The organism is Anaerococcus sp. NML200574, from assembly GCF_026131665.1.
Taxonomy (GTDB): Bacteria; Bacillota; Clostridia; order Tissierellales; family Peptoniphilaceae; genus Anaerococcus; species Anaerococcus kampingae.
Genome location: NZ_JAMXSM010000004.1, coordinates 1 through 57,671 on the forward strand (window position 1 = coordinate 1; position 57,671 = coordinate 57,671).

The following is a 57,671-nucleotide window of genomic DNA, read 5'->3' on the forward strand; positions in this document are numbered from 1 at the left end:
AGTCCTTGTATTCTTCATCAGTCAAAAATATGTTTTTATATATTCCATAAGGCTTTTGTCCCTTACTAAAATCATTCTTTCTTAACTCATTATTACTAATATTGTTATAGTTACCTTCCGATTTTCGAAAATCTTGACTTTCGATATTCGAATCTCTTGAATTTCGATTATCGAACTTCTGGAATTTTGTTTTTCGAACTTCTTGATTTTTTAATTCCATATTATTAAATATGCTCATAAAGTCTTTAACATAAATTCTGTTAGGCTTTCCCAGTCCTTGTCTTTTCTTTTCAATCAGTCCTATTCCTGATTTAATATCAAGCTCAGCTATTAATTTATTCGCTTTTTCACTTGCACAATTAAATTGATCTTTTATGCTTTCAATTGTGTAATAAATAAAGACTTTTCCGTCTTCATCTATCCAGCCATTTTTATATGAAAGACCCATTCGATTAAGCATATATGAATACAAAACTTTAGCTTCAATAGAAATGCTCTCAAAAACTTCATCTTCCATTAATACCATAGGTAACCTAATAAAGTTATACATCTCAGATTGCCTATTATAAAAATAATCAAAATTCATTCCTGCCTCCTTTCTTTGAAATAAAAAAAGAGCAGCCTTATTTAAGCTACTCTTGTAGAAAGTGTAAAATGGGTTTTATCTTATTATATTTTTCTTTGTGTCTCCTCATACCAGTTGCAAAACTACTCTTACATCCATGTAGTTTTTTTGGGTCTTTTTGACGTATCCTTCTTCATCTTTATCGAAGACAAAATGCTTATAAAACTGCTTAAAATGCAGGATTTCTAAATTTATATCTTTTGTATCAACGCTATAGTCTCCACATGGCTTGAGAGGATAGAATGAATGTCATTTGAGTGTGTCCGTTCTCGGGAACATATCCACTGCGTTTTTGGGGCTATCGGTAGACGGGAACATATCAATACACCTCATGGATTATTATTTTAGAATGGATTTTAAGTAATCTAATAAATCTGATTTAGTTAGAGGCTCTGCATGACTTAAAATACAATACTTACAGTCGAAACTTTCTATCAAATTTGTTAATGACATTAATTTTTCTTTATCCATATACCCATCATCGTAGAAATCCTCGCTTGTTGAATCTCCCAAGAACAATATTTTTTCCTCAGGAATATAGATAAGCACCGTATCTTCCGAATGGGGTGAAACCGTATGAAAAATCATTGCGGTTATTCCACCGAGATTAAGGGTAAGCTCTTTTTCAAATTGGATATCCGATAGAACGGCAATAATTCTTTTATTATCTACATATTCTCTAGCTAGGCACTCATCATCATTTATCAAAAATTTTATATATGCACTGTCAGATAGTTTGGCTCTTTCCTGTTTCAAAAACTCGTTGGTTTTATGGTGTGCAATGGACAATCCGTGAATTTTATGCATTCCAAAGGTATGGTCCCAGTGCCAATGAGTGATGACAGTAAAATCTGGCTTCTTTAGGTCCTCGATTTCTAGGGATTTATAAAATTCATCAACATGGTCTGCTGAATTTCCTGCATCAATGGCAAGTGCAATTTTATCTCCATTTAAGTATGCCAACATAGGCCTATCAGTTTCTGGTTGATGTGGATAATAAAAGACCCTGCTAGTTATCTTTTTCAGTTCCATTTGCCATCCCACCTTTCTGGTAATAAATCTTTCAGCAACACTTCTTCCATTTCAGGTAATACAATTTGGGTCTCTATATTTTGATTATCTATCTGTGCAATAAACTCTCTGCACCTTCCACATGGTGGAAGTATACTCCCATCTTCAAATACAGCGATAATCCTTTTGATTGCAGTTTCATTGTTCTTTACCATTTCAGCAATAGCTGACTGTTCAGCGCATAAGCCAATAGAACAGGGCAAGTCAATGCATATTCCTGTAAAGATGTTACCGCTATTTGTCTCCAACGCGCACGCAACATGCCCTGAAGTTCCAAAGTTCCGTAACTTTTTATGATTAATTATACTGAAAGCAATTTGATATAATTCTTGTTTATTCATTTTCTTCTCCAATATTATTTAGCTTAATAATACGTTATTCTTTTTTCAAAACACTAAGTTATTCAGTTCACCATCAAGAACTTTTATAGTTTCATTTCTTTCCTTATCCTCTTGATTGTCATATAAAAGTTGTTCAATAAACTCCCATATATCTTCTAGTTTACGTCTAATATGATAGAATAACAAAGCATCCGTATTGATTAAAAAATCTTTGTGTAATTTCAGGTATATGTTCATAAATACATCATAATATGGCTTATCAACAAAAAACATGAGATCAGCTTTTACTGGAGCCAATTTCAAGCCTTCCCAGTCAATTAGAACTAACTGCTCATCCCGTTGCATCAAGTTCCAATTATGAATATCTGTATGGCATAGGGCCATTTTAGGATTACTTCGTCTTAGAATCTCCGACAGTCCTTCAACTCTGTCAATAGATTGTTCAAGGGGTTTTATGTGTGCCCCAAGCAAGCATTTTAAGTCCATGGGAAGACTGGCGCATTCTTTACGCAATACTTGTTTTAGCTGTTTCAGAAATGGCAAGCTAAAATCTTCCCTAATTAGTTGCACATATACCTACTATATCAATAAATTTTGAGTTATCATTGACTATATTAGTTGCTATTATCAGAATAGTCGTCGATAACTATATTTTCGTGCAAATATGCAAATAAGTAAAATGATAGTTATGTTATATCATAATAATTGAAAATAATAGAATGCATTTTTCAATGTAATAAGATTAAGCGTTCTCTTAAAGTTAGAGAACGCTTAATTATTTTTAATTTATTGAAATAATTTGTAACTATTGAAAACAGACAAAAATTGTTCATTGGATAATTTATCAAGATCAGTAACATTCGCATGCTTCAGCACCTGTCTTAATTGATTTTTAGTAAAAAGAACATGATATTCCCTGTTTACCCATTTATAAACGAAAAATCTATACTTTTTGTAGTCCTTCTTTAAAATAAATGGTTTATGCCTTTCAAGTACAATCAATACAGAATCTACATTAGGCTTAGGGTGAAAATATGCTCGTGGCACTTTTTTAAGAATTTTTATATCCATTTCCACCATTAACAGCAAACCTAAAGCTCGTTGGGTATTTTGCAACCTTTTAGCAAATCCCCTCTCTACAATAAGGTAGCTATATTTCGCTTGACTATCAAAAGCAATCTTTTTTACAATATCAGTACTAATATTGTAGGGAATATTACCAAATATTTTATAGTCTGTATTTTTAGGAAAGCTAAACTTCAAAATATCCTCATGAATAACTTTTATATTCTGAAAAGGTTCAACTGCTTTTTTCGTGGCATGACATAAACCTTCATCAATCTCTATAGCATTCACCCGTTGACTCATTTCCACAAGTTCCTTGGTAAAATGTCCTTTTCCTGACCCAATTTCTATTATTTTATCTTGTTTATTGATATTCGTATATTTTAATATTTCCTTTACATGCTTTTTAGATGTAATGAAATTTTGCGTATTTTTCGGGTTTTTCTGTTTCATTATAACCTTCTCCTTGCCGGTTATAATGAACTAATCTTAAGAGCTCATTATAACCAATTATTTTTGGTTTGGTTGATAATTAAATCTCTCAATAACAAATATAGAAAACATACCCATACCTTTACCTCCTTTAATTTTTTTCATTATAAATGAGATAAAGTAATATCTACTACTGCAATACATGTACACATATTTAACTCCTCCTTATGCAACTGATTATATCACTTTTAATTTCTCTATTCAATAAAGTTCTGTGCTAATCTACCTCACCCTATGGATTTTTAATCCCGAAACATCAAATGTCATCTGTCAAATGCCCTATTTAAAAGGGTCAAAAAACGGTATTTTTTAGCCTGTTTTTGACCCAATTTTCGTACTCAAACCACTACATGTTGTGGTTGACTCCTATTATTCCTTGTCCAAACCACAATACGTCATCAGAATTGCTGCTTCAACGTGCCTTGAGTGGGCAAAAAAGATGTCGCACCCCACTGGTATCCCCTTGGCGGAAGCCCATATTTCTGAAACAGTCGCCTGGATAGGCTATTTTTCATTGATTTGGTGCCTGCTTTTGCGTTACAATCCAAGTAATTGTAAGCAATAAAGCCTTCAAAAGCATGTTGTCCTCTTGAAGGCTTTATTCGGTACAACTTTAAAATTGGTTTACTTATCTTTATCTTCCTCTCTAAGATACTTAACTAGCCCCGGATAATTGCTTATCCTTACAGTTCGGATCAATTAGAATTAGCCGAAAACGGCGGCGAAGAAACGAACCACCGAGAAGCACCGCCGCATTGCCGAGCTTGATACCCTCATTGAACGACTGTATGCGGACCGGAAAAGGCGCGGTTGACCGCCTTGCCCTCAAAGGCTTAGGGGCATATCAACTATATATTGGGGCCGAGTGCCGTTACTTTAACACCGCCGCTAGCCATGAGCTTATGCTTCCTTTAGGACACTGTCCCAACAGACACTTTTTAAAGTATGCTGCACTAATCCTTATTTTTCACAGCATAGCGCAATGACAGACAGCCATGTTCTGCATTCTCTGTTCCCTGCAATTCCAAATTAACTTTTTCAGATAACAGAAGGTTATCAAATAGTTGTTTTTCTTTATTACCTACAAAACATGGTGATATCACAAGACTGATTTCATCAATAAGTCCGTTTTCTAATAATTTGTTGGTTAATCCACCGCCACTGTCTGTCCGCATGTATTTACACCCATATTGCTCATGCAGGATCTGAAAGGCTTTTTCATAGTCCACATGATCATTTCCTGACACAATATATGGGTAATGCCTTTCCTCCAAATAATTCAAATATTCCTTCGGAGTGGCAGTTGATACCAGAATGACAATTTCCTTCAGATATCCAAGATTTCTTAAGCAATGAAGACTTCTCAAGATACCTCTGCTGTCAGGTATGACTCCTATTGGTCTGGGGTCCTCCGGGCTTGTTATGATTTTCTCAAAATCAGCCTCTGTTTCAGCAGGATATTTTTCAAATGCAGTAAAAACAGTATTGGACCCAAACAGCACCGCATCCGAATGAATTCCCCCGGCAACCTGGTAGTAAACTTCCGGATTATCAAAGCCTTTAATGCGGCCATCAAGGCTAATTTGTGTGTGCATAATTATCTTTGGTTTCATATTTTTCAATCCTCCTTTTTGATAGTAGAATATCATAATACACTGACAGCTGTATGTCAGCAGGGGATATGAAACCTTACAAAAAATACATAACAGACCAATCGCTTTCTCTAAATCAAGTTTAGGCAGTGATTCGTAATTTGTGCCAGGTGTTTACGGGTTATGCATTTTAATTCATCAGGTTGGACTATTTCAATGCCTGATCCATATTCAATCAGCTGCTTGCTCAATATCTCAAAGGAATCTGTCTGGAATTCGATTTCCATTTTACTTCCCAAATCGGTTTCTTCAAGGAAGCCGAGAGAATACCTGTTCTTGATAGAATTGTATGTCTCCCCTTTTTCAGCTCTAAGAATTACATTATATAGTTTTTTATATGAAAGCATTTGTTTTAATATTTGTTCCAAAGAGCCATCATGGCTTTGACAGAGCTCTTCTTCTATGCAAATGCTTTTAATCCGATCCACACGAAAATTCCTATATTCATTTCTTAGCCTGCAAAACCGATTAAGTACCAGTTCTGTTCATAAAACCCCAGTGATATAGGCTCTATCATTCTGCTTTCCGGTTCTTGCCCTCCTGATGCAGGATATTGAATTGATATTACCCTTTTATTGCAGATTGCAGTCTGAATTGCTGCAATAACGTTATCCGCCAATGTATTTTTCTGTCCAGATGTGCTGTACACGTTAATACTGTTCTCCAACTCCTGTGCATAGTTTTTTTCACCATGCTTCAAAATAGATTTGATTTTATACATAGCTGAATCAAAATCCTTTATAAATGATTCATCTCCATGGCAATTTAAAAATTTCCCTGCTGTAATCAATGCACCCACTTCCGCCGCTGTAAACATTACCGGCGGAAGTAGGAAGCCCTCTACAAGAAAATATCCTTTTCCGGCCTCAGATCCAATTGGTATTCCGGCTTCTTCAAGTGTCCGGATATCTCTGTAAACTGTCCTTAAGCTTATATTAAATCGCTGTGCAATTTCTTTGGCAGGAATTATTTTTTTTGATTGCAGCTGAATAAGAATAGAGGTTACTCTGTTAATCCTGTTCAAATTTTATTCCTCCTCTGTGACTTCCATAAAAAGTATATCCTATGCGTTCTTAAGCTAGCTGCTGTTAGTGCTTCTCATTGCACCCTGGTTATAAAAGCCATACTCACAAACCTCTTCACCAAAACTCTTTACATCTCTAATATAGAACTCTATCTAGCGAACTTTTAGAAAAGATATAAAACATCAGAGTATGGACAGTTGCGGATGTACTTCAGAAAAGATTAGATGTCTAAAAAGCTTGTAGTTAAAGCTTTTTAGACATCTAAATCTAGGTACTAAAACAATTCATCCAGTAAAATATAATATTTTATTTTCTCCCAATCAGGCTTGATCCCCAGTAAGTCAAAAAATAGCTCGACATACTGTTCTTCCCCGATATCCTCCCTGATCGAGCGGACGCAGAAGGCAATGTCATACCACTTGTCCGCCCTGCCGCTTCTCCCAAGATCAATAAAGCCACTTACTTTGCCATCTTTCACAAAGATGTTGCTGTCTCCCAGGTCGCCGTGGGAAAAGACAAGTTCCTCTTCGGGCTTTTCCGTCTTTAAAAAATCATACAGCTCGCGCGGATCTTTAAATGGAGTGTCTTCTTCCCAGTTTTCGCAATCCACATCGGCCAGATCGTTATTCAGTAAGTAATCCAATTCGGCTAAGCGGCTGTCTAAGCTATTCGTATAGGGACAATCCGATATGTCGATGGAGTGAAAGAGCCTGATGCACTCCGCATACAGCTCGATAATCTTTTCAGGGCTTTGTTCATCTTCATACTCTTCCGAGCAAAGGACGCCATCGGCCTCACTCATGAGCAGATTGCTCCAGCCATCATGCCGTTCAAAGTGCAGGACCTTTGGAACAGGCAGCTTTCCTTCCAGCCATAGCATCATGTCCTTTTCTCGTTCCACATCATAGGTGGTCCCTTTATACCGGCTGTCCGTCATTTTTAAATATAGGTTTTCATTTTCTCCCACCAGCTTATATACCTTAGCAGGAGACATTCCTTCCGTATCTTTTACGCAGCGGTATTTTTCGATCAGTTTTTTCAATTCCGGTGATATTCTCATTTTAGCCATTTATTATTTCCTTCCTCTTTTCTACAGTATTTAAAGATACCCCAAGAAGCTAATTATAACAAGACGAACTCCAATTCACTGTTCCTTGCATTCTAAAACCTTAAATACCAGAAAACAGCTTTTTCAAAGTTGTTTTCAAAGTTGGCGTATAACATAGTATCGACGGAGCCGATTTTGAAACCACAATTATGATAGAATTTACAAGCTATAAGGTTATTGTCCTGGGTTTCAAGCATTAGTCCATGCAAGTTTTTATGCTTTGCCCATTCTATAGATATATTGATAAGCGCGCTGCCTATGCCTTGCCCCCTGAAATCCTTACATACGGCGATATCTTCTATATAAGCGTACCGGTTCCAATTTTTTCGCAGTTTAACTTTTCCGACGCATTTATCGTCTTGGTAGTAAAGATATATTATCTTATCAGTATTGTCAATATATTCAAGGCAATCTGCCTCCTCATCCTCTTCATCCTCTTCGTCTTGGTAGCTTTTTAAATATGGCGCTTCATAGAGTAATTCTGTAAAGGTCCAATTCTCGTTTTCATACCTCGGTATAATCTTACCTATCACCTCAAATGGTTCGCTGGGTTTATCGATATCTTTCAGGTGCCCTGCTTTCATTTCTGTAATCACTGTTCCCGCCTCTCTTCTATATCAGCGGCATATGTGCTATCCAGGCAGCCGGTTTTACCAGTGTATTTTTTATACATGTCCCTGGTATATTTTGTTATATTCCTATCATACTCCGGATAGGCATAATGAAGCCTTTCCGCCACCTCACCGGATACCGCCCTGAACAATTGATGGCATAGAAATAATGCTTCCCATATGTTTTCATAGGAATCCATCCGGTAGGTGGACAAAAGTTTCTCCCACAAATCCTCGGATATATACCTTTCAATAAACTTATAGTTCTTGCCTACACTTAATTTAAAGCCTGTTTCGATGCCGACCTTCCATGATATCATTCTCAGCAGCTCATGGCGAACAATCTGATTAAAATGATCAATAGCAAATAAAATTTCCTTACGGCACAGTCCCTTAACCACATAGGTAGTGGTGTTCCAGAATTCATTGCAGCAGTCATCGTATTCCCGGGCACTGGGTTTTCTTATATGATAATCCATGTCGGTCGGAACTACAGCTTGCTGAATCCTTCCATCCTTATCCAGAATAATCTTTATCAATTTATCGTCATTCAGGTAGTTTCCCAACTCTTCCAGGGGCAATAAGGTAAGGTCTATTTTATTATAATCATCAAAAAGTATTATATAGGAGTAGCCTTTCTCTTCAGCCGGGAATAGTTCCATATCCTCCGGTTTTTGCATCATTATAATATTCCCAAATTGATTAAGCCAGTCATCATTAGATATAAACGGTTCTATATCACTTACAAAATATGTAATATCATAATCCTGAAATTCATCTTTAGGTATATTAATATTTGCGCGTGACCCCTCAAGGGTCACAATTCGAATACGTTCATCCTGTTCTGCTAAAGAAAGTACTAAATCCATCATTTCTTTTTCTGATCTCATTTACATACTCCTCGTTTATTTTTTCTATATTATTACATCTTCTTTTTTGCCGATACAATCAGCATCATTGGGCGTCGCATTTCATCCGCCATCCCCGGAATATCCATCATGTTCTCTGGCGGCTGTGGCTCCACAATCTGATTTATTATAAAACTATTTGAAAGCAGTGTATTTAGATATGTGGTCAGTGTTCTATGATATTTTGTAACCTTTTCTTCCAAAAACATAGCTGTCCGTTTGCCCTCATAATAATAATTGTCCACCGGGAAATGCAGTATTTCTCCTTTTTCGTTATAATACCAGTCTTGTGTTCCATGAGCAGTAAAAACAGGATGTTCAACTGTAAAAACTAAATTGCCACCAGCCTTCAGCATCCTATATATCTTTTTTATTAAATTCTCATAGTCTGCTACATAATGAAACGCAAGCGAACTTAGTATTACATCAAAGCTCTCCTCTGGGAAATCCACATCTTCTATGGCACAGCATTCATATTCAATCTGTGGAAAATGGGTTTTTCCTTTTGCTACTTCGAGCATTTTATGAGAAATATCAACACCTACTACAGAGGAAGCACCGTTTTCCATCGCATATATACAGTGCCATCCATAGCCGCATCCTAAATCAAGCACACGCTTACCCTTAAAATCAGGTAGCATCTTTTTCAAAGTCTCCCATTCTCCCGCACCAGCCAGTCCTTTCTGCGAGCGACTCATTTGACTGTATTTTTGAAAAAATATATTATCATCATATTTGTTTTCTTTCATCTGAACTCTCCTCGTTTAAAAAGTTATTTATCTCCGATACAATTTCATTCACTTCATTATAAAGCTTCTCGGTCATGTCGTAGCATTCAAAAAGTGAGATACCGAGTACTTCAAAAATATGATTTACCTTCTCGGTATATTTTTCAGGTTTATGTTCAAAAGTTTCAAGCAGTTTTATAGCTTTCTTTTCGTTGATACAATAAGCATTATTACATGCAAATAACACTTGATTTAAACATGAAACTATACGAAAAACATGACCCGCAATATAATATTTATCGTCTGTTCCCGAATTTGCTTTTACAAACATTAAAGAGAACCCTGCTTCAAACATAAAAAAGTTAACTAAACTTTTCTGCAAAGCATTGGGATAAGTTTCTGCCTGTTTTTTTAATTCGCATAAGCTTTCATTCTTAGCATATAGTATTTTGCTAATCGCTAATTCTCCTCGATACATTGCACTAATATAACCATGGGGATGCCCAGTCTGATAATTGGCAGTAACAATTCCGTGCTCTGTATCTTTCATTATTTGTTCCACACGTTTAATATCACGTAAAATTAAATCCACATGATACCCGTTTATGACTAACCATCCGCCGCCATTAATCCAATCACCCCATGCTCCGGGAGGTACAACAAGGTTATTTCTATGCTCATCATCCAGCTTTGTAGCGAATTGATTAATAGTATTTATGTCAAATGATTCTGAATTGTAATAGATTCCGATATCTATATCAGAATCCTCTGTATGTGTGCCTCTTGCACGAGAACCCCTAATACAATGCCTTCTATATAAGGCAAAGAGGATAATTTGTCTGTCACTAATTGAATAATATTATCTATCATACTGAATCTCTCCTTTCAATATCAAAAGCTATATCTCATGTTGAGAAACACTTTTTTTGCCATATGTTCCTTATGCTTTACGTATATTTATATGGAAAGGAAAGGGGGCCTTCGGAATTCATCTTGAAGGCCTTATTTTCCCTGATTAGTGATCTAAACTACTTAGTGCTTAGATAAAATCCATAATCTTTTTCACTGCCCTACTTACCATCTGTCAAATAAGAAAAGTAAAATAATTATCAGACCATGAATATACAACAAAACAATCATAATATTTCTTTTATAACGTAATGATACAGATTAATGTATTAATTTAAAAGAGCAGCCGTTAAATTGAAGTCAATATCTGTTCTATCCACTCCCTAATTGATTATTGCTACTGTTTACTCAATCTGGTTGTTTTTCTGACACTCTCGATCTGTTCTCACAAACAAAGAAACACACATTTCTCCGAGTTGATAAAATAGATGTTTCTTCTTAAAACATTGCTATATCATTATTTTCTTGACATCAAACATACCGTCTCAGCAGGCGATTTCTGCCAATCGAAGCTCCCTATTCGGTCGCTTCTCTTGGGAAATCTTTGCATGAGACCTGCCTCTACTTTTCAGCGTCGCTTCGCTCCTTGACAAGTAGGGCTAGGGCTTCAACATGGTTCGCATTGTTAAGAGGCGTGTCGGGTGCTGTTAGTTATATTGTATATTTACTTTTTATCCTTGTCAATTTCAACCTCAAGTCCAGATTTAAACACTACTTTTAAATTTTCTTCATAAATTACTATCTTATCTATAAGTTTCCTCACCAATTCTTCATCATAACTTTCTATTTCTAATTCTTGATTGTCTAAAAACTCTTCTAATTCCTTTAGCCTGCTTTGTTCATTCTTCTCTTCCGCCATTTCAAGGAGTATCTTTTCTTTTTCATTTCTTAACTCTTCCACCCTTTCTACAAGGTCTGTGTAATCTTTCTTGGCATTAGCTACTTTTAAAAGCTCTTCTTGCACTTTCAACATTTCTTTATCTATTTCTTCTATCTGGCTAGTTCCATCACCTGTGATGACTTTTTCTATATTCTCTTTTATTATTTCTTTTAATTCACTGCTTTCAGATATAAGTTGATTAATGGCTTCTACAACTGCCTCTTGTAGGTCGTCTTCTTTAATAGTTCTCGCATGGCAGGCATCTGGTCCATGGGTTACTCTTGTGCAGCACCTCCAAACGGTGTACTTTTTCCCTCTGTTATTCCATGCTATTCTCCTGTAAATATCGCCGCATTTTGAGCAGTAGACAATACTTGAAAGGGCATATTTGCTGGAATAAATTCTTCTTTTTCCTTTGCCACTTACCATATTAGCTCGTCTATCCATTTCTTCTTGGACTCGCATGAAGATTTCTTTTGGTATGATGGCTTCATGGCTATTTTCTACATAATATTGAGGTGCAATTCCATCATTTTTTACTCTCTTCTTATTCAGGAAATCCACTGTATAAGTCTTTTGTAAGAGGGCATCCCCCATGTATTTCTCATTAGTTAATATTTGATTGAGGTTCGATACATGCCACTTCTTATTTCCTGCTCCATTTACTATCTTGTCTTTCTCTAATCCTTCCTTTATATCTCGTAGGCTTGCTCCTTCTAAATATTCTCTGTAGATCCTTTTTATAATTTTTGCTTCTTCAGGAACAATGACAAGTTTTCCTTCTTCGTCTTTTGTATAGCCTAAAAACCTATTATGGTTTACTTGGACTTGACCTTGTTGAAACCTATATTGAACGCCTAACTTTACATTTTGAGATAAGGACTGACTTTCCTGTTGAGCAAGAGATGCCATAATGGTAAGGAGGACTTCTCCCTTGGCGTCCATGGTGTTGATGTTTTCTTTTTCAAAATAGACTGGGATGTTGTTTTCTTTTAGTTTACGAATATACTTTAAACAGTCTAGTGTGTTTCTGGCAAATCTCGATATGGACTTTGTAATGATGTAGTCGATATTTCCTTCCATGGCTTCTTCAATCATTTTATTAAAGCCAGCTCTTTTCTTGGTATATGTTCCACTGATTCCTTCATCAGAAAAAACTCCCGCAAATTCCCAATCTGGATTTTTCTTTATATAATTTGTGTAGTGGTCTACTTGAGTGTCATAAGAAGTTGCTTGTTCATCGCTATCTGTTGATACCCTCGCATAAGCTGCCACTCTCAGTTTCTTCTTTTCTGATTCCTTGATGGAATTTCCTTTTTTCTTCTTCGCTGGTATTACTATGACCTTGCTATTCATCATCTATCACCTTGATTAACCTATACTTATAACTCGCTCGTTCAAAGGGATCTAGTGGTAGAACTTCTTCACTTTTGTATCTAAACTTGCATGGAACTCTAATGATCTCTTCTTCCTTTTCCCAAACTCGTCCCATGGCCACTGCCCTTTCTTTTAACATTTGACCTGCTTTTTCAAAGCTTTCTCTATCTATTATCTTGGGATAGATTTCATTTCCTAAATACTTTTTATTGGTAAGGATTCTTTTTACACTGGAGCTGTTTTTCTTCACGCCTGCAAGGTCTGCTGACTTTATAAGGGCATTGCCAGCAAGGTAGTTTTTAAAGATTTTTCTTATATTCTCCGCTTCTTTTTCTTGAATTTCTAATCTTCCGTCTCTTATGGTATAGCCATAACATAACCTAGACATTATTTTTCACTTCCTCTCTAAGTACAAGTCCACACTTTAAATGAAAATCAAGGGTCTCTCTATTAACAACTTGAATGTGGTCAATGATTTCTTCAAACAAGTCATCTTCAAAGTGATCTATCATTTCACTTTTTCCTAAGATTCCTATTAATTTTTCAAGTTCTCTTATTTCTTCATCATTTCCAAGGATGGCTTTTTTAATTCTTTCCTTTTCCCTGAGTAGATAACTTTCTTCACTAGAAATTTCACTGCTTTCTTTTGCGTAAACACTTGCATCTAAAACTCCCGAAGTTATTAGTTTGCTTAGAACCTCTTTTCTTTCCTTTAGTTTTTCTAGTCTTTCTTCAATTCCATTTATCTTCTCGACTTCTTCCTTGCTGTCCACTCTCTTTAAGGATTCTAAGAGTGGTGTAAGGATACTATCTTTTCCAAAGACTAGCTTGTTTACTAAAGTCGCAAATGCCAGTTTTATGTCCTTGTCTTTAATAAACTTCATATAACATTTATTAATATCTTTAAGGTGTTCACTGCAAGTCCAAGCTATATATTTTTCTTTGCCATTATAGTGATGTCTTCTTTTAAAGCTTGAACCACACTCGCCACACTTTATTTTCCCCGATAGGCTATATCTATTTTGGTATCTTTTAGTGTTTTCTCCATTTCCTTTTGCTATAGCCCTTATCCTTATTAGGTCTTGAACTTTCTCAAAGTCCTCTCTACTTACAATGGCTTCATGGTTGTCTATTATCTTATACTGGTCTTCTTCTCCCTTATTCTTGTGTCTATTATAATTTTCATCTGTATAGGTCTTTTGGTAGATGACATCGCCTATATATTTTTCATTTTTTAAGATTCCGTTTATAGTCGATCCATGCCATTTTGCTCCTTTTTGTCCTTTAATCTTTCTTTTATTTAAGTCTTCTGCAATTTTATGTGTTCCCTTACCTGAAAGATACTGTTCAAATATTTCTTTTATGATTTTTCCTTCTTCTTCATTCACTACCATCTTTCCGTCTATATTCTCATAGCCATAGGGTGGACTTGATATGATAAAGGTTCCATTTTGAAATCTTTTCTTTATGGACCATTTGTTATTTTCTGATATCGACCTGGACTCACTTTCTGCAAGGGATGAAAGTATGGATAACATCAACTCGCTTTCCATGGTTCTTGTATCAATGTTTTCTTTTTCAAAATAGATACCAATGTTTAAATCGAGAAGTCTCCTTACGATTTCCAAACAATCTGTCGTGTTTCTTGCAAGCCTTGAGATTGATTTGGTTAGGATAAAATCTATTTTTCCGTCTTCACAGTCTTTTAGCATTTTTAGAAGACCGTCTCTACATTCTTTCTTTGTTCCAGTGATGCCTTCGTCAAAGTATAGGCCTGCAAAAGTATATGAATTGTTCTCTGCTATCATCTTTTCGTAGTGTGCCTTTTGTGTTTTAAGACTCACCAGTTGAGCTTCCTCATCTGTCGATACTCTTGCATAGGCAGCAACTCTAAATATAGATTCTTCTTTTTGATTTGCTTCTATTTTTGTTATCTTTTTCATCGTCTCACCTCTCTTTCTCTAAGTGCTATATTCCCGTACAAGTAAGTATTTATCAAGTCTTATATCATTAATTCTGAAAGAATAGGTTTGAACTTTTTTATGTTTTCTCTCCTAATTTTCCTATATTCTTCAAGGCTAATTTCATCTAAAAGAAATAGGTCTTGAATGAATTTATCCGATAGATAGAAATTAAGCTCTGCCTTTAAATCCCTTTCAGTGTATTCAGTTTTTATAATTTCTTGTCTACCTTCAAACTTTTCTACTCTCATACTCCACCTCCTATATCACAGGCAAAGAAATCAGGTCTATCTTTAACCCTAAATTTCTTTCCTCTATATTCCTTAGGACAAAGGGAGTAGTTTTGAGTAAAGTTTATAATTTCTAATATATGTAAAGAGAAATATGGCGTTAGAAATGTAGGCATAAAAAAAGGTTATAATTTTGAAAAATTACAACCTTTTGTCCAATGCTAGTTATTTAATTATAGAGAGTATATTTCTTTAACCCTATCAGCTAAGAACTTTACTCTTCCTTCAGAGATTATTTCTTTAAAACTCTCGTTATTTGCAATTGTTTCTAAATAAAAGTTAACAATCATATCGTCACTTCTGTTTGGATTTGTAGATAATAATAAATTTTCATCAAGCCATTCATCTATTTGATTAAAATACTCATCACCTCTTATCTTAAAAGATTTTTCCTTGCTCTCTATTAGTAGGTTGAGTAATTTTTCTACATATTGACTAGCGATTTTTGGGTTATTATCTTTAATATAATGAGTTGCCAAGGATAAATAAAAGTTTAAAACTATAGAAATATTTATTTCAATAAGATTAAAAGTTTCTATTAAATCCTCCACTCTTTCCAAGGTTTCGACCCAATCCTCATTATGCAAACTGCTTTTCATCATAAGAAGAGTGATTAAATCAATTACGTTCTTATAAATCATTACTTGAAGTTTTTGATCTACTTCATTTTCTTTCTTCATTTTTAGATAAGCTGAAGCCACCAAACAATCTTTAGATATAGATAGCATGTCAGAAGATGGTAAAATATTTAATGCTTCTTCTGATTTTCCTAAACTAATTAAACAGGCTGCCCTCAAGCTCAATGATTGTTCTTTTAATATAGGATTTTTAGAATGCTCGCATACCCTATTTAGTATATTATTTGCGTATTCTAGATATTCCTCTTTTTTTACATCATCAGTTGCTAAATCACAATGGTTCAAAATAAACAAAGCCATGTAATATAGTAGTTCAAAGCAAGAATAGTATTGTTTTATTTTGATTTTTATATCTTCTACGATACTATCCATATCTGTATCAGTGACACGATTCTCTAAGTCTATATAAAATTTTTGAATTTGAGTTGAAGATAAATCTGGGTCATATCCTATTAATTCATCCACACTTATATTGAAAAAAGTGGCAAGTTTTGGTAGAAGTAAAATATCTGGATGGCTTTGACCTGTCTCCCATTTTGATACGGACGCTTTTGTTACCATCATAAATTCTGCTAATTCTTCCTGAGTTATACCTCTTTCTTTTCGCTTCTGAAGAATATTTTCTCCAATTTTTAGCATTCTATTTTACCTCCTATATAAGTTAATTTTTTACCTTGATAAGTGAATTAAATTTGAAATATGCTAATCTCACATAATCAATTTCAAGAATATTCACACTTCAAAGTATTTTGATTTTTATAGAAAGATGACAAAATACCCCTCACTTTATATAGTGAAATTTGCCCTCTTTGGTAACCAGAATTTTTATTTTTTTATAGTATTTTTGAGTTTCAATGATTAATTTAAGCATAAAAAAATGAGGACTTATGCTACTAGGCATAAATCCTCTAATCTAAATTTTCCTGTTCAAAGACTTTAAATATTTCTTTCTATTAATTATTTAATTTCCATGATTCTGCCTTAGCCTTTGCATTGATAAGATCAGAATAAAGTCCATTATTTTCAATCAATTTTTCATGATTTCCACGTTCTACTATTTCTCCATCTTTTAAGACTAGAATCTGATCTGCATTTCTAATGGTTTTTAGTCTATGGGCAATCATAATTACTGTCTTATTTTTTGTTAATGTTTCTATTGCTTCTTTAAGTTTATCTTCATTTTCTGGGTCAATATTTGCAGTTGCTTCATCAAAGATAATTATATCTGCATATTTTAGCATGGCTCTAGCTATGGAAATTCTTTGTTTTTCTCCACCAGATAGGCTTGCTCCACCTTCCCCAATAATAGTGTCATATCCTTCTGGTAAAGCTTCTATGAATTCATGACATCTTGCTTTTTTTGCAGCTTGAACTACTTCTTCATGGCTCGCATTTTGTTTTCCAAATTTTATATTATTTTCAATTGTATCTTCAAATAGGTATACATCCTGAAAGACCATTGAAATAGAATTCATTAAGTTTTCTATCTTATAGTCTTTTATATTTTTTCCACCAATTAAAATCTCGCCAGAATTTACATCCCAAAATCTCGCTATGAGATTACAAAATGTTGTTTTACCAGATCCAGATGGACCAACAATAGCAGTCATAGTATTTTCTTTTATCTCTGCTGATACATTTTTTAAAATTGGTCTGTCATCATAAGAAAAAGAAACATCTTTAAAGACTATATCGTGATTTCGTATAGACTCTGAAACTTCTCCTTCTTTCATATCAGGCATTGAGTCTATAAAGCCAACTGAATCTATAGCATTTTCGCAAGCTCTTAGGATTGCCATGTTTGATCCTGCACCGATTAGTCCTTCAAAGATTATAAAGGATGCCATAATCATAAGAATTGTTTCGGCAAGCGGAAGTTCACCAGATAAATTTAATTTTAGAGATACATAGACCATAGCTACTGTTGTTATTCCCATTACAATTCTTTGAATAACTGTGTATGGTGCAACAGATTTTTCTAGGTCTAAGAGTATTCTTGATGTATCTTTTATAGACTTTCTCAAAGCCCTGTTATTTTCTCCACCAAGATTATAGGATTTTATAACCTGCATACCTTGTAAAGTTGCCAATACTTCTTTTGTAAGTCTTGTTTGTGTTTCTGTCATTTTATCTGCATTAGCTGATGATTTTTTCTCCATCATTGATGTTACTATAAAGAATACTATTACACCTGCTACTGCAACAAGTCCTACCTTTACATTAAATATTAAAGTTCCAAGGACAAAGACTAAAGTATTTAAAACTCCACCAAGTACAAGAACCAAAAGCATAGGCACCCACATTTCTGCTTGGGAAAGTGAAGATGTGGCAATTGTAGTTAATCTTCCAAGTGAAAAGCTTGAAAAGAAACCCATAGGAACTCTTTTAATTTTTTCTCCTATTTCTATTCTCTTATGGGCTGCCATAAAATATCCTGCATGAGTCTGTGCCATCTGTGAAATTTTTAGTGTCATAATTTTGCCAACAAGAGATATTACTAATATGCCGAGACAAATAAAGATTGCCTTATAGTCTAAAGTTTTAGAGAATATATTTACTAGCATATAGTAGATTGCTCCAAACTCAAGGGCATTAAATACAGCGTGCAAAAATCCAGCGAGAATGGATTTCTTAATATTTACCTGTTCTTCTTTTGAAAAATTCCATATCTTTTTAAACACATTAAGCATTTTCATCACCCCTTAGATTTGCAGCATACATTTCCTTATAAAGTTCTGATGACTTTAATAGTTCTTCATGAGTACCATAAGAATTTAATTTGCCATCTTTAATAACAAATATCCTATCTGCATCAACAATTGTCTTTAACCTATGAGCGATTATGATTAAAGTTTTACCCTTAACTAGGTTAGCCAAGGCGTTTTGTATTAGAGCTTCATTTTCAGGATCTATATAAGAAGTTGCTTCATCTAAAATTACGATTGGTGCATTCTTTAGCATGGCACGAGCAATAGATATTCTTTGTCTTTCTCCTCCAGATAGATGACCTCCACCTTCACCAACTCTTGTATCATAACCATTAGATAGATTCATAATAAAATCATGGCAGGCAGATTTTTTACATACATCTATAATTTCTTCGTCAGAGGCATTCTTATTTCCAAGCCTAATATTTTCCTTTATAGTCATATCAAAGAGGAAATTGTCTTGGGATACAAAAGAAATAAATGAAGACAAATTTTCGAGCGACATATCTTTTGTTTCTATTCCGCCAATTTTAATAGATCCCTTATCTACATTCCAAAATCCAGCAATAAGTTTTGCTATTGTGGACTTACCTGACCCAGAAGGACCAACGAGTGCTGAAACATTAGATTCTTTTATTTCCATAGAAAGATTATCAATGACTTTCTTTTTTCCATCGTAAGAAAAATCTACGTCTTGAAGTTCTATATTATAGGATTCTATTTTTTCTCCCTTGTCAATATTTTCTAACTCTCTTGAATCTAAAATCTTTCCTATTTCAGAAGTTATAGTTGATATTCTTGACATATCATCCATATAGTTCATGATTTTTAAAATGCTAGAAACCGTAGCAAAGGATAAGACGATTAAGGTAATTAAATTTCCTAAATCAATACTTCCATTTATATAAAATAAAATCCCAAAGGGTATGATTGTAATAATTCCCATAGGAGAAAGTAATCTACCTATGGCAACCCTATTCATAGATTCACCCATCCAGTTATAATAAAAGTTTGCATTATCATAAACTGCATCAGCATATTTTTTATAAGATGATTCGCTTTGATTAAAGGTCTTGATTACTTCTATCCCATTTATATACTCAACAATGGAATTATTCATATGTTGACCAATGGCAACTGACTTTCCAAACATTTCCTTATAATGAGCATTCATAACAGACATCATGGTAGCCATTCCCACCACAAATGGAATTAGTGATAGCAAGGTCAATCGCCAATCTAAGGTAAACATATAAATAAATAATAGAACAGGTCCTACTAAATTTGCCGTAAATTCTGGCACTAGGTGGGCAAGTGAAGTTTCCATAGAATCAACTTGCTCAACTATAATATTTTTTAATTCTCCAGATGATCTTGATAATACATCTCCCAATGGCATCTTAAATAATTTTTTGGAAATATCATTTCTAATTTCTCCTAATGAATTAAAGGTTGCGGTATGGGAAATACTTGTTGATATTCCTGCTGCCACTTCTTTAATAACAAATGTTATTAAAATACTTATACAAAGTGGAGTATATAAACTCATATCATTTGCACCATTAATTAAGTTTACAACGATTTTTGCCATGTATATATAGGAAAAAAAACCTGCCACCACTCCCACTATCGCAAGTAGGACGGATGCAAAATATGATCCTTTTCTTTTATTTACATATTCTTTTACTAAATTCACTTTAAAACCTCCTTTAGTAATATTTTTAAATAGTTTATTATATTTTTTTTATTTCAGAGGGCATTCTATTAAGCTCTCCAATCATCATTGCTATTCCAGCTAAAATCATAATTAAATCTACAAGAGGTTCAGCAAACCATACTGCCTTAACTCCAAATGTCATTGGTAGAATAATCATGGCAGGAACGAATAAAAATAATTGTCTTAGCATGACGATTATGCCTGCCTTTTTAGCATTTCCTATTGCTTGGAAGAATGTTATAGACATAACCATTACTCCATATAAGATAAATATAGAATAGAATAGTCTAAAGTTTCCTACTCCCTGAGTTATAATACTTTCTTCTACTCCAAATAGGGAAAGGATGTTTTTTGAAAATAATAAGACTGGTAGCCAAAATATGGCTGCAAGAACAAGTCCTCCAATGGAGAATACCTTCATTGCCTCCTTTACCCTGTCATATCTTTTTGCTCCAAAGTTTGTACCAACAACAGGTTGCAAGCCTTGACTCATTCCCCAAAGTGGAATAAAGGAAAAGGCATATATTCTTAAAGTTGCTGCCATTAAGATAGCATTTGTATCTCCGCCATATTTAAATGACATTTTATATAGCATTGTTTGTTGAATCATAAATAAAATTTGCATCATCATAGCAGATGACCCTACGCCAAACATTTCTTTTTTTATTTCCTGATCAGGTTTGATTTTATTTATTTTTACTGCTTTACTTTTATATTTGAAGTAATGGAGTGTTATTATCGCTTGAACAAATTGTGCTGTAATAGTTGCAAGTGCAGCCCCTTCTATTGCGTATTTTCCCATTAATTTCATTAGAATTGGATCAAGAATTATGTTTAAAAAAGCCCCTAGCCCCATAATGAGCATTGCTTTTTTCATTAATCCTTCTCCACGCATAACCATGTTTGCTGATTGAGTAAAGTTTACAAATAAAGAACCAATGAAAATTACTCGTAAATATCTGATACCATATTCTTTAATTTCTCCACTTGCTCCAACCATATCTAAAAAATGTGGTGCAAGTAAAATTCCGCCTATTGTAATAATTGATGAGAATAGAATAACCCAAAAGATTAAATTCCCCATAATTTTATCAACTGTTTTTTGGTCACCCTTTCCTATAGCTCTTGATAAAACTGATGCTGAACCTACACCTATGAGTGTAGATACTCCACTATTGAAAAAGGTAAGTGGCATAGCTACACCACAAGCTGTCATTGCTGTTTGTCCTATAATATTTCCTGCAAAAATTCCATCCATTAGTGGATAAAGACCTATTACTATCATTCCTATTACAGCAGGAATAGATAATTGAAAAAGCAAATCTATAGGTCTTTTTGTTAATAATTGTTCTTTCATATCTTGTTTCAAAAAATCAACTCCTTACACAATCAGTCCATCTTTAATAAATTTCAAAATTTCTTTTTCATGTCCCTGAACATATACTTTCTTATATCCATCTTCTTCAAGCATTAACACAGAATTACAAACTTTAAAAATAAGTTCTATATCATGAGTTATTATGGCAAAAGGATATATTTTTGAATATCTTTTTATTATTTCAGAAATATCATTCATTCTCTTGTAATCTAAACCTGACGTAGGTTCATCTAGAATTATTAGTTTTCTACCACTTAAACAAGCAGTTAATAGAGCAAGTCTTTGTTTTTGTCCACCAGATAGATTTTGTGGATGGTCATACCTATTTTCCCAAAGGTCAATATGTTTTAATTCGTTTCTAAGTCTATTTAAATATCCAACGTCATTAATTCTATCTTTTTGTAAAAGCTCATTTTCCACCGTATCAAAAAATATTTGGTATTCTACATCTTGCATCATATAATAAGAGTTTCTTAATCTTTCTTTTTTATTTCTCCCAAAGCTTGTCTTGCCTTTAAAGTTTAATAAACCAGCTAAGGATCTTGCAAGAGTCGTTTTACCTACTCCATTTTTACCTATAATCGCCATTATCTCATTTTCATATAAGCTTATATTTAAATTTTTTATTAATTCTTTTTTACCAATAGAAATACCAACTCCTCTTATCTCCTCAACTACATTTTTGCAATTATCAATATTTTCAGATAGCAAAAAATTATAATTCGTTGTTCTTAGAGAGTAATTTTTACAATCCTTTTCTGTTAATTCACCTTTTTTAAAAACTTTTTCGATTTTACCATCTTTCATATACAAAAAACGATCATATAAATCATTTAAATAGAACAATCTATGCTCAGATATTATTATCGTTTTTCCTAATGATTTTAATTTTTCAAGAATATTCTTAAGTTCGACTATTCCCCTATAGTCTAAATTTGATGATGGTTCATCAAAGAAAATTATTTTAGTATCATAAACAAGAGTAGATGAGATAGCAACTTTTTGCTTTTGTCCACCTGATAAAGAATTGATATTTCTATATTTTAAATTTTCAATTCCCATCACACTCAAAGAGTCATCAACTCTTTTCTTTAATTCTGAAAGCTCCATTCCTAAATTTTCTCCAACAAAGGCAAGCTCATCCTCAACAATATTTGCGAAAAACTGATCTGTTGGATTTTGAAAAACATTTCCTATATACTTTGCCAATTCTCCGTTGTTATATTGCGAAATATTTTTTCCTAAAATAGATACTTGTCCATACAATTGTCCTTGATAATGATTCGGAATTAAACCATTTAATATTCTTGTTAGAGTAGTTTTTCCACAACCAGATAAACCACTTATAACAACAAGTTCCCCTTCTTTAATATTTAGCTCTATATCTTTTAAAATTACCTTATCATTTCCATCATAAGAGAATTTTTTAATATCAGCTTCTATTACATTCATATTGACCTCCACAATAAGAAAATAGCTAAAAGTAAGAATACGATATCAAAAAATTTAAAAGTTATTTTATGATAATTGGTCCTTTCCCCTCTATATTCTGCTCCTTTAGATATAATAGATGAAGTCAAAGTTTCACTCACTTGCAAACATTTATAGATAAGAGGGATGAAATAAAGTTCAAAAGACATAATAGGATGGAGGGGACTTAATCTTAGTCCCCTTACCTTCATGCCATTCTTTATTTCTTTAAGCCTTAACCCCATCTCTGATATAAACTTCATTCCTATCACTATGCTTAGAGCAAACACATTTGGAATGTGTAAAAACTTAAGTGAACTCATCATTTTAAGTGGTGATGTATTCACAAGAATACCGCCAATAATAAATATCGGAAAGAGTTTTAATACAATTTCTACAAGACCTAAAATTGCATTTCCACCTATTCCTAAGTCTGTAATAGTTAATGTTTTGCCAACAATTAACAAGATAAGAACTGTTGCTAGTTGTTTAATAAATTGTTTTAAGGAAAAAGTTAAAGTTAGAAACATTGATATTCCTATCATAATATAGTAGCCAATATCATCTGTTATAAATAATATAATCGAAAACGCTAAAATTAAAACAAATAAGATTATAGGATTTACAAGACAGTTGTCATCTCTCCTTATTTTTTCCATTACAATATTCCTGATTTTTTACTCTTTTTAAAAAACTTATTATTTATATATAATCCAAATCTTCCTGCTATTAATACCAAGACGATATTAATGCCTATTGAGATTAGCATTGCCTTTGGTGTAAAAAAGGCATCCATAAAGGCAGCCTGTTCTTTAGTAAATACGCTAAAAACTTCAACAATTTTTTCTGGTCCAAGTAGTCTTACAAATGTCATTGCATGCATTGAAATAACAAACATTCCAGCAGATACTGCTAAGGCAACTCTATTATCATTTTTATAGTTACCTATAATTAATTCTGCTACAATAGCTGCGATGGCATTTACTATAAGCATTGGCCAATATCCACTTAATGCATAAAATACACCAAGCAACATGAAAAATATAAAAGCTATTCCTCTTTTTTGTAATTTTTTAGCCATAATTATAAATGGCGGAGCTACTACAAAGGAAGAAAATCCTGCCGCTATATATAAGGATAAAGTTCCTAACATTCCTGTTGCTGTTGATACAGCCATGTTTAATATAAACGCCACTACTGTAAAAATTGTAACTTGTACGATATCTTTTAATTTCATATAAACCTCCAATTTAAGATATGTTTTTTCTTTCTGAGTAAACCCTAAGATTTACTTAGCATTATTATCTAAGATAATTCCTATCATTTTTTTTAATGCAAGTTTGTTCTTCACAAAATTTTCTCTTGCATTTAGAACTTCACAACCTAGAATAAATGTGTTAATAAAATCAGTTATTAATTCGATAGCTTCACTTAATTCACCTCTTACATCTTCATCAAATAACATTAGAATACTATCAGATGATGATTTTTTTAGTTTCTTATATAAGTCTTTTAACTTATCGTCGTGATTTAATTCCTGCAAAAACATTGCATAAATTGAAACATAGTCACTCTGATATAGCATTTTTTCTAAAATAATCTCAGATAAAACTTCGCTAAAATCCTGACTTGTTTTATTCATCTCATCATAGATTATCTTCTCTCTGTATTTATTTCCTTCTAACATAATGTCGTATAAAATTTCATAGGTAGAACCATAATGATGATACAAACCACCTCTAGAAAGCCCAGTAGCTTCCATAATGTCATTCATAACTGTATTTCTAAATCCCTTATCCAAAAAGACTTTCATAGCTGCTTGTCTAATCTGCTTTTTTCTTTCATCAGCTTCCATTTTCATTTCATAAATAACCTCCAAACCGACACTGTTGTCGGTATTATTATATCAACACTGATAATCATTGTCAATAGCTTCGCTTATACTTCTTTATTAATTTCTTTAAATGCGGTATAATCAATAAAATTGAATAAACGCTTAACGCTTATAACTTTAATAGCAAGCACAGTAAGTGAGTACCCACTTACGAAAAATTGATGAAGCAGAACCTTTATGGACTGCTTCTTTTTTTATCAATTTTACCTTGTTAGGGAGAGCCCTAAGATCCCAATATTTTATGATAAGGAGATATACTATGGATAATAGAAAAAGAAATAATCAACTAAAAATATATTTAACAGATGAAGAAAAGGAAGTTTTTGAAAAGAAAATGAAACTTGCTAATTGCAAAACTATGTCTCACTTTCTTAGAAAATGTGTATTGGAAAAAGAGATTTATGTAGTAGATTTAGAACCATTTAGAAACCTACAATGGTTACTTTCAAATGCAACAAATAATATAAACCAGATTGCCAAGGCTACTAATACAACTGGTGTTATTTACAAAAATGAAATTGAATCTATGAATAATCAGATAGAAAAATTATCAAGAGAAATATGGCAGATTCATTCCCTACTTCTTAATAAATCAAAATGAAATTTATTATATAAGTCAAAATTTAATTTATAAATACATTAAATATCAGATGAGAAATTCTACATTTTTAATAAAAACTAGGTACATCAAATACTGCATTTTTCATGAATATAATCATGTTTTTATTTTTCAAATCAATCTACATGATTTGAAAAGTATCTTTCCGAACTTAAATATAGTATTCTAGTAAATACAATAAAAAAAGAATACCCTCATGCAAGAGTATTCTTAAAATAAAAATAGTAATTATCTTTTTTCATTCTATAGAATAATATTAAAAAGCAGCATAAAACATAAGTAGAAATAGTACCTACTTTTCAATTAAATCGAAGAGAGTTCTATAACATTTTCTTCTCCAAAATACTCTTTAGCTTTTTCTAATATGTCAGAATCATCAGTAGGCATATATATTATTAAATTCTTTTTTGCTCTTGTTATACATACATAAAATAATTTTTTTGTACGTTTCTGAACATTAGAGTTCGGAGATCCTTTCCCAAATAATGTTCTAAAGTCATATTTATTCCAATCAGACTCTAATACAAGCAATACATTGTCATATTCACTACCTTTAACACTATGTTGAGTACAAATTGGTGAAAATTCTTTTAAATATAAAACACTTTTTCTATATTGATTAAATGTTATCTTTTTTATTCTCTCCCATAAATAAAACCCTTTATTTGAAATATAATCACTAAACAATTCATCTTCTTTGAGTAACCCTTTTACTTCCGCAAATTTTAATACATTTTCTATCGTTTGATTATCTTCACTTACAAGATAATCAATTGCTTGCTTAAGGCAAATCTTATCATTTCTATTATGAATAGAAAATTTTGTTATTCGTAGAAAATCATTAAATCTATTAGCCTCATATAATTCAATAATCTCCTCTAATATATCTAATCTGCGTAAAATCCTATCTCTATAAGAATTAGCTTCATATCTACCACTCATTCCATTTAATTTATATGACATGAGTGATTCCTTAGTGATTCTACATTTTTCGTAAGCTTCTTCCCATGACATATCTTCTAAAACACTATATATTGACTGATAAATTTCATTTCCGTTAATTTGATCTAACAGCTCCACTTTGTTATATGTCGGTTTTACCTCTAACGTTATTTCTCCCAAAGTCTTATTACAGTCTAAATTTCCCTTATCAATTTTTTTCTTTATCCCACTTATAAGCTTAGTTATCAAATCAGCATTATATAGATCATATAAGTCTTTAAAGCCAGTCATTTCAGCATTATATTTATGTGTTAGCCTTAACTCTTTTGTTTGTTTTCCATCAGAAAAATCCCAAGATTCAAAAATATTCTTCCCCTTTACACTTATAAAATCATTTATTTCAGTTCCATATAAAAATTTAATACTACCTTCTCTAATAGTACCATTTTCCATATTAGGTGCATTTATATCTTCTGAAGGTCTTTGCTCAATATCATCATCTCTAAACTTATTGGCTACTTCGATTACAACTCTTGGATTTCTTCGGTTTTGCGTCTTTACTATTTTAGTTAAATTATATTGATTTAAATTACCAACTCCGTCGTCATATATAGACTGCATTGAATCTCCAAAAAAACCAATTACATTTTTCTTATCGCTTTGCTCAAGATGCTTTAGTAAAATATCAGCAACTAAAGGACTTGTATCCTGATATTCATCAACAAAAATACAATCTGCAATATCCTTTAAAATGTCCGCTATTTTTTTATATTTCTCAAACATTTTCTCTGCAACAATCAAAATGTGATTATGGCTGATTTTCACTCTATTTTCTTCATTTGCCGTTACAGAATAATACTCATCATAATCTACATAAAGATTTTCGAAATATTCTTGAGAAATTAAATCCTCAGAAAAATCTTTTGGCTTTTTAAAGTTCTTTTCATTATCATCGTTAATAAGCTCAACTAAAATATTTTTTATTTCATTCTGATATTTTCTGATAAGAGACCATATAAACTCATGTATTGTTGAAACCCAAATATTTTCATTTTCTATTCTTGATAAAATTTCGGCAACTGCATTATTTGTATATGTAATGCATACTATCTTTATATCTGGTAATTCCTCTGTGAGTGCATTTATTAAGGAAATTAAGGAGTATGTTTTTCCACTACCTGCTCCACCTTCTAAAATAAAATTTTCACCATTTTTTATACATTCAAGAGCTTCTAATACTTCTTTTTCCAATGTTAGCGTATCCATAATAAGCCCTCCTCAATATAATGTGGAACTGCCCATTTTTCATCTTCTTCGCCATTCTCATTATCAAAATACAATAAGCTTGATGCAAATGCCGATTTCTTTTTCACATTATTCAAAGCAAAATTATAATAATCACCATTTTCTATTTCATCATTCGAAAAATCTTTTAAAGCTCCATATTGATAAAACCCTTCTTTGTTTTTTAATATAAAGTCTTTATTTAGTGCTATAAATGCATCTTCAAAACTACTCGCTTGATACTCACCATAAGATTCTGGTATTTGATAGGCCATTCTCATATTATCTTTAATTTTATCCTCAGCATTTTTCCCTACAAGTTCCTTAAATTGATTATTCGATGTATCAATTCCAGTATCTTTAAAAAATTCTTTTATTGATGCGTTACTTGTATGTGTTCCCTCATCGGGGTGACAACTCGTATATACAGTTCTTTCTTTTCCATTTTTATCTATTTTCTTTTCAGCTTTAACAGAGTCAATATCCGTAACAAACAAAACTTTTGTTCCTAAAAAGGAAAATAAAGGCATAAATATATGAGAATGCGCTCCAACTTCTATTATAGAAATATTCTGTGATAATAGTGGTATAATATCTGCTCTTGGCTTTTCTTTATTATCAATTTTATGCATCATCACTGGCATTAAAATTCGTTCGGTATCTCCTTCTATACAAATAGCTTTATCCGCAAAGAATAGTTCACTTCTATTCATTGTCAGATATTGTTTTACAAACTTAAATCCTTTCTGTTCATCTCCACCATACTCTTCTTTTAAAGAATTAAAGCTCTTAGCTATGACCGTATTCCCGTTTTTCTTCAAATATATAATGTCATCAAAGTTACATTCAGAAACTATATGTGATGAATGCGAAGTGATTAAAATCTGCAACTGCTTATTCTTTTCTTTCAACAACTTATTTCTATGTGCTTTGATATGAGATTTAATATTCCTTATAAATATATACTGTAACTGAGGGTGTGTATGTGCTTCAGGTTCTTCAATATATAAGAGATTTATATCTGCTGGTTGTTCAAACAATTCCTGTATATTGGTTTCAATCTCAAATAAAATACCAATTAAATTTAAATACCCCAATCCATTATATGTTTCTGGAAGCGAATAATCTCCCCCTTGTCTATAACTTAAGTTTGTATTATCTGACAATAAATTTTTCTCTGAAATAGATGACTCTATTGCTATATCAATTCCATTTTCTGCACCACCATAAGTTTTAATAACATCTATAACATCACTAAAAATACCATCAATGGGTTCTTCACCTTCACTTTTTTCTCCATTGTAAATCTTATATAATTCTTTATCGGCTTCCTCCAATTTTTCTTCAAGTCTTGTAAATACCGATTCACTTTCATCTTTTGCAGCTTTATAAGAACTGAAATATTTACCAGTTAAACCTGATAAAACATGATTACGATCATCATTAGAAACCGCTCGATCAGCTCTTATTCCTGCCACTTTAATGACTTTTTGAATATCTTTATTATCAATTTCTTCTGATCTATCTTGCGTTGTTTTGTTTGCTTCAACATCAAACCCTCTTGAATATTTTTTCGTTTCAAAGAAGTTTGCAAAATTCTTACTCATAAATTTGGAAAATGATTTAAAATCTTCAATATTTTTTTCACTAATAATGTTTTTTAATTCTATGATTTTTTTTGCAGCTATTACCGAAATAAATTCTAAAACTATTATGTTATTATCTGGATTTAAGTCCATCATGAATTTTTGAATATTCTCATATGAATCATTATCATTATACTCAATGAATAATTGCATATTAATAGTTTCTAATAATTGAACTTCATCCAGCTTTGTTATATCAAAACCAATTATTTTTTTATAGAGATCTTTCTGGCATTCTAAATTTATATCTTCCCAAAATAATTTAGATGAATTTAGCATTTTATCTAAAACAATAATAGATGATGTTTTTCCACAATTATTTTTACCTATAACTAGCGACAATTCATCTTTAAAATTTAACTCAAAATTTTTTAATAATCTAAAGTTTTTGACTTTCATCTTTTTTAAAATCATTTTAATATTCCTCTTTACCTTCTAAATCAAACTTTTCTTTTATATTTATTTTCCTAAAAATCCTTTGTCTACTTAGATCAACTTGTTGTTTTCGAGACGATTCTCACTACATCAACAACCTTATCAAAGGTTAAATCTCCAATATATTTATTTTCACTCAGATATACTTCCCACAATGATCTCAGGTATGAATCTTCTTTTATGTACTCTATTATTTCCTCATAGTCTTGCATTATCTCATCACTTCTTCTTTTGTTTGAGGTTCTCTCTACTGCTTCTTTTAAAACTTTATAGTTTATCTGGTCTTTTTTAGTTTGTAGAGGGTGTATAGGTCTTAAAAGTCTCTCATTCGTGTGGTTGTTATATTTCTTCTGATTATTGTTTCGTATTTTCAGCTAAAATTGTTTCTAATGGGTATGCCATTATTTTTATATTTTCTTTGCTAAAGATACATGGATAGGTGTATTCTATTTCTCTTGGTGTTATTGCATCTCCTGTTGTTAGATCAAGTTTCATTGTGTTTTTAGTTTTTCCAACATTTGCTATTAGTGAAATTCTAAAGTTCTCGTACTCATCCTCTTCTCTAATATAAGAGATGTCTTTTATTTCAAATTTTATTCCATCATCGACATCTATATTTATAATTTCATCTACGATTTCTTTTATTTTTTCTTCTTTTAGGGGTATGCCTTTTATGGTTGTGTCCATGTCCATAGTTGTTCTATTTTCAATGCCGATTAAGGATGATATGAGGAATCCTCCCTTTATTACAAAATTATTTTTGTATTATGATTTAGATAGTCTTTCTAAAAATCTTTCAAAGAAATATATTTGCAAAACTTCTTGCGATTTCAAATTCTTCTTCTCTGCTAAACTTCTTATCTTTCCCTTTATACTCTCGATATTAATCATGATAATACCTCCATGTATTTTCTAATTTCATTTTCTATTTTAAATAGTCTGCTGTATTTTATTAATCGTCTTAGATTTTTATTTGGTGATTTAAAGTATCTTTTTATTGCTTCTGTAAAAATTTGTTTATCTATTTTTTCTCTGTCGATTATGATATCGCAAATTGTTCGATCTATATCATAAACTGGGATAAGGTTGCCTTGTGGTGATTTTATTTCTGCCTTTCCTAGTTCGTATAAATCTTTTTTTACATAGTGAACTTGTAGATCCTCATATCTTTTTTTGATATGGCTGGCATTGTAGCCTTGAGGTACAGATATATGAAATACATTTGGGGTCCTATCTGATAAGTCATGTAGATATAGGGCTGTTTGATGGGAAAATATAATTCGATTACTATTTGATGATATTAAAACAAAATCGTCTATTACTTTTCCTTTTAATTGATATAGTCCTGGTCTTAATCTTTCCAACTGTCCACTCTTTGTTAATTCTGATAAATTATGCCTAGTATATCCAAGTTCTTCTGCTTCTTTGTTGGTTATCACTAAATTTTCTTGGATATATTCTTTAAGTGTATTCATAGTCCGCCTCCTCTCGTTTACGCTTTTATTATATGTTATAAAAGCGAATATGTAAAGCTGGGCTATGAGTAATTTATATTTTGAGAAGGATGTAACGAATCCTTACTCCCTTCAATAAAAAAGAGCAGCCTTTTAAGCTACTCTTATAGAAAGTACAAAATGAGTTTATCTTATTAATTTTTTCTTTGTGTTTCCTCATACTAGTTTTAAAACTACTCTTACATCCATGTAGTTTTTTTGAGTCTTTTTGACGTATCCTTCTTCATCTTTATCAAAGACAAAATGCTTATAAAACTGCTTAAAATGCAGGATTTCTAAATTTATATCTTTTGTATCAACGCTATAGCTTCCACATGCATAGTCTGTGGGAACATGTCTACTGCCTTGATTTTTTCTAGTTTGTAGCCTTCATTTATAAATCTTTTTATGTCTCTTGCTAGGGTTTGAGGGTTGCAGGAGATGTATATTATTTCTTTGGTGCTTGTTTTGCCTATGGATTTGATTAGGGCTTTGTCTAGGCCTGCTCTTGGTGGGTCTACTATTATTGTGTCTATTTTTTCATTTTTTATGAAGTTTTCGTCTATATATTTGGCGTTTTTGGCTAGGAATTTGAAGTTATCTAGATCATTTATTTCTGCGTTTATTTTGGCATCTTTTATTGCATTTTTGTTTATTTCTACTCCTACCAGATTATCTCCATTTATGGCTATGGAGGATGTTGCTGATCCGCAGTATAGGTCTAGAACTCTTTTATTTTCCCCTAGGAAGTCTCTTGCTGTCTGATAGAGATTTTGTATCTGATTATCATTTACTTGATAGAAGTCATTTAGGCTTATCCTAAATATCTTGTCAAATATTTGATATTCTAGATAGTCTTTGCCTGATATATTGCCTTGTCCTATTATGTTTATACTATATTTACTGCTTGCATATTTTTCTCTTATGTAGGCTAGGGCTTTGTTATTTTCTTCTACTTCTAGATTTAGCATTATTTCTTTGCTATTTGTTCTGATTGTTATTTCTTTTATGAAGGAAGGATATTTGTTATTTATATCTTTCGTTATTTCTTCAATTGATGGGAGATTTTCTGAGATTATTTTTCTTGCTAATAGGCAATCTTTTATCTCTACTAAATCATTTGAGCCTATTTTGTTGTAGGCTAGCTTTCCTTCTTTTGTTACTTGAAGTCTAATTTTGTTCCTATAGTGAAGGTTTTCAGATTCTATTATTTCTATGTCCTCTATTTCTATATTTGCTGTTTTTTTGAGGGCTGATAGGATTAGGTTTTTCTTTAATTGTATTTGAGCATTGTATGTGATATCCATAATAGTACAAGCTCCACATTCATAATAATATGGACATGGAGCTTGTCTTTGTACTGGGCTTTCTTTGATTGTTTTTAGTTTTCTTGCTTCATAGAAATTTTTATTTTCATTTATTATTTCTATTTCGCATATCTCACCGAAGGTGGCTCCTTCGATGAAGGCAATCTTATCGGGTGTCTTTCCGACTCCTCGCCCGTCTTGAAGGATATCAGTTATTTTGATATCTGTGTATTTCATTATATTACTTTTGTTTCTCCGCTGTAGATTACTCCGCCTATTGGATCTACTGTGATTGTTTGACCATCTTCCATTAGGCTTTGAGCATTTGCTGCACCTACTACTGCTGGGATTCCAAAGTGTACCGCAGCTACTGCTGTATGACTTGTTAGGCCGCCTGTTTCTGTGACTACTGCTGATGCTTTTTCGATGAATTCTGTAATATCTGAATCTGTGAATTTGGCTACTATGATGTCGCCATCTTCAAATTTGTGTTCTAGTTCTTTTCTTGTTGAACCGATTACTACTTTTCCTGATACAGATTTAGCACCTATTCCTGTTCCTGATGTGATAATATCACCTATTACGTGAACTTTTATTAGATTTGATGATCCACTTACACCTAGTGGTACACCAGCTGTTACTACTGTTAGGTCACCTTCTTCTAGATAGCCTTCTGATAGGCCTCCTACTATTGCTCTTTCTATTAGTTCATCTGTTTCGTGAGCTTCTTGAATTACTAGTGGGTATACGCCCCATACTACTGATAGTTGTCTAGCTACTCTGTCTGTTGTTGTTGCGGCAATTATATTTGTTCTTGGTCTGAATTTAGAGATTATTCTTGATGTATTACCACTTGATGTACATGAGATTATTGCTCTTGCATCTAGTTCTCTTGCTATTTGACATGTTGATCTAGCTATTGAGTTGGTTGTATTTCTTCTAGATTCTATCTTGGTGTTGTATACTTTTTCGATGAAGTCATCTGATAATTCTGTTGTGATACAGATATCTCTCATTGTTTTTACTGCATTTACTGGATACTTTCCGCCTGCTGTTTCACCTGATAGCATTACACAGTCTGTACCATCTATGATGGCGTTTGCTACGTCTGTTGTTTCTGCTCTGGTTGGTCTTGGGTTTCTTATCATTGAATCTAGCATTTGTGTTGCTGTGATTACTGGTTTTGCAGCTGCATTACATCTTCTGATGATGTCTTTTTGTACCATTGGGATTAGCTCAGTTTTGATTTCTATACCTAAGTCTCCCCTTGCTACCATGATTCCGTCAGATGCTTCGATTATTTCTTCGATATTGTCTACACCTTCTTGAGATTCTATCTTAGAGATGATTTTGATGTTTTCTCCACCGTGGTCTTCTAGGACTTTTCTTATATCATATACGTCTTCTTTTTTACGTACGAATGATGCTGCGATTAGGTCTATTCCATTTTCTATACCAAATTTGATATCATCAACGTCTTTTGGTGTTAGTGATGGAAGATTTGTCTTTGAACCTGGTAGGTTTACTCCCTTGTGGTTTGATAGAACACCGTTGTTTTGAACTCTACATACAACATCTGTGCCATCTTTTATTTCAATTACTTCAAGTTGTACTAGACCATCGTCTATGTAGATTTCACTACCAACCTTAACATCTTGTGGTAGACCCTTGTGAGATACTGATACTATATCTTGGTTACCCATTACGTCTCTTGTTGTTAGGGTAAAAATGTCATCTGGTTTTAGGAAGATTTCTTTTACATCATAGTTTCCAGTTCTTATTTCTGGTCCCTTTGTATCTAGCATGATTGCTATTGGTGCGTTTAGTTTTCTTCTTAATCTCTTGATTGTCTTGATTTTTTCTAAATGTTCTTCGTGGCTTCCATGAGAGAAGTTTAGTCTTGCGACGTTCATTCCATTTTTGATTAACTCTTCAAGAACCTCTGGTTTTTCACTTGCTGGTCCTATTGTACAAACTATTTTGGTTTTCTTTAAAATTTCTGGTTGCATTTTTACTCCTATCTTGACAAGCTATTTGCTAAGTCGTAAAGATCTTCTGGGAATGTTGACTTAACAGATGTTGCCTCGTCTATACTTACTTCTATTAATTTTCCATTTCTATAACCTATGGCTAAGTTTGTTTGCTCTTCTGATAATAATTCTACGGCACGTGCTCCCATTGCTGATCCTAGTAATCTATCAACTGCAGATGGTGAACCACCTCTTTGGACATGGCCTAGAACTGTTACTTTTGTTTCTATGCCTGTTTTTTCTTCAAGCTCATTGGCTAGGGCATATGGATCGCCTACACCTTCTGCTAGGGTTATTAGGTGGTGTAGCTTTCCTCTTTTTCTACCATGTTCCATCTTGGCAATTATTTCATTAATTGAAAATTCATGTTCTGGAACAATTATTGATTCAGCTCCTCCAGCTAGACCTGAAAATAGGGCTAGGTCTCCGCAATGGCGGCCCATTACTTCTATTACTACGGCTCTACCATGTGAGCTTGATGTATCTCTAAGCTTACCTATGGCATCAGATACAGTTTCTATAGCTGTAAAAAATCCTATAGTGTAATCAGTATATCCCATGTCGTTATCGATAGTTCCTGGGATTCCTACTGTCTTTATTCCAAGATCTGATAGGGCTTTTGCTCCCTTAAAGGATCCGTCACCACCGATTACTATTAGGCCTTCAATACCATAGTCTGCTAGGATTTGAGCCCCTCTTTTTTGGCCTTCTGGTGTAGTAAATTCAAGGCTTCTTGCAGTTCCAAGAATGGTACCACCCTTATGAATGATATCAGCTACTGATGAGATATTCATTTCATAAATATCGCCTTTCATAAGACCATCATAGCCATTTCTTACACCCTTTATCCTCATGGATTTATTTAATGCGGTTCTTACAGCACCTCTTATGGCAGAGTTCATACCTGGTGCGTCGCCACCACTTGTAAGTATACCTATTGTCTTCATTATAACTCCTTATTTGACCTTAACATTTTCTTTTCCAAGCCTGTCTTCCAAAATTTTTATATTTGCATCATTGATTTCAAAATATAATTTAGGATCAAGGCTTACTAACTTCTTCTTATCTTCAAAATATATTTTTACAGGATTGTTTCCCTTGTGGCTTAGAATTAAGCCTTTAATTTCATTATACTCTATAAAATTCATTTTTAAGTATAAAGTTGACAAATTTGTTTTTTTTATGTCAATAAATTCACTCGCTAATAATTTTACATCACTTTCATCAGTTTGCAATTTACCTTTAACTATTAGTACATTATCATCTTCTATGAGATTTCTGTACTGCTTATAAGTTGAAGGAAATATAACCATTTCAATATTTCCATACATATCTTCTAGGGAGGCGAAGGCCATGAGATCTCTTTTTTTGGTTGTCAGTTCCTTTTTATTATTTAAGATACCTGCCATTGTAACATATTTTCCATCAAGCCTTGCCATTTGGATTTCATCAAGATTTTCTCTGTAGTCTGTGGTAAAATTTACTATGTTTTCAAGGGCTTCAGCGTTTTCACTTAGAGGATGTTCTGATATATAAAAACCCAAGACTTCCTTTTCCAATTTAAGTTTTATATTTTTAGGATATTCTGCAATATTCGGCATATCTATATCCCTAGTATCAACATCTCCTGCCATATCTAAGAGATTAATTTGACCTGTCACATTTATTTTATTATTGTCATGGACTGTAGCTATGGCTTTTTCATAGATTGCCATAAGCGATGACCTAGTATAGCCTAAGCTATCAAAGGCACCTGCTTTGATTAAAGATTCGATTCCTTTTTTATTAAGAGCCCTTGAATCGACATCTTCAACCCTTTCTAGGAAATTTTTGAAATTTATAAATTCTCCACCAGCTTCTCTTGCCTTTATAATTGCGGCTATTAGATTGGCTCCAAGATTTTTAATCCCTGATAGGCCAAAAATGATCTTTTTATCTGCTACTTCAAATGGTCCGTAGGACTTATTTATATCTGGAGCAAGGACTTCAATACCAAGCCTTTTAGTTTCTGATACATATAAGTATAGCTTAGATGATTGGTCCATCACTGAAGAAATTAGATTGGCCATATATTCTTCAGGATAATAGTGCTTAAGATAAGCTGTTTGAACTGCTACAAGGGAATAGGCTGCTGAGTGAGACTTGTTAAAGGCATATTTAGCAAAAGATATCATTTCATCATAAATTGTATTGGCTGCCTTCTTATCAACACCATTTCTAATAGCCCCTGGTATTAGGATTTGCCCATCTTCATCGACCTTGCCATTTATAAAAATATCCCTATTTTCTTCCATGACGCTCATCTTTTTCTTTGACATGGCTCGTCTGAGGTTATCTGCTTCCCCAAGCGAATAGCCTGCAAGCTGTTGAACTATCTGCATTACCTGTTCTTGGTAGACAATTATTCCGTAGGTCACCCCTAGGATTGGCCTTAATTTTTCATCAAGGAAGCTAACATCTTCTGGATTATTTTTGTTATGAATATATTTAGGAATTTCATCCATTGGCCCCGGCCTAAATAGAGAGTTTGCAGCTATTAGATCATCAAATACTGTTGGTTTAAGGTTTTTAAGGAAGGCCCTCATGCCGGCAGATTCAAACTGAAAAAGACCAATGGTTTGAGCCTTGTTAAATTGTTTGATGACATTTTTATCATTTACGTCGATATTTTCTATGTCTATATCTAATCCGTAGTTTTTCTTTATATCCTTTATGGTATCTTTTATAACTGTGAGGTTTCTTAGGCCAAGAAAGTCCATCTTTAAAAGGCCAAGCTCTTCGATTTCTGTCATATCAAACTGGGTTACTACCAGGTCATTTGATAAGGCCAGGGGAATTATTTCTGTGAGCGGATCTTTTGAAATAACTACTCCTGCAGCATGGATTGATGTATGTCGAGGAAGACCTTCTAATTTCCTAGCTGTATCAATTAGCCTTTTACTTTCCGCATCCTTATGGTAGGATGCCCTAAAGCTATCAGATTCTTCTAGAGCCTTATCTATGGTCATACCAATTGTCGCTGGAATTTGTTTGGCTATGGTATCTACCTTACCATAGGCAATATAAAGGACTCTACCCACATCCCTAATGGCATTTCTTGCCTGCATCCTTCCAAAGGTAATGATTTGTGAAACATGGTCTCTACCATAAAGGTCATTTACATATTCAACCACCTTATCCCTTAGGACATAGTCAAAGTCTATATCTATATCAGGCATGGATACCCTCTCTGGATTTAAGAATCTTTCAAATATTAGGTTATATTTAATCGGATCAATTTGTGTTATATCAAGGGCATAGGATACTATAGAACCTGCTGCAGATCCCCTACCAGGGCCCACTGCTATATCGTTATTTCTAGCATAATTTACAAAATCCCAAACAATTAGAAAATAATCTACATAACCCATTGAGTTTATAACTTCGATTTCTTTTTTGACTCTTTCAACTATTTCACTTGTAGGATTTTTATATTTTTTGCTTATACCTTGATTTACCAATAGTTTTAGGTAATCAAGATTGCTAAGGCCTTTAGGAAGCTTGGTATAATAAGGAAGATGGGGTTCGTGGAATTTTATTTCAAGCTTACACCTATCGGCAATTTTTGTTGTGTTTTCAACAGCTCTTTCATAATCTTTAAAAATTTCAGACATGGTATCTGGGTCTTTTAGGTAAAATTCCCTATTAGGCATCCTCATCCTATTTTCATCTTTGACTAGAGCACCAGTCTGGATGCATAGGAGAACATCTTGGAGGTAGGAGTCTTCCCTTTCTATATAGTGAACATCATTGGTTGCTACCATTTCTATGCCTAGTTTCCTGTGGAGATAAGCAACTCCTTTATTTACCTGTTTTTGTTCAGGAATCCCATGATCTTGGATTTCTAGGAAGTAATTACTTTTTCCAAAAGCCTCCTCATATTTTTTTGCAGTGCTTATGGCAGCTTCCATGTCATTTTCTAGAATTCTCTGGTTAACTTCCCCATTTAGACAAGCCGATAGGGCTATAAGGCCTTCTGTGTGGTCTTTTATAAAGTCAAAGCTTACCCTTGGCTTGTAATAAAAACCATTTACATAGGCTTCTGATACAATTTTGACCAAATTCTTATAGCCTATCTCATTTTCTGCCAAAAGTATAAGATGGTAATAGCGTTTATTTGTAGGGTCTTTTATCTTATGATCTTTTTCTGAAACATAGACCTCACAACCTATGATTGGCTTTATGCCCTTTTTTGTGGCTTGCTTATAAAATTCTATGACCCCATACATAGAGCCATGGTCAGTTATGGCAACCGAATCCATCCCTAGGTCGAGGCACTTATCAAGGAGTTTATCTATCCTTGAGTAGCCATCTAGGAGGGAATATTCTGTATGTAGGTGGAGGTGGGTAAATTTTGTAGTCATAATTTCCTTTCAAAAAAAGATTTGTAAATATTTACAAATCCTTTGCTATTTTGATAAATTTTTGAAGTCTATAATTGACCTTGGCCTTGGATAGGGGCGGATTTATCATCTCCCCAAGCTCTTCTAATGATAGGTATGGGTTCTCTAGCCTTAGATTGGCAAGCTTTTTGCTTAGGTCATCTAAGTTGTCAAAGGTTCCTGCTTCCTTTACCTTGTTTATAGCTGTAAGCTGGTTAGCCGCAGCCTTTACAGTCCTATCGATATTGGCATTATCAAAATTATTTACTCTGTTTATATCATTTCTAAGCGACTTAATGGCTCTTACATTTTCAAGCTCAAATAAGGACTTAGTAGCCCCAATTATAGCAAGAAAATCAGAAATCTTGTCAGAATCCTTTAGGTAAACTATATAATAGTCATTTCTTGTTGATAATTTTGAATTGAGACTAAAGGTATCCATGGATTCCTTTAAAAGACTTGCTTCATTTTCATCCTTTGAAACTATCTCAAGATTATAACCTCTTTGTGGGTCATTGACAGATCCCCTAAAGATAAAGGCAATTTTTAGAAAGCTTTTTATCTCATCAAGCCTTACATCTTCTATATCCCTAAAATTTTCTATAAAGCCTTCTGCCATTAGGCCTACTAATTTATCAGAAACATCGCTATCTTCAACAATTATTACATAGTCCCTCTTACTTTTCTTGTCAGGGTTATCTTGGATTTCAAAAGTTGGCGAATATCCATAAAGGTCAGCTACTAGCTTATAAATATATCTAGCCTCTCCATTTGAATCTGTTTTAAAAATCACATTTAGCTTTCCTTCAGAAATCCTTATTGAACCTATAAAGTGTATCAGACTTATAAGCTCACCCTTTAGGTCAAGAGCATCTTTTTTGAGGACTTCTTTTTTGCATCTTTGGGAAAAGCTCATCTTATTCTACTATCTTATCCTTTATTGCTTGAATTGCCTTAGCATCAACCTTGGCATAAGCTAGATAATCCTCAAATGTACCATATTTTCTAATAACATAGTCATAGGCTTCTTTCATATAATATGGGTCTGTAATCCTGAATACTGAGTATGGTTCGTCTTCTCCATATCTTTCGATATAGCCAAGATGAGCTGAAGATACCTCATAGTCTGCTATGATATCTCCCCTGTAGGCATTGGCAAGGCCTAGAATAATCATTGAAATAATTCCTGTCCTATCCTTTCCCTCCTGGCAATGATAAAGTACAGAGCCTTCTGCATTTGCTATTACTTCCATAATTTCTTTAACAGCCACGAAATGATCTATTAGATTTCTATAAGACTGGCCTACAGTCATCTTTCCTGAGATAATTTTATCTATTTCTTCTTGTCTAAATTCCTTATCTGGAGCTAGTGATATATGATGAAAATCAAAATTCTCTTTTATTAGCTTATGACTTTCTGTTTCAAGTTTTAATTCATTTTCTCTTCTTAAATCAATGATGGTTGTGATATTTAAGTCTTTTAGGTCCTTTATATCAACTTCTTTTACATCATCTAGACTTGCAGATCTTATAATCTTATGCCAGGCTGTAGCTTTCTTATCTAGGGTTGCTACCCCTCCCATATCTCTCGCATTTTTTATATTTTCTAGGTCTAATCTTTTTAAATATCTCATCTTACCACTTATCCTTTTCTCTGTGTCTCTTAATTAATATATAATCATCATCTTTCATTCTCTCATACATTTTTTCTACCATATAGACAGACCTATGCTTACCACCTGTACACCCAAATCCAATGGTTAGTATATTTTTGCCCTGCTTTTGAAAATCAGGCAAGAGCGATATAAGCATATCATAGGCCTTTTCCTCAAAATCCTTGATAATATGAAATTGATCGAGGTAATCCGCTAATGGCTCACTAGTACCATTTAATGGCTTAAGCTCATCGATATAAAAAGGATTTGGGACAAATCTTACATCAAATACAAAGTCAAAATCAGAGCTAATCCCATATTTAAAACCAAATGATATAAGATTTACTATCATTTTTGACTTCTTATCTAAAGAATTTTCTATAACAGACCTAAGCTCTGCTATCTTGTAGTTAGTAGTGTCTATTATAGTATCGGATATCTCTCTTATAGGTTTTAGGAGAGCTTTCTCCTTTTCTAGTCCATCTGTTACACTACCAAATTCTCCTAGTGGGTGGGGCCTTCTAAGTTCGTTATATCTTTTTTGAATAATTTCATCATTGCAATAAATAAAGATAATTTCTGTATCTTCATTGGCCTTTTTTAGGTCTTTGATTGATTCGTAGATATTATTATCTATAGAAAATGACCTAAAATCAATTACAACCGCCATTTTTTCTATTGGCTTTTCTTGATTATTATTTAATTCTATAAATTTCTGAACTAGGTATGATGGAGTGTTGTCCATAGCATAATAGCCCATATCTTCATAAGCCCTTAAGGCTGTTGTCTTACCTGAACCTGATAAACCAGTAATTATCTTTAATTTCATCTATAATTCTCCGACTAATTTTACCTCTCGCTCCAGTGTAAAGCCTGTTTTCTCCTTAACAATTGCTGCCACATGATTAATAAAAGCAAGCATTTCAGTGCAAGTAGCATCTCCTGCATTTATAATAAATCCACAGTGTTTTTCGCTAACCTGGCAATCTCCCTCTCTAAAACCTCTTAGGCCACATTCATCAATTAGCTTTGATGCATAAGATCCTTCAGGTCTCTTGAAGGTTGACCCTGCAGATTTTTTATCAAGAGGTTGTTTGCTTGTACGTCTATCTCTGTAGTCTTTAAACCTATCTATAACAAGTCTTTTGTCATCCGGTTTTAATTTAAATTTAGCACTTACAACTATCAAATTATCTTCAAAAACTCTAGAGTGCCTATAGGAAAAATGCATATCATCATTGTTAAAGGTGTGAAGATTTCCCTCATAATCAAAGGCCTTTACTTCTACAACTATATCCTTGATTTCACCACCATAGGCTCCAGCATTCATAGCGATGGCCCCTCCAACAGAACCAGGTATACCTGAAATCTCTTCCATACCAGCAAGGCCTATTTCTATTGCTGCCCTGCTTGCTTTAATAAGAGCTGTTCCTGATAAGGCTGTCAGACAATCATCTTCTATCTTAACATCGTCAAAATTATCCGCAAGGACTATAACACAACCCCTAATACCCTTATCAGACACCAAAAGATTTGTTCCCTTGCCTATAACACTAGTTTCTATTTTATTTTCATAGTTAAATTTTAGAAGGGCTTCAAGCTCGTCAACTGTGCCTGGTAAGGCTAGAGCATCTGCCAGTCCTCCTATGCCAAAATTTGTGTAATTTTTTAATTCTTCGCCAAATAGAATTTGGCCGAAGCTTTTATTTTCATAAAGAGATTTATAAGCCATTTAATCCCCCTTAAATTCTTATTTTTATCTTTCCACTAATCACTATACTCTTTATAGGCTTAATCTCCCTATAAAAAATAAAGAAAAAATTTGTAATTTCGCCTAAACTTTGGTAGAATAATAAAGATGAATAAGGAGGAGGTGTAATTATGGCAAAAGCATGCGATATATGTGGCAAAGGTACAAAAGCAGGAAAATCTGTTACTTTCTCACATAGACAAATAAACAGAACTTTTAAAGCAAACGTGCACAAAGTAAAAGCTGTTGTAGACGGCACTCCAAAAACTATTAACGTATGTACAAAATGCGTTAAAAGTGGAAAAGTAGAAAAAGCTTAAGCTTTTTTTAATTTAGTACTAAATTAAAAAATTTACTGGCCCTAGGGTCAGTTTTTTTTAGTAAAAAGAAAGGGTCACTTGCAATTTTTAGCAAGTGACCCTCTCTTTTAATATTTATTAAATATTTCGTGATATTTTTCTATTTGTTTTTTTATATCTTTAGCAAATATATCAGAGCCTACAACTATCTCATCAAGACCGAGTGCTAAGACATTTTCGACATTATCAGTCTTAATTCCCCCATCGATTTGAATCTTAATATCCTTCTTATTTTCATCGATGTAATTTCTAAACAATTTGACAGTATCTATACTTTGCTCCATAAATTTCTGACCACCAAAGCCTGGATTTACACTCATTACGAGCACTAGGTCTATATAGTCAAAATACTCTAAGAGCTTTTTAGGATCTGTAGCTGGCTTTGATGTAAGCCCTACTTCCATCCCAGCTTCTTTTATAGCAAGCAGGGTCTTTTTTAAATCTTTACAGGCCTCATAATGAACTGTTAGCCTATCGCATCCTGCCTTTTTAAAATCATCTATATACCTAATTGGATCTTCTATCATAAGATGGGTATCAAAAAAATAATCATTTTTATCTCTTATATCAGATATTACCTTAAAACCAAAGGAAATATTTGGAACAAATATCCCATCCATAACATCTATGTGGATTATCTCAAGTCCTGTACCCCTTGTCTGGTCAAGGTCAGCCTGTAAATTAGCAAAGTTACATGAAAGTATTGATGGTGCTAGTTTTACCATTTGTTAAGTCTCCTTTGTTTTAATTCTTCAAAAAGTTGTAGGTAATTTTTATATCTTGATTGGGCGATTTTGCCAACTTCTAAGTCTTCTTTGACCCTGCATGATGGCTCATTGATGTGATTACAATCCTTGAATTTACAGTCTCTATTCCTTAGCTCTACGAAGGTATTTTTAAGATCATTCTCATCTTCTAGAAAATCAAATTCAAAGCTATCAAAGCCTGGCGTATCAAAGATAAAAGTATCTTTAGAAATCTTAAAAATTTCTGTGTGTCTTGTTGTATTTTTTCCTCTTCTAGACTTTTGGCTTATCTCGCCTATTTCTATTTCCCTATCCAAAACATTTGATAGGAAGGTTGATTTTCCAACACCACTTGCTCCGGATACTGCTGAGGTCTTTCCTTTAAGGACTTCTAGAATTTCATCTTTTGGGAAGTCCTTGTAATTATCAATCTCTATTAGCTTGTATGATAAATTCATGTAAATATCTGCTATTTTTTTGATTTTTTCCTGGCTTACTAGGTCTATTTTCGTTAAAATTATTACTACGTCGATATTTAAATACTCACACATAGCAAGATATTTATCAAGGTTGTAGAGATTAAGTGGTGGGTGGTCTATGGTTATAAAAACTAGTAGCTGGTCTACATTTGCAATATTTGGTCTTTTTATCTCATTTCTTCTAGGTAGAAGCTTTGTGATATAGGCCTTTTCATCTTCAAGAACATCCACTTCGACATTATCACCTACCAGTGGCTTTTTATCCTTGACTCTAAAGTTCCCACGGGCCTTGGCCATTAATAAGCTCTCTTCAGTGTCTACATAATATAATTCTTTTTGACTTTTAATTATTTTACCAATCATCTAATTAACTGTATATACTCCATAAGATTCATCATCAACTAAAACTTCCAGCCTGCTAGAAGCTTGTGACATTACTTTAAGAACTAAAACACCATTTTCATTTAATTCTACTGAAGAATGGTAATCATCATAAATAAGCTCTGATCTATTACCTTGCCTATCAATCTGGTAGACTTTTACATTGAAATTATCTTTAGCATTTCCAATATTTAATTTAAGCTGGACTTCCCTATTAGGATTTGTCGCTTCTTTTTCTTCTTCACCTAAACTTATTGTTAAATCTATGGCTGATTCTTCTTTTACTTCAGTACCTGCTCCAATCGACTGATTCATTACTAGGCCTCTTTGAGTATTTGATGAATTTCTGTAGTCTACATTTCTTACTTTTAGGCCAGCATTTTTTGCGGCTGCTATTGCATCCTTCTCGCCCATACCTAAGAGATTTGGTACTTCTACTATTTCTGTTGTGTCTTCTGGACCTACAGATATAACAAGGCTAATCTCAGAACCAGACTGAACGCTTGCTCCTGCTGATGGCTCTTGTCTAATTACTAGGTCTTTTTCAACTGTATTAGAATAATCTGTAGATGTTGTTCCAAGTTTTAATCCTAGTTCCTTTAGGGTATCTTCTGCCTGGCTTAGGTTCATGTTTTTTAGCTGAGGGACTTCTACTTCTCTTCCAGAAGAAATTACAAGATAAACTACACTACCTTTTTTAGCTTTAGTGGATGCATCAGGGTCTTGACTCATAACCTTACCCTTTTCATATTCATCACTTTCTGCAGTTCTTGAAATATTTGCCTTAAAGCCTCTACTTTCAAGTTGTTTTACTGCTTGTTCTTGAGTTAAGTTTACTACTGTAGGTATTTCTATTTCATCTTGGTTAAACATTGTTGAGAAGAAATAGACAGCCCCTACTAATATAAAGGCCAATAAAGCTAGTGGCCAAATCTTTATTGATGTTTTCTTGGATTCTTTCTTCGACTTCTCTTCTTGAGTGGATACATAGATAGCTTCCCTGTCGTCTTCGTAGTAATCGTCTACTTCTTCCCTTTTCTTTTTAGGTACTACTATAGGGATTCTTGCTGTATCTTCAATCTCTTCTGTATTTTTAACTAAGGATTCATCATCTAAAGCTTCTATTAATTCACTTGCATTTTGGAATCTCTCGGTTGGATCCTTTTTAAGTAGTTTCATTATTATATAATTCAAGTGTAGGGATAGGTCGGGATTTAATTCTCTTGGTGGAATTGGATTATCTTGTATATGCATCACTGCAATTCCAACCGAGTTGTCTGCATCAAAAGGCACCCTTCCTGTTGCCATCTCATACATTACGGCCCCTAGAGAGTATAAATCTGACTTTTGATCTACAATCTTACCCTTTGCTTGTTCTGGTGATATATAATGGACTGTACCTAATATCGAGCTTGTATATGTTATGGTTGCGTTGGACGATACCCTAGCTATACCAAAATCGGTTACCTTTGCTAGACCAAACTTATCTATAAGTATATTTTGTGGCTTGATATCTCTATGGATTATACCTGAAGCGTGGGCTGATTTTAAAGCCTGAGCTATTTGTGTAGAATAATCAATAATATCATAATTGGATAGGATTTTTTCCCTATCTATTAGATCTTTTAGGGTCTCTCCTTCTACATACTCCATTACTATGTATTGGATAAGCTTGCCATTTAGCATGTCTTTTCCAATATCATATACATTAACTATATTTATATGGCTAAGTCTCGCTGCGGACTGAGCCTCATTATTAAATTTCTTTAAAAATTCGTCATCTTCGGCGTATTGGTCTTTGAGTACTTTAATTGCCACAAACCTACCCAGAAGCCTATCCTTGGCCTTGTAGACCTTGGCCATGCCTCCCACGCCGATTTCCTTTATAATTTCATATCTACTATCTAAAACTATATTTTCCATATTACCCTCTTATAGTAAAATAGTTGTAACTGTAATATTGTCTCTTCCTCCACTTTCTATAGCTTCTTCTATCAAAAGAGACGAAATTTCATAAGGGTCAGTCTTATCTTTTACTATATTTTCTATTTGTTCATCTGTAATCTCATTTGTCAAGCCATCTGTTACCATTAAAATAAGGTCCTTATCTTCCATATCAAAACTTCTACTATCTGGCGATACTTTTGCTTCTGTTCCTACCGCTTTAGTTATGGCTGCCTTATTTATGAAATTTTCAGCTTCATCTTCTGTTAAAGAGCCGGAATCTAGTAAATCATTTACAAGAGAGTGATCACGAGTTAACCTTCTAAGCTCGCTATTTCTATAGATGTAAGCTCTTGAGTCACCAAGATGTGACAAATGATAGACTTTATTTTTGTGATCTATGCAAAGACAGACTACTGTTGTTCCCATCCTGTCATAGTCTTCTTGAGAAGATAGTGAGAAAATCTCATTGTTTGCATAGATTATAGCTTCTTCTTGGAGCTTTAATAGAGAATCATAGGCATTTAAATCTGCTTTTTTAACATAATCTATAAATAAATTTACAGCCATTTTGCTTGCAATTTCTCCCTTGCTATGGCCTCCCATACCATCAGCTACTATGAAGAAGTCAACGTTATCTAAACTAATATTTGAAAATGAATCTTCATTTTCGCTTCTTATTTTACCAATATTTGTAATTGAAGAAAATTTCATTCTTACCTCGCATAATTATTTCTAAGCTGGCCACAGGAAGCGTCTATATCTTGACCCATGGATTTTCTTATAGTGGCATTTAGGCCCCTTCTGCTTAGTTTATTTTTAAATTCATCTAAAGCACTCATCTTTGGTTTATCATGTTTAAACTCCTCGATCGGGTTTAGAGGAATTAGGTTTATATGTACATTTTTGCCAAATAAGAGATCGTGTAAATTTTCTACATCTTCATCTAGGTTATTTACCTTATCGATTACAACATATTCAAAGGAAACCCTTCGGCCTGTTTGATCAAAGTAATAATCTGTAGCCTTTATAAGCTGGTCAATAGAGTATTTTTTGGCTATTGGCATAAACTTAGCTCTTTTTTTATCATCTGCATAGTGAAGAGAGACAGCTAAGTTTACATCTAATTTTGTATCAGCTAGCTTGTAAATTTGTGGAACAAGTCCTGAAGTTGAAAGGGTTATTGACCTATGAGAAAGATTTCTACCCTTAGGGTCTGTGATAATTTCAATGAACTTTTCTATATTTGTAAAATTATCCAAAGGCTCGCCTATGCCCATTATTACAATATTTGAAATAGGTCCATTTAATCTTTCTAGGAGGTAAACCTCTTCTATTAATTCAGATGCTGTCATATTTCTTACTAGGCCATTTTTGGTAGATGCACAGAAAGTGCACCCCATCCTGCAGCCAACTTGGCTTGATATGCAGATTGTAGACCTATCCTTATAATCCATATAAACTGCTTCTATAATATTTTTATCATCTAATTCTAAAAGATATTTCTTTGTAGAATCTAGCTTTGAGCTAAAAGTCTCTAAAAGCTTCACACTATCAATCTTAAAGTCTTTCTTAAGCTCTTCTCTCATCTTTAGGGGAAGGTCTGTCATCCCCTCAAAATCATTTATCCTATTAACATGGATATTATGAAATACCTGTTTAGCCCTAAATTTTTGATAAGATTTTTCTTTGAATAAGTCTTCAATTTGACTTATATTTTTATCATTTATACTAATCATTTATCTTCCTAAACTTGGATATGAAAAATCCATCACATCCATCTTCAAAACTCCTGTATTCCTTAAAAGCCTCTCCTTGAATGTCTATACTTTCTAGATTTGCCTTAGCCTTTAGATATAAAAAATTCTCTTTATTTTCTAAAGGACCAATGGTGCAAGTTGAATAGAGTAGGATTCCATCTTTTTTAAGGTATTTTATAGCTTGGTCAAGGATTTCTTTTTGCAGGCTAGCTAGCCTTACAATCGTTTCCTTATTTCTATTATATCGTATTTCTACTTTTCTTCCTACTACCCCAAGACCAGAACATGGAGCATCTACTAAAATATAATCAAATTTATTTTCAAAATCCTCTACAAATGTAGAAGCATCGTGGTTTGTGATGGAAATATTTTTTAGTCCCAACCTTAAAATATTTTCTTCAATAAGTTTATTTTTAGAAGAAGATATGTCATTTGCGATTATTTGGCTAGTATTATTGGTTATCTCTGCCAAATATGACGTCTTTGTACCTGGTGCAGCGCATAAGTCTAATATTTTAGAATTTTCCTTAGGATCTAGGACTTCTACAGCCTTCATTGATGATTCCTGTTGGATAATAAAATAACCTTCCTTAAAATATTTGCTTGCTGCAAGGGAGGCTGGATTTTTGACTATCAAGGCATTTTTCGCAATTTTTCCATCTTCTATTTGATAGCCTTCCACTTCTAACTTATCTCTTAATTCATTTTTGCTTATCTTAAGCTTATTTACCCTTATTGAAAGATTTTTAAGGCTATTTGCATCTCTAAGGTAGGCCTTGGTATAGTTCATCCCATAATTGTCATAGATATATCTGGTAATTTCTTCCGGGAAGGAATATCTTATCGAAAGGCTTTTTATATCATCAGTCTCATAGATAGTTGCTATTTCCTTTTCATCCCTTATGAAATTTCTAAGAATGGCATTAACAAAGGCTGAAGACTTTTTGTTTTTTTCCTTACTTAGGTCAACTAATTTATCTACCGTTGCATAGTCTTTTGTGTCTAAGAAATGAATGTTATAAATTCCAATTTCTAGGATAAGAAGGATTGACTTGTGGATTTTCTTAAGCCTTACAGAGGATAATTTTCTTATCATGTAATCTATATAGATTTTATTTTCAAGTACTCCATAGACATTTTTGCTGACATAGGCTAAATTTTCTGCCTTATCAGCGTATCTATTTATCATGTCGTTGGATTTTTTATCCTGGTAGACTATAGCATAAAGAATATTAAATATTATCTTTAAATCAGTCATTGTCTATGATATATCCTATTTCTAGGTCATTTCCTAATAAGAAGCTCTTTGTATCCATGGCCTTTTTGCCTGGAACTTGGATTTTTTCGATTCTTATAGCAGAATCTCCTGTTCCTATTAAAATTAGGTCATTTTTATTAGCTGCTAGGATTTCTCCGGCCTTGCCCTTTTTATCAGAAGCTAGGCTTGCCTTATGGATTTTGATATTTTCACCCTTATATGGAAAATACGCCACAGGAAAGCCCACAAGGGCTCTTATTTGGTTTAGGATTTCCCTACTTGTCCTTGTAAAATCAATCCTTCCCATTTCCTTTGATATCTTTGTGCAGAAGGTCGCCTTGGAATCATCTTGTTTAATTCTTTTTGCATAGACTTCATCAAAGTTTAAAATAGCTTCTCTGATAGCTTCAGCTCCCAGGGCTCCCAACTTTTCTTCCAAATCAAAATAATCTTCGCTAGGATCTATTTTATAATCTTTTTGGATTAAGATATCACCAGAATCCATGCCTTTTTCAATCAGCATGGCTGTAGCTGATGTTTCTTCTTCACCATTTAGTAGGGAAAATTGAATAGGACTTGCTCCCCTATAAAGTGGTAATTTTGAAGGGTGGAGGTTTATTATCCTGTCTTTAAAATTATCCAGTAAGACATCTTTTAAAAGTTGGCCAAAGGCAACTACTACTATAAAGTCGATTTTAAGGTCTTTAAGTAGGCCCACAAATTCTTCTGTATTTACAGAATCTGGTGTCTCAACCCTAATCCCCTTATCTTCTGCATACTTTTTAATCTCTGTTGGAGAAAATTTATTTCTTGATCTCTTCTTATCCTTGCTAGATACAACTAGGCTTACATTTATATTTTCATCATTATAAAGAACATCCAAAGTCTGCACTGCAAACTTTGGATTGCCCATAAAACATATATTAATCATTTATTTCTTCTTGGTCCTCAAATTTAATTTCTTCGATGTATTTATCCTTAAATAATATTCCATCTAAGTGGTCGATTTCGTGTGATAGAATAACTGCTGGGAAACCATGAGCATCCCAAATCTGTTCCTTACCTTCTTCATCAAGGTATTTTACCTTTACATGCTCAGCTCTTTTAACTGTAGCGTTGAAATCTGGTATAGATAGGCAACCTTCTACTCCGATTTGTTCACCATCTTTTTCTATTATTTCAGGGTTTACAAGCTTAACTAGGCCTGTCTCTCCATCTTGAGGGTCTACTACTATTACTCTTTTAAGTATTCCTACTTGTGGAGCGGCAAGGCCTACTCCGTTTGCATCATACATTGTTTCTGCCATGTCATCTAATAAAATATTAATCCTATCGGTAACTTGGTCTACTTCTCTTGAGACCTTTCTTAAGATTGGATCTCCATCTATTCTTATATTTCTAATTGCCATATTTCCTCCTTATTTAGAGTTGCAATATTATCTCTCTTTATCCTTTATATTTTACTGGTTTTAGGCTAATTTTCAATTATCCTTAAAGGCTATAGAGTATAGCTTGCTTATACCCTGATCATCGATTGTTACACCGTGAATTTTTTCTGCAAGCTGCATGGTTGTTTGTCTATGAGTTATCATTATAAATTGGGTCTTATCAGATAGGCTTTTTAGGTATTCTATATATCTTTTTATGTTTGATTCATCAAGGGCCGCATCAATTTCATCTAAGATAGAGAATGGGGCTGGATTTTGTTCAAATATTGCAAAAAGTAAGGCTACTGCAGTAAGAGCCTTCTCCCCACCTGATAGAAGTGAGATTGATTTTAAGGACTTTGATGGTGGTTTCGCTTCAATTTCAACACCAGCTGTAAGGAAGTCCTGGCTGTCTAAGATTAGCCTTGCATCTCCTCCCATGAAGAGGATTTTGAAGATTTTGGTGAAGTTTTCATTAATTATAGCGAAGTTTTTTGAAAATTCTTCCTTCATTTCCTTTTCTAGGGCTAGGATCATTTTTTCTATATCTTCTTTAGCATTTTTCAAATCTTTTATCTGAACTTCGACAAAATCAAGCTCTTTGGCAACATTATCGAAGTCTTCAAGAGCTGTAGGAGTAAAATATCCAATCTCATTTATCCTTTTTTGTAAGTCTATGAGGTCATTTTTCTTTACCTCAAGCTTTTGGCAATCCTTGTATTTTTCCCACAAGTCCTTTATGGAAGTGCTTATAAATGGTGATATTTCATCTTCTAATTGACTGTAAGACTCATTTAAATTTTCTAATTTATAGGAAAGCTTTACCTTTTCGAGGTTTTCCTTGTTAAGGTCTTCTTCAATTTTAGTATTTTGGTCAATCAATTTTGAGTTTTCTGACTCGCAAGCTTCAATATCTTGACCTAAGACTTTTATTTTTTCTTTAAGATTATCGAATTCTTTTACGTATAGGTCAATCGAAGCTATAAGTTTATCATTTTTTAATAAGGATTCTTCAAGGTCTTTATTTAAATTTTTGGCAAGTTTTTCTTGGATTTTGATATTTTCTTTTATATCTGCAAGTTTTTCCTCAATATTTGCCCTGGCATTATCAGCTAAGACCTTATCACGTTTACTTATCTCTAGCTTATTTGTAAGAGCTGATATTTCATCTCTTACCCTATCAAATTCCTTATTTTTCGCTTCTAGCCTAGATTCATTTTCAGATATGCCTTGACTGAGTCTATCAAAATCATTTCTTAAAGAGTCTATATTGATATTATTTATAGTTTCTTCATAGTCAAGATCAGAATCATTTAAACTTTCCTTATGATTTATCAAAGATTCTATTCTTAGGCTTATCCTTGATATTTCATCACTTATTTCTTTAATTTTTTCTTCTCTTAGATCGTATGCAGTTTTTTCCCTAAGAAGACTTTCTCTTTTTTCGTTAATTTCAGAATCTAGCTTACTTAAGGCTTCTTCTAATTCCTGTCTTCTCTCATCTGATTTTTGTAAATTAAGGCTTAAATCCTTTAGTTTTTTCTTTCGATTTAAAAGATTTACATTTGACCTCTTATTTTTATCAGATCCTGCTACCATTGATCCCCAATTATTGATGATATCGAGGTTAAGACTTATTATCCTATAACCCTTTATCTTTTTTGATAGATTGATTGCAGCATCTATATCTTTTACAACTACGGTTGACCCTAAAAAGTGATTGATAACGCCAGATAATTTATCATCGTAAGCCACGAGCTCGTAGGCCATAGCTATTACTTCTGGAAAATTTGGCCTTTCTTTTCTATATGAATTGATTGAATCTATAGGCAGAAAGGTAATCCTTCCAAGCTTTTCCCTATTTATAAAGTTAATAAGCTCTCTAGTATCTTCTTTTGACCTTGTGACAATATTTTGTAGGCCAGCTCCCATTAGGTTATCAATTATTTCCTCATAACCAATTTTAACTGAGATTAGATTGGCAAGAGTGTCTACGTAAAAACCTGCCATAGCGCTTTCTTTGGTCTTTTTGAGGAAGTCTTGGATTTGATAAAAGTATCCCTGATTTTTATCAAGGCTATCTTTTTCTATCTTCATATCAGCCATTAATGACTTAATTTCAAGCTTCAAATTGTTTAATTCATTTAAAGTTTCCCTATACTTTTCATCCGCATTTTTTATATCATCTGCTAGATTGGTTATGGCCATCTCTTGGTCATTTTTTTCTTTAAATAAAATTTCTTGATTTTCTTTGCTTGAATCAAGCTTTTGACTTAAATCTAAAATTTCCTTATCTAGGGCCTCTAATCTTTGTTTTTTCTCAGCCAAATCTTTTTGTCTTTTTTGATCAATAATAGCCCTAGATTTTTCAAAGACTTCATAATCTAAGATTTGTTCTTTTATCTCTTCTGCACTTGACCTTTGACTATCTAAGATAGTATTTAATTCTGATATCTCTTTTTCTAAAGATATTTTTAAATCTTTGGCCTTTCCCAAATCATTTTCTAAGGATGATATCTTTTCGGCAATTTCTCCTAGTTCCTTATTTTTTAGGTCAAAGGATTTATTTTCACTTATTAAAGAATCCTTTAAATTTTCTAGATCTTCTTCTATCCTAGCCTTATCTCTAAGGTCGTAATCCTTTTTTTGGATATTTAGGTCAAGATTCGCCTTAGAGCGTTCGATGTTTTTCTCATAAGTCTCTGCTTCTGCCTTGGACCTATCTAGGTGTTCTCTTAAAGTCTCATATTTTTTCTTAAAAGGTCCAAGTTTTTCTAAAATTTCAGAATGACTTGATTCTAGGCTTGCTAATTTATTTTCGCTTTCCTTAAGTTTTAAATTTATCTCATCCCTTTTTTTAATCAAATCGTAGGATTTATTTTTAAGGTAGAAGTAAGCTTTTTTGTTAATATCTTCGCTTAATTCTTTATGGGCTAGGTAATTATCCTTGTAGGCCTTAAGAAGGTCATAATCCTTTTTCTTATATTCTAATTCCTTTTCGATTATCTCTAGGTCTTCGCTTACAGCTTTTAATTTCTTATCAGCTTCTTCTCTTCTGTACTTGTGTTTTGAAATTCCGGCAGCTTCCTCAAAAATCGCCCTCCTATCAGCAGGAGTTGACATAATTATTTCATCAATCCTACCCTGGCCAATTATTGAGTAGCCTTCTTTTCCTACACCAGTGTCGAAAAATAATTCTCTAATGTCCTTAAGCCTGCACCTTTTGCCATTTATCTTGTATTCATTTTCCCCAGAACGATAAATTCTCCTGGTGATGCTCACCTTATCATAGGCAAGGTCTAGCCTTTTATCCTCGTTTGAGAAATTAAGACAGACTTCTGCTATGTTCATCGCATTTTTTGCACCTTGAAAGATTACATCCTTCATATTTGAACCACGGAGGCTCTTTATAGATTGCTCTCCCAAGACCCATCTTACAGCATCAGAAATATTAGATTTGCCAGATCCATTAGGTCCAACTACAGCAGTAATTTGACTATCAAATTCAATTTTTGTTTTATTTGCAAAGGATTTAAAACCCTTTAGTTCTATACTTTCTAGTCTAATTTAAATCACCACCGTATTTTTCTTCTACATAATCATCGATAAATTTATCTATATCTAAGTCGTATTTTTTCCCACAAGAAATAATATAAGATGAATCGCTTGATTTAAATTTAAGCTTAACCTTATATTTTTGATAAAAGTAATTCTTGTTTGATTTTTTATTGCCTGCAATTATTGAAATATCCCTATCATTTGTAAAAATTTCTAGGTCATCCTTTAAATCTAATTCTTTAATGAGCTTTTCTAAATATAACCTATAGATATAGGATTCTACTTCTTGCCTTAGGGCCGGATGGAAGGGTCCTGCTACTACATCTGCTCCTTCATTGATATTTCCTGTAGGTTGAAGGCCAATTCTAATGACATTTATATTTCTATATTCATAAATCATTAGGACTTCTGCAGATATTTCTATGGCATTATCCAGGCTTAGAGGCTTGTAAAGACCTGCCTGGTAGAGTTTTTCAAGCTTGGTGTCCTTGATTACTAAGGTTGGATAAATCCTAGCTATATCTGGACCAATCTTTGCTGATTTTATAGCTGTTGCAATTATTTTCTCCCTAGAATCCTTATATAGACCTGGCATTATTTGATGGCCTAGCTTAAATCCAAAATCTTTTATTAGCTTACTTGCTTTCTCGCTATCGCTTACCTTATGGCCCCTTTCGTTTGAATCTAGGACTTCTTGATCAAAGGATTGGATTCCTAGTTCTATGGTATCGACTTCATAAGATTTTAAGATTTCCAGAATGGAATTATTTATATAATCAGGTCTAGTTGAAAGTCTGATTCTATCAATAATTCCCTTCTTTTTGTAGGCCCTTGCTATTTTTAAGTATGAAATCATTGTATCAAGGGGAAGTCCTGTAAAAGATCCTCCATAGAAGGCTATTTCCTTGCTTGTTTGCTTATCTTTAAAATATTTTAGGTAGTCTTCTATTTGCCTTGCAATACTTGACTCATCTGCCTTATCTTTGTAATTTGTAATCTTTACCTGGTTACAAAAGGCACAATCGTGAGGACAGCCCAAAAATGGAATAAAGATTGGTATTATTTGATTAGACATTTTTGATACGCTCATAGGCAAGTTTTGCTGCCATCTGCTCGGCTGTTTTTTTATTCTTGCCAATTCCTTCAGCTAGGGCCTTGCCATTTAACCTAACTTCCATAGTAAAGGTCTTATCATGCTCAGGGCCTTCTTCTTTTATAAGTTCATAGGTCAAATTTTTCTTATTCTTGGCATTGTAATACTCTTGCAGGCGGGTCTTGTAGTCTAAGAATAATGAATCATCATTTATTATCTCTAATACTTCATCCTTATAATTTTTGTATAAAAATTTGCACAAGTCATCATAGGAGGAATCTAGGTAAATTGCAGCACAAGTAGCCTCAAAGGTATCAGCCTTGACATGCTTTTTAAGCTTGCCCCCTTGTTTTTTCTCTCCCATTCCAAATCTTAAATATTTAGTTAAAGCAAATTTTTCGCTTGCCTTGGCAAAGGAATCTGTGCAGACTATTCTTGACCTTGTCCTTGTTAGCCAACCTTCAGGCTTTTGTGTGTAGTGTTTGAATAAATACTCGCTTACTACCATGTCTAGGATGGTATCACCTAAAAATTCTAGTCTTTCGTTTGACTTAATGTTTCCTCTTGCTTCATTTGTGAAAGAAGAATGAGTTAAGGCTACATCTATCAATGCCTTGTCATTGAATGTGTAGCCTATATTTTTCTCAAATTCTTCTATTTTTTCTAGTCTATCTTTTGACAAAGACATTAGTTTTTACTTTCTATAAGGCTTACTATATCTGCTAAGCTTTCAATTTCATCAAGTTCTTCTTCGGAAAACTCAATCTCAAACTCTTCTTCAACAAGCATTATAAAGTCTACAAGGTCGATTGAATCAATGTCTAAGTCAGAAATCTTGCTTTCAAAATCGATATTTGCTACATCAATATCTAAGTTTTCTTCTGCTAATTTTGTTAATTGTTCTCTAATCATTTAATTCTCCTTGAATTTTATTAATTACATCCATGTTTATATATTTAATTAGGCCTTTGATGGCATTTGATATGGCTATTTCATTTGCATTGCCATGTGCCTTATATACATAGGATTTTACCCCTAATAAAGGAGCTCCTCCAACTTTTTGGGCACTGAATTTGCCTAAGGATTCTTTAAGGTCATTTTTTATAGCAAGGGCTGCCATTTTATTCTTAAATGACTTATAAAATACTCCCTTAAGCTCGCCCTTAAGGAGGTCTATGACTCCTTCTGCTGTCTTAATGGCTACATTTCCTGCAAAACCATCAGCAAGAAGTACATTGACCTTGCCTGTAAATAGGTCTCTTGCCTCGATGTTACCTACAAAGTTGATGTCTCTTTCTTCTAAGAGCTTGTAGGTTTCTTTGGTAAGCTTGTTGCCCTTATGGCTTTCAACCCCTACATTTAAAAGGCCTATCTTAGGATTTTCAACTCCTAGGACATTTTGTAAAAATATCTTACCCATAATAGCAAATTCTTCAAGATAAGCTGGCTTGCAGTCCATATTTGCACCTGTATCCATGAGCATACATATCTCACCTGTGCTTGGCAGACTCGCTGCAAGGGAAGGCCTATCTACTCCATCTATTCTTTTTGATATAAATATACCGCCTGCGAGGAGGGCACCAGTGGAACCAGCTGATAAGAGTCCGTCATAGCCTTCTTCCTTTAATTTATTATAGGCTAATACAATTGATGCATCTTTCTTCCTTCTAATAGCCCTTACAGGCTCTTCATCATTTGATATAAATTCATCGGTATGGACTATATCGTAATCTTTGATCCTTCCATTTATGATTTCTTTTAATTGACTTTCATTTCCTACAAATACAGGAATAAAGTCCTCATCCTTTAGTGCAAGTATGGCACCTTCTACTAAGACCCTGGCGCCTTCATCTGCACCATAGGTATCTATAACAATTTTCATTTAATCCTCTTTATCTTCAATAATTTATACATATTATACTTTTCTTACAAACTTAGGCTATCTTTAGGTAATAAAAAAGATAGTGCAAAAACACTATCTCTTTTAAAAATTAATTTTCTTCAACTACTGCTACGCCTTTGTACTCTCCACAGGATGGGCAAACTCTGTGTGGTAGCTTCATTTCGTGGCAATTTGGACACTCAACATAGTTTGATCTGTTCAAAGTATAAGCTGAGGCTCTTCTTTTATTTTTTCTTGTTTTTGATGTTCTTCTTTTTGGTACTGCCATCTATGACACCTCCTCTTATCAGTTTTAGCAATCCTTTATATTATATAAGCTAAAACTTTGCTTGT

Annotated in this window: 51 protein-coding genes and 4 pseudogenes (1 of these 55 running past the window's edge); 2 read left to right on the forward strand and 53 right to left on the reverse strand. The window is 33.3% G+C overall.

The genetic code is table 11. The features are described from left to right. The 26 genes and pseudogenes from NH286_RS02790 to NH286_RS02910 form a co-directional block, all read right to left on the reverse strand. Positions 1-586, reverse strand: a 586-nt coding sequence (locus NH286_RS02790) for a replication initiator protein A (RefSeq protein ID WP_265236675.1), incomplete at its 3' end; no start/stop codon positions are given. A 378-nt stretch (positions 587-964) separates the two neighbouring features. Further along, complete coding sequence (locus NH286_RS02795) at positions 965-1,657, reverse strand: MBL fold metallo-hydrolase (protein ID WP_019124342.1); 693 nt, start codon at positions 1,655-1,657, stop codon at positions 965-967. Beyond that, positions 1,648-2,037 carry a cytidine deaminase family protein gene (locus NH286_RS02800; protein WP_001041171.1) on the reverse strand — a complete coding sequence of 130 codons (390 nt, stop codon included), beginning with the start codon at positions 2,035-2,037 and terminating at the stop codon, positions 1,648-1,650. The genes NH286_RS02795 and NH286_RS02800 overlap by 10 nt, the downstream gene beginning before the upstream one ends. 45 nt (positions 2,038-2,082) lie before the next feature. Next, on the reverse strand, positions 2,083-2,607 hold the full coding sequence (locus NH286_RS02805; RefSeq protein ID WP_001176020.1) for a phosphotransferase: 525 nt from the start codon (positions 2,605-2,607) through the stop codon (positions 2,083-2,085). A 216-nt stretch (positions 2,608-2,823) separates the two neighbouring features. Further along, positions 2,824-3,555 carry a 23S rRNA (adenine(2058)-N(6))-methyltransferase Erm(A) gene (gene erm(A) / locus NH286_RS02810; RefSeq protein ID WP_000810833.1) on the reverse strand — a complete coding sequence of 244 codons (732 nt, stop codon included), beginning with the start codon at positions 3,553-3,555 and terminating at the stop codon, positions 2,824-2,826. 57 nt (positions 3,556-3,612) lie between these two features. Beyond that, the gene (locus NH286_RS10685) at positions 3,613-3,738 is read right to left on the reverse strand and encodes an erythromycin resistance leader peptide (RefSeq protein ID WP_135100604.1); all 126 of its coding nucleotides are present in this window, start codon (positions 3,736-3,738) and stop codon (positions 3,613-3,615) included. 809 nt (positions 3,739-4,547) lie between these two features. Then, complete coding sequence (locus tag NH286_RS02815; protein ID WP_000802831.1) at positions 4,548-5,207, reverse strand: dihydrofolate reductase family protein; 660 nt, start codon at positions 5,205-5,207, stop codon at positions 4,548-4,550. A 110-nt stretch (positions 5,208-5,317) separates the two neighbouring features. Then, positions 5,318-6,063: pseudogene (locus NH286_RS10690) on the reverse strand (helix-turn-helix transcriptional regulator). Between the two features lie 75 nt (positions 6,064-6,138). After that, a pseudogene (locus NH286_RS10695) lies at positions 6,139-6,270 on the reverse strand (HTH domain-containing protein); the annotation flags it as partial. A gap of 275 nt (positions 6,271-6,545) precedes the next feature. Further along, positions 6,546-7,340 carry an aminoglycoside O-phosphotransferase APH(3')-IIIa gene (gene aph(3')-IIIa / locus NH286_RS02830; protein WP_001096887.1) on the reverse strand — a complete coding sequence of 265 codons (795 nt, stop codon included), beginning with the start codon at positions 7,338-7,340 and terminating at the stop codon, positions 6,546-6,548. Between the two features lie 92 nt (positions 7,341-7,432). Beyond that, positions 7,433-7,975, reverse strand: coding sequence for a streptothricin N-acetyltransferase Sat4 (sat4, locus tag NH286_RS02835; RefSeq protein WP_000627290.1), 543 nt, complete (start codon positions 7,973-7,975; stop codon positions 7,433-7,435). Continuing rightward, positions 7,972-8,880 (reverse strand): aminoglycoside nucleotidyltransferase ANT(6)-Ia, encoded by a 909-nt coding sequence (locus NH286_RS02840; protein ID WP_001255864.1) that lies wholly within the window; start codon positions 8,878-8,880, stop codon positions 7,972-7,974. The genes sat4 and NH286_RS02840 overlap by 4 nt, the downstream gene beginning before the upstream one ends. A gap of 32 nt (positions 8,881-8,912) precedes the next feature. Further along, a complete protein-coding gene (locus NH286_RS02845) occupies positions 8,913-9,647 on the reverse strand; it encodes a class I SAM-dependent methyltransferase (RefSeq protein WP_000662263.1) in 735 nt (244 codons plus the stop codon). Continuing rightward, positions 9,628-10,496 (reverse strand): annotated as a pseudogene (locus NH286_RS02850) (nucleotidyltransferase domain-containing protein). The gene NH286_RS02845 and the pseudogene NH286_RS02850 overlap by 20 nt, the downstream one beginning before the upstream one ends. A 703-nt stretch (positions 10,497-11,199) precedes the next feature. Next, entirely contained in the window at positions 11,200-12,771 is a 1,572-nt protein-coding gene (locus NH286_RS02855; protein ID WP_065735315.1) for a recombinase family protein, read from the reverse strand. Further along, positions 12,764-13,180 carry a recombinase family protein gene (locus tag NH286_RS02860; RefSeq protein WP_019131795.1) on the reverse strand — a complete coding sequence of 139 codons (417 nt, stop codon included), beginning with the start codon at positions 13,178-13,180 and terminating at the stop codon, positions 12,764-12,766. Before NH286_RS02860 ends, NH286_RS02855 begins: the two co-directional genes overlap by 8 nt. Continuing rightward, the gene (locus NH286_RS02865; RefSeq protein WP_156329534.1) at positions 13,173-14,735 is read right to left on the reverse strand and encodes a recombinase family protein; all 1,563 of its coding nucleotides are present in this window, start codon (positions 14,733-14,735) and stop codon (positions 13,173-13,175) included. Before NH286_RS02865 ends, NH286_RS02860 begins: the two co-directional genes overlap by 8 nt. Before the next feature lie 59 nt (positions 14,736-14,794). After that, positions 14,795-15,004, reverse strand: a complete 210-nt coding sequence (locus NH286_RS02870; RefSeq protein WP_065735313.1) for an SHOCT domain-containing protein — start codon at positions 15,002-15,004, stop codon at positions 14,795-14,797. A gap of 212 nt (positions 15,005-15,216) precedes the next feature. Further along, on the reverse strand, positions 15,217-16,320 hold the full coding sequence (locus NH286_RS02875; protein ID WP_065735312.1) for a helix-turn-helix domain-containing protein: 1,104 nt from the start codon (positions 16,318-16,320) through the stop codon (positions 15,217-15,219). 314 nt (positions 16,321-16,634) lie between these two features. Then, positions 16,635-18,371: an ABC transporter ATP-binding protein gene (locus tag NH286_RS02880; RefSeq protein WP_265236984.1), complete on the reverse strand. Its 1,737-nt coding sequence runs from the start codon at positions 18,369-18,371 to the stop codon at positions 16,635-16,637. Further along, a complete protein-coding gene (locus NH286_RS02885; RefSeq protein WP_101749675.1) occupies positions 18,364-20,085 on the reverse strand; it encodes an ABC transporter ATP-binding protein in 1,722 nt (573 codons plus the stop codon). The genes NH286_RS02880 and NH286_RS02885 overlap by 8 nt, the downstream gene beginning before the upstream one ends. A gap of 37 nt (positions 20,086-20,122) precedes the next feature. Beyond that, a complete protein-coding gene (locus NH286_RS02890; RefSeq protein WP_265236693.1) occupies positions 20,123-21,475 on the reverse strand; it encodes an MATE family efflux transporter in 1,353 nt (450 codons plus the stop codon). 12 nt (positions 21,476-21,487) lie between these two features. Further along, positions 21,488-22,936, reverse strand: a complete 1,449-nt coding sequence (locus NH286_RS02895; RefSeq protein ID WP_265236695.1) for an ABC transporter ATP-binding protein — start codon at positions 22,934-22,936, stop codon at positions 21,488-21,490. Then, positions 22,933-23,613: an energy-coupling factor transporter transmembrane component T family protein gene (locus NH286_RS02900; protein WP_035111397.1), complete on the reverse strand. Its 681-nt coding sequence runs from the start codon at positions 23,611-23,613 to the stop codon at positions 22,933-22,935. The genes NH286_RS02895 and NH286_RS02900 overlap by 4 nt, the downstream gene beginning before the upstream one ends. Next, positions 23,613-24,191 (reverse strand): MptD family putative ECF transporter S component, encoded by a 579-nt coding sequence (locus tag NH286_RS02905; protein ID WP_002838928.1) that lies wholly within the window; start codon positions 24,189-24,191, stop codon positions 23,613-23,615. The genes NH286_RS02900 and NH286_RS02905 overlap by 1 nt, the downstream gene beginning before the upstream one ends. Before the next feature lie 51 nt (positions 24,192-24,242). Further along, positions 24,243-24,815 (reverse strand): TetR/AcrR family transcriptional regulator, encoded by a 573-nt coding sequence (locus NH286_RS02910; RefSeq protein ID WP_265236703.1) that lies wholly within the window; start codon positions 24,813-24,815, stop codon positions 24,243-24,245. 292 nt (positions 24,816-25,107) lie between these two features. Here NH286_RS02910 and NH286_RS02915 point away from each other — a divergent pair, with 292 nt between their 5' ends. Then, a complete protein-coding gene (locus NH286_RS02915) occupies positions 25,108-25,449 on the forward strand; it encodes a plasmid mobilization protein (protein WP_250341994.1) in 342 nt (113 codons plus the stop codon). 321 nt (positions 25,450-25,770) lie between these two features. Here the strand turns inward: NH286_RS02915 and NH286_RS02920 are convergent, their stop codons facing one another. The 12 genes and pseudogenes from NH286_RS02920 to murB form a co-directional block, all read right to left on the reverse strand. Continuing rightward, complete coding sequence (locus NH286_RS02920) at positions 25,771-27,675, reverse strand: UvrD-helicase domain-containing protein (protein WP_106460080.1); 1,905 nt, start codon at positions 27,673-27,675, stop codon at positions 25,771-25,773. Further along, on the reverse strand, positions 27,663-29,753 hold the full coding sequence (locus tag NH286_RS02925) for an ATP-dependent nuclease (RefSeq protein ID WP_015777630.1): 2,091 nt from the start codon (positions 29,751-29,753) through the stop codon (positions 27,663-27,665). The genes NH286_RS02920 and NH286_RS02925 overlap by 13 nt, the downstream gene beginning before the upstream one ends. 77 nt (positions 29,754-29,830) lie before the next feature. After that, a pseudogene (locus NH286_RS02930) lies at positions 29,831-30,665 on the reverse strand (nucleotidyl transferase AbiEii/AbiGii toxin family protein). Further along, the gene (locus NH286_RS02935; RefSeq protein WP_106460079.1) at positions 30,662-31,249 is read right to left on the reverse strand and encodes a type IV toxin-antitoxin system AbiEi family antitoxin domain-containing protein; all 588 of its coding nucleotides are present in this window, start codon (positions 31,247-31,249) and stop codon (positions 30,662-30,664) included. The pseudogene NH286_RS02930 and the gene NH286_RS02935 overlap by 4 nt, the downstream one beginning before the upstream one ends. A gap of 320 nt (positions 31,250-31,569) precedes the next feature. Beyond that, the gene (gene rlmD, locus NH286_RS02940) at positions 31,570-32,811 is read right to left on the reverse strand and encodes a 23S rRNA (uracil(1939)-C(5))-methyltransferase RlmD (protein WP_106460078.1); all 1,242 of its coding nucleotides are present in this window, start codon (positions 32,809-32,811) and stop codon (positions 31,570-31,572) included. Continuing rightward, entirely contained in the window at positions 32,811-34,583 is a 1,773-nt protein-coding gene (pyk, locus tag NH286_RS02945) for a pyruvate kinase (RefSeq protein ID WP_265236711.1), read from the reverse strand. The genes rlmD and pyk overlap by 1 nt, the downstream gene beginning before the upstream one ends. Before the next feature lie 8 nt (positions 34,584-34,591). Continuing rightward, positions 34,592-35,551, reverse strand: a complete 960-nt coding sequence (gene pfkA, locus NH286_RS02950) for a 6-phosphofructokinase (protein ID WP_106460076.1) — start codon at positions 35,549-35,551, stop codon at positions 34,592-34,594. Positions 35,552-35,560: 9 nt separating this feature from the next. Beyond that, positions 35,561-39,007, reverse strand: coding sequence for a DNA polymerase III subunit alpha (locus NH286_RS02955; protein WP_265236713.1), 3,447 nt, complete (start codon positions 39,005-39,007; stop codon positions 35,561-35,563). Positions 39,008-39,038: 31 nt separating this feature from the next. Then, positions 39,039-39,941 (reverse strand): DNA-binding protein WhiA, encoded by a 903-nt coding sequence (gene whiA, locus NH286_RS02960; protein WP_265236715.1) that lies wholly within the window; start codon positions 39,939-39,941, stop codon positions 39,039-39,041. Between the two features lies 1 nt (position 39,942). After that, on the reverse strand, positions 39,943-40,659 hold the full coding sequence (locus NH286_RS02965) for a tyrosine-protein phosphatase (RefSeq protein WP_265236717.1): 717 nt from the start codon (positions 40,657-40,659) through the stop codon (positions 39,943-39,945). A gap of 1 nt (position 40,660) precedes the next feature. After that, entirely contained in the window at positions 40,661-41,509 is an 849-nt protein-coding gene (rapZ, locus tag NH286_RS02970) for an RNase adapter RapZ (protein ID WP_265236719.1), read from the reverse strand. Continuing rightward, a complete protein-coding gene (gene murB / locus NH286_RS02975; protein ID WP_265236720.1) occupies positions 41,510-42,412 on the reverse strand; it encodes a UDP-N-acetylmuramate dehydrogenase in 903 nt (300 codons plus the stop codon). It lies immediately after the preceding gene. 149 nt (positions 42,413-42,561) lie between these two features. Here murB and rpmB point away from each other — a divergent pair, with 149 nt between their 5' ends. Next, positions 42,562-42,750: a 50S ribosomal protein L28 gene (gene rpmB, locus NH286_RS02980; RefSeq protein ID WP_265213345.1), complete on the forward strand. Its 189-nt coding sequence runs from the start codon at positions 42,562-42,564 to the stop codon at positions 42,748-42,750. A 107-nt stretch (positions 42,751-42,857) separates the two neighbouring features. Here rpmB and rpe read toward each other — a convergent pair whose 3' ends face one another. The 15 genes from rpe to NH286_RS03055 form a co-directional block, all read right to left on the reverse strand. Next, on the reverse strand, positions 42,858-43,514 hold the full coding sequence (gene rpe / locus NH286_RS02985; RefSeq protein ID WP_265213347.1) for a ribulose-phosphate 3-epimerase: 657 nt from the start codon (positions 43,512-43,514) through the stop codon (positions 42,858-42,860). Then, positions 43,508-44,377 carry a ribosome small subunit-dependent GTPase A gene (rsgA, locus tag NH286_RS02990; protein WP_265213349.1) on the reverse strand — a complete coding sequence of 290 codons (870 nt, stop codon included), beginning with the start codon at positions 44,375-44,377 and terminating at the stop codon, positions 43,508-43,510. The genes rpe and rsgA overlap by 7 nt, the downstream gene beginning before the upstream one ends. After that, on the reverse strand, positions 44,378-46,318 hold the full coding sequence (pknB, locus tag NH286_RS02995) for a Stk1 family PASTA domain-containing Ser/Thr kinase (RefSeq protein ID WP_265236722.1): 1,941 nt from the start codon (positions 46,316-46,318) through the stop codon (positions 44,378-44,380). 9 nt (positions 46,319-46,327) lie between these two features. After that, a complete protein-coding gene (locus NH286_RS03000) occupies positions 46,328-47,053 on the reverse strand; it encodes a Stp1/IreP family PP2C-type Ser/Thr phosphatase (protein WP_265236724.1) in 726 nt (241 codons plus the stop codon). A gap of 2 nt (positions 47,054-47,055) precedes the next feature. After that, on the reverse strand, positions 47,056-48,078 hold the full coding sequence (rlmN, locus tag NH286_RS03005) for a 23S rRNA (adenine(2503)-C(2))-methyltransferase RlmN (protein WP_265236726.1): 1,023 nt from the start codon (positions 48,076-48,078) through the stop codon (positions 47,056-47,058). After that, complete coding sequence (rsmB, locus tag NH286_RS03010; protein WP_265236728.1) at positions 48,071-49,357, reverse strand: 16S rRNA (cytosine(967)-C(5))-methyltransferase RsmB; 1,287 nt, start codon at positions 49,355-49,357, stop codon at positions 48,071-48,073. Before rsmB ends, rlmN begins: the two co-directional genes overlap by 8 nt. Further along, a complete protein-coding gene (fmt, locus tag NH286_RS03015; protein WP_265236730.1) occupies positions 49,350-50,288 on the reverse strand; it encodes a methionyl-tRNA formyltransferase in 939 nt (312 codons plus the stop codon). The genes rsmB and fmt overlap by 8 nt, the downstream gene beginning before the upstream one ends. Continuing rightward, positions 50,281-50,766, reverse strand: a complete 486-nt coding sequence (gene def, locus NH286_RS03020) for a peptide deformylase (protein ID WP_106460062.1) — start codon at positions 50,764-50,766, stop codon at positions 50,281-50,283. The genes fmt and def overlap by 8 nt, the downstream gene beginning before the upstream one ends. A 72-nt stretch (positions 50,767-50,838) precedes the next feature. Then, positions 50,839-54,351 carry a chromosome segregation protein SMC gene (smc, locus tag NH286_RS03025; RefSeq protein ID WP_265236986.1) on the reverse strand — a complete coding sequence of 1,171 codons (3,513 nt, stop codon included), beginning with the start codon at positions 54,349-54,351 and terminating at the stop codon, positions 50,839-50,841. Then, positions 54,347-55,432 (reverse strand): elongator complex protein 3, encoded by a 1,086-nt coding sequence (locus NH286_RS03030; RefSeq protein WP_265236733.1) that lies wholly within the window; start codon positions 55,430-55,432, stop codon positions 54,347-54,349. The genes smc and NH286_RS03030 overlap by 5 nt, the downstream gene beginning before the upstream one ends. Next, positions 55,410-56,123, reverse strand: a complete 714-nt coding sequence (gene rnc / locus NH286_RS03035; protein WP_265236735.1) for a ribonuclease III — start codon at positions 56,121-56,123, stop codon at positions 55,410-55,412. Before rnc ends, NH286_RS03030 begins: the two co-directional genes overlap by 23 nt. Next, the gene (locus NH286_RS03040) at positions 56,123-56,347 is read right to left on the reverse strand and encodes a phosphopantetheine-binding protein (RefSeq protein WP_106460058.1); all 225 of its coding nucleotides are present in this window, start codon (positions 56,345-56,347) and stop codon (positions 56,123-56,125) included. The genes rnc and NH286_RS03040 overlap by 1 nt, the downstream gene beginning before the upstream one ends. Continuing rightward, positions 56,340-57,317 carry a phosphate acyltransferase PlsX gene (gene plsX / locus NH286_RS03045; protein WP_265236737.1) on the reverse strand — a complete coding sequence of 326 codons (978 nt, stop codon included), beginning with the start codon at positions 57,315-57,317 and terminating at the stop codon, positions 56,340-56,342. Before plsX ends, NH286_RS03040 begins: the two co-directional genes overlap by 8 nt. Before the next feature lie 109 nt (positions 57,318-57,426). After that, a complete protein-coding gene (gene rpmF / locus NH286_RS03050; protein WP_106460056.1) occupies positions 57,427-57,606 on the reverse strand; it encodes a 50S ribosomal protein L32 in 180 nt (59 codons plus the stop codon). A gap of 64 nt (positions 57,607-57,670) precedes the next feature. Further along, position 57,671: a 1-nt sliver of an acetate/propionate family kinase gene (locus NH286_RS03055; RefSeq protein WP_106460055.1), read on the reverse strand. Its footprint extends 1,193 nt past the window's final position; only 1 of the gene's 1,194 nt is visible here; the start codon falls outside the window, past its right edge; only part of the stop codon is in view: it crosses the right edge, with 1 base visible at position 57,671.

What these genes read in the sequence shown, in the direction of transcription:
- NH286_RS02795 (WP_019124342.1), bottom strand. Translation starts at nt 1,657, where the DNA reads ATGGAACTGAAAAAGATAACTAGCAGGGTCTTTTATTATCCACATCAA.
- NH286_RS02800 (WP_001041171.1), bottom strand. Translation starts at nt 2,037, where the DNA reads ATGAATAAACAAGAATTATATCAAATTGCTTTCAGTATAATTAATCAT.
- NH286_RS10685 (WP_135100604.1), bottom strand. Translation starts at nt 3,738, where the DNA reads ATGTATTGCAGTAGTAGATATTACTTTATCTCATTTATAATGAAAAAA.
- NH286_RS02815 (WP_000802831.1), bottom strand. Translation starts at nt 5,207, where the DNA reads ATGAAACCAAAGATAATTATGCACACACAAATTAGCCTTGATGGCCGC.
- NH286_RS02840 (WP_001255864.1), bottom strand. Translation starts at nt 8,880, where the DNA reads ATGAGATCAGAAAAAGAAATGATGGATTTAGTACTTTCTTTAGCAGAA.
- NH286_RS02845 (WP_000662263.1), bottom strand. Translation starts at nt 9,647, where the DNA reads ATGAAAGAAAACAAATATGATGATAATATATTTTTTCAAAAATACAGT.
- NH286_RS02855 (WP_065735315.1), bottom strand. Translation starts at nt 12,771, where the DNA reads ATGAATAGCAAGGTCATAGTAATACCAGCGAAGAAGAAAAAAGGAAAT.
- NH286_RS02860 (WP_019131795.1), bottom strand. Translation starts at nt 13,180, where the DNA reads ATGTCTAGGTTATGTTATGGCTATACCATAAGAGACGGAAGATTAGAA.
- NH286_RS02865 (WP_156329534.1), bottom strand. Translation starts at nt 14,735, where the DNA reads ATGAAAAAGATAACAAAAATAGAAGCAAATCAAAAAGAAGAATCTATA.
- NH286_RS02870 (WP_065735313.1), bottom strand. Translation starts at nt 15,004, where the DNA reads ATGAGAGTAGAAAAGTTTGAAGGTAGACAAGAAATTATAAAAACTGAA.
- NH286_RS02875 (WP_065735312.1), bottom strand. Translation starts at nt 16,320, where the DNA reads ATGCTAAAAATTGGAGAAAATATTCTTCAGAAGCGAAAAGAAAGAGGT.
- NH286_RS02880 (WP_265236984.1), bottom strand. Translation starts at nt 18,371, where the DNA reads ATGCTTAATGTGTTTAAAAAGATATGGAATTTTTCAAAAGAAGAACAG.
- NH286_RS02895 (WP_265236695.1), bottom strand. Translation starts at nt 22,936, where the DNA reads ATGAATGTAATAGAAGCTGATATTAAAAAATTCTCTTATGATGGAAAT.
- NH286_RS02900 (WP_035111397.1), bottom strand. Translation starts at nt 23,613, where the DNA reads ATGGAAAAAATAAGGAGAGATGACAACTGTCTTGTAAATCCTATAATC.
- NH286_RS02905 (WP_002838928.1), bottom strand. Translation starts at nt 24,191, where the DNA reads ATGAAATTAAAAGATATCGTACAAGTTACAATTTTTACAGTAGTGGCG.
- NH286_RS02910 (WP_265236703.1), bottom strand. Translation starts at nt 24,815, where the DNA reads ATGAAAATGGAAGCTGATGAAAGAAAAAAGCAGATTAGACAAGCAGCT.
- NH286_RS02915 (WP_250341994.1), top strand. Translation starts at nt 25,108, where the DNA reads ATGGATAATAGAAAAAGAAATAATCAACTAAAAATATATTTAACAGAT.
- NH286_RS02920 (WP_106460080.1), bottom strand. Translation starts at nt 27,675, where the DNA reads ATGGATACGCTAACATTGGAAAAAGAAGTATTAGAAGCTCTTGAATGT.
- NH286_RS02925 (WP_015777630.1), bottom strand. Translation starts at nt 29,753, where the DNA reads ATGATTTTAAAAAAGATGAAAGTCAAAAACTTTAGATTATTAAAAAAT.
- NH286_RS02935 (WP_106460079.1), bottom strand. Translation starts at nt 31,249, where the DNA reads ATGAATACACTTAAAGAATATATCCAAGAAAATTTAGTGATAACCAAC.
- rlmD (WP_106460078.1), bottom strand. Translation starts at nt 32,811, where the DNA reads ATGAAATACACAGATATCAAAATAACTGATATCCTTCAAGACGGGCGA.
- pyk (WP_265236711.1), bottom strand. Translation starts at nt 34,583, where the DNA reads ATGCAACCAGAAATTTTAAAGAAAACCAAAATAGTTTGTACAATAGGA.
- pfkA (WP_106460076.1), bottom strand. Translation starts at nt 35,551, where the DNA reads ATGAAGACAATAGGTATACTTACAAGTGGTGGCGACGCACCAGGTATG.
- NH286_RS02955 (WP_265236713.1), bottom strand. Translation starts at nt 39,007, where the DNA reads ATGACTACAAAATTTACCCACCTCCACCTACATACAGAATATTCCCTC.
- whiA (WP_265236715.1), bottom strand. Translation starts at nt 39,941, where the DNA reads ATGAGCTTTTCCCAAAGATGCAAAAAAGAAGTCCTCAAAAAAGATGCT.
- NH286_RS02965 (WP_265236717.1), bottom strand. Translation starts at nt 40,659, where the DNA reads ATGAGATATTTAAAAAGATTAGACCTAGAAAATATAAAAAATGCGAGA.
- rapZ (WP_265236719.1), bottom strand. Translation starts at nt 41,509, where the DNA reads ATGAAATTAAAGATAATTACTGGTTTATCAGGTTCAGGTAAGACAACA.
- murB (WP_265236720.1), bottom strand. Translation starts at nt 42,412, where the DNA reads ATGGCTTATAAATCTCTTTATGAAAATAAAAGCTTCGGCCAAATTCTA.
- rpmB (WP_265213345.1), top strand. Translation starts at nt 42,562, where the DNA reads ATGGCAAAAGCATGCGATATATGTGGCAAAGGTACAAAAGCAGGAAAA.
- rpe (WP_265213347.1), bottom strand. Translation starts at nt 43,514, where the DNA reads ATGGTAAAACTAGCACCATCAATACTTTCATGTAACTTTGCTAATTTA.
- rsgA (WP_265213349.1), bottom strand. Translation starts at nt 44,377, where the DNA reads ATGATTGGTAAAATAATTAAAAGTCAAAAAGAATTATATTATGTAGAC.
- pknB (WP_265236722.1), bottom strand. Translation starts at nt 46,318, where the DNA reads ATGGAAAATATAGTTTTAGATAGTAGATATGAAATTATAAAGGAAATC.
- NH286_RS03000 (WP_265236724.1), bottom strand. Translation starts at nt 47,053, where the DNA reads ATGAAATTTTCTTCAATTACAAATATTGGTAAAATAAGAAGCGAAAAT.
- rlmN (WP_265236726.1), bottom strand. Translation starts at nt 48,078, where the DNA reads ATGATTAGTATAAATGATAAAAATATAAGTCAAATTGAAGACTTATTC.
- rsmB (WP_265236728.1), bottom strand. Translation starts at nt 49,357, where the DNA reads ATGACTGATTTAAAGATAATATTTAATATTCTTTATGCTATAGTCTAC.
- fmt (WP_265236730.1), bottom strand. Translation starts at nt 50,288, where the DNA reads ATGATTAATATATGTTTTATGGGCAATCCAAAGTTTGCAGTGCAGACT.
- def (WP_106460062.1), bottom strand. Translation starts at nt 50,766, where the DNA reads ATGGCAATTAGAAATATAAGAATAGATGGAGATCCAATCTTAAGAAAG.
- NH286_RS03030 (WP_265236733.1), bottom strand. Translation starts at nt 55,432, where the DNA reads ATGAGCGTATCAAAAATGTCTAATCAAATAATACCAATCTTTATTCCA.
- rnc (WP_265236735.1), bottom strand. Translation starts at nt 56,123, where the DNA reads ATGTCTTTGTCAAAAGATAGACTAGAAAAAATAGAAGAATTTGAGAAA.
- NH286_RS03040 (WP_106460058.1), bottom strand. Translation starts at nt 56,347, where the DNA reads ATGATTAGAGAACAATTAACAAAATTAGCAGAAGAAAACTTAGATATT.
- plsX (WP_265236737.1), bottom strand. Translation starts at nt 57,317, where the DNA reads ATGAAAATTGTTATAGATACCTATGGTGCAGATGAAGGCGCCAGGGTC.
- rpmF (WP_106460056.1), bottom strand. Translation starts at nt 57,606, where the DNA reads ATGGCAGTACCAAAAAGAAGAACATCAAAAACAAGAAAAAATAAAAGA.